Annotated in this window: 41 protein-coding genes and 1 pseudogene; 22 read left to right on the top strand and 20 right to left on the bottom strand. The window is 67.8% G+C overall.

Annotated elements, in window-relative coordinates:
- Positions 1-143: 143 nt before the first annotated feature.
- Entirely contained in the window at positions 144-695 is a 552-nt protein-coding gene (locus IPG50_27130) for a hypothetical protein (GenBank protein ID MBK6695849.1), read from the bottom strand.
- A gap of 415 nt (positions 696-1,110) precedes the next feature.
- Between IPG50_27130 and IPG50_27125 the strand changes: the two genes are divergently transcribed.
- The 5 genes from IPG50_27125 to IPG50_27105 all read left to right on the top strand — a co-directional run bounded on the left by IPG50_27125 (position 1,111) and on the right by IPG50_27105 (position 5,702).
- Positions 1,111-2,364 carry a serine/threonine protein kinase gene (locus IPG50_27125; GenBank protein MBK6695848.1) on the top strand — a complete coding sequence of 418 codons (1,254 nt, stop codon included), beginning with the start codon at positions 1,111-1,113 and terminating at the stop codon, positions 2,362-2,364.
- Between the two features lie 132 nt (positions 2,365-2,496).
- Positions 2,497-3,099 (top strand): SMI1/KNR4 family protein, encoded by a 603-nt coding sequence (locus IPG50_27120; protein ID MBK6695847.1) that lies wholly within the window; start codon positions 2,497-2,499, stop codon positions 3,097-3,099.
- 350 nt (positions 3,100-3,449) lie between these two features.
- A complete protein-coding gene (locus IPG50_27115) occupies positions 3,450-3,722 on the top strand; it encodes a hypothetical protein (protein ID MBK6695846.1) in 273 nt (90 codons plus the stop codon).
- Between the two features lie 161 nt (positions 3,723-3,883).
- A complete protein-coding gene (locus IPG50_27110) occupies positions 3,884-4,465 on the top strand; it encodes a sigma-70 family RNA polymerase sigma factor (protein MBK6695845.1) in 582 nt (193 codons plus the stop codon).
- A gap of 13 nt (positions 4,466-4,478) precedes the next feature.
- Entirely contained in the window at positions 4,479-5,702 is a 1,224-nt protein-coding gene (locus IPG50_27105; GenBank protein ID MBK6695844.1) for a hypothetical protein, read from the top strand.
- Between the two features lie 53 nt (positions 5,703-5,755).
- Here the strand turns inward: IPG50_27105 and IPG50_27100 are convergent, their stop codons facing one another.
- The 6 genes from IPG50_27100 to IPG50_27075 form a co-directional block, all read right to left on the bottom strand.
- Positions 5,756-7,246: a hypothetical protein gene (locus tag IPG50_27100; protein ID MBK6695843.1), complete on the bottom strand. Its 1,491-nt coding sequence runs from the start codon at positions 7,244-7,246 to the stop codon at positions 5,756-5,758.
- Positions 7,243-8,220: a hypothetical protein gene (locus IPG50_27095; protein MBK6695842.1), complete on the bottom strand. Its 978-nt coding sequence runs from the start codon at positions 8,218-8,220 to the stop codon at positions 7,243-7,245. Before IPG50_27095 ends, IPG50_27100 begins: the two co-directional genes overlap by 4 nt.
- A 90-nt stretch (positions 8,221-8,310) precedes the next feature.
- The gene (gene ligA, locus IPG50_27090; protein ID MBK6695841.1) at positions 8,311-9,561 is read right to left on the bottom strand and encodes an NAD-dependent DNA ligase LigA; all 1,251 of its coding nucleotides are present in this window, start codon (positions 9,559-9,561) and stop codon (positions 8,311-8,313) included.
- 57 nt (positions 9,562-9,618) lie between these two features.
- Positions 9,619-10,350: a hypothetical protein gene (locus tag IPG50_27085; GenBank protein ID MBK6695840.1), complete on the bottom strand. Its 732-nt coding sequence runs from the start codon at positions 10,348-10,350 to the stop codon at positions 9,619-9,621.
- 109 nt (positions 10,351-10,459) lie between these two features.
- Positions 10,460-10,834 carry a molecular chaperone DnaJ gene (locus IPG50_27080; protein ID MBK6695839.1) on the bottom strand — a complete coding sequence of 125 codons (375 nt, stop codon included), beginning with the start codon at positions 10,832-10,834 and terminating at the stop codon, positions 10,460-10,462.
- Between the two features lie 100 nt (positions 10,835-10,934).
- A complete protein-coding gene (locus IPG50_27075) occupies positions 10,935-12,149 on the bottom strand; it encodes a serine/threonine protein kinase (GenBank protein ID MBK6695838.1) in 1,215 nt (404 codons plus the stop codon).
- 662 nt (positions 12,150-12,811) lie between these two features.
- Here IPG50_27075 and IPG50_27070 point away from each other — a divergent pair.
- The 5 genes from IPG50_27070 (at position 12,812) to IPG50_27050 (ending at position 18,841) form a co-directional block, all read left to right on the top strand.
- Positions 12,812-13,411, top strand: a complete 600-nt coding sequence (locus IPG50_27070) for a sigma-70 family RNA polymerase sigma factor (GenBank protein MBK6695837.1) — start codon at positions 12,812-12,814, stop codon at positions 13,409-13,411.
- Positions 13,408-14,592, top strand: coding sequence for a FecR domain-containing protein (locus tag IPG50_27065; GenBank protein MBK6695836.1), 1,185 nt, complete (start codon positions 13,408-13,410; stop codon positions 14,590-14,592). The genes IPG50_27070 and IPG50_27065 overlap by 4 nt, the downstream gene beginning before the upstream one ends.
- On the top strand, positions 14,589-15,641 hold the full coding sequence (locus tag IPG50_27060; GenBank protein MBK6695835.1) for a hypothetical protein: 1,053 nt from the start codon (positions 14,589-14,591) through the stop codon (positions 15,639-15,641). Before IPG50_27065 ends, IPG50_27060 begins: the two co-directional genes overlap by 4 nt.
- Positions 15,642-16,287: 646 nt before the next feature.
- Positions 16,288-16,803, top strand: coding sequence for a hypothetical protein (locus IPG50_27055; protein ID MBK6695834.1), 516 nt, complete (start codon positions 16,288-16,290; stop codon positions 16,801-16,803).
- A gap of 223 nt (positions 16,804-17,026) precedes the next feature.
- The gene (locus IPG50_27050; GenBank protein MBK6695833.1) at positions 17,027-18,841 is read left to right on the top strand and encodes a cytochrome-c peroxidase; all 1,815 of its coding nucleotides are present in this window, start codon (positions 17,027-17,029) and stop codon (positions 18,839-18,841) included.
- 36 nt (positions 18,842-18,877) lie between these two features.
- On the opposite strand, the gene IPG50_27045 is transcribed toward IPG50_27050, so the two are convergent.
- From IPG50_27045 to IPG50_27035, 3 genes are read right to left on the bottom strand one after another with little or no spacing between them, the layout of a single operon-like run.
- A complete protein-coding gene (locus tag IPG50_27045; GenBank protein MBK6695832.1) occupies positions 18,878-19,471 on the bottom strand; it encodes a VTT domain-containing protein in 594 nt (197 codons plus the stop codon).
- Between the two features lie 51 nt (positions 19,472-19,522).
- Positions 19,523-20,806 (bottom strand): patatin-like phospholipase family protein, encoded by a 1,284-nt coding sequence (locus tag IPG50_27040; GenBank protein MBK6695831.1) that lies wholly within the window; start codon positions 20,804-20,806, stop codon positions 19,523-19,525.
- A complete protein-coding gene (locus IPG50_27035; protein ID MBK6695830.1) occupies positions 20,803-25,206 on the bottom strand; it encodes a protein kinase in 4,404 nt (1,467 codons plus the stop codon). Before IPG50_27035 ends, IPG50_27040 begins: the two co-directional genes overlap by 4 nt.
- 225 nt (positions 25,207-25,431) lie before the next feature.
- Between IPG50_27035 and IPG50_27030 the strand changes: the two genes are divergently transcribed.
- The 3 genes from IPG50_27030 to IPG50_27020 all read left to right on the top strand — a co-directional run bounded on the left by IPG50_27030 (position 25,432) and on the right by IPG50_27020 (position 28,758).
- Entirely contained in the window at positions 25,432-26,982 is a 1,551-nt protein-coding gene (locus IPG50_27030) for a J domain-containing protein (protein ID MBK6695829.1), read from the top strand.
- A gap of 82 nt (positions 26,983-27,064) precedes the next feature.
- Complete coding sequence (locus IPG50_27025; protein ID MBK6695828.1) at positions 27,065-27,970, top strand: aldo/keto reductase; 906 nt, start codon at positions 27,065-27,067, stop codon at positions 27,968-27,970.
- Positions 27,967-28,758: a phytanoyl-CoA dioxygenase family protein gene (locus IPG50_27020; GenBank protein MBK6695827.1), complete on the top strand. Its 792-nt coding sequence runs from the start codon at positions 27,967-27,969 to the stop codon at positions 28,756-28,758. The genes IPG50_27025 and IPG50_27020 overlap by 4 nt, the downstream gene beginning before the upstream one ends.
- Positions 28,759-28,781: 23 nt before the next feature.
- Here the strand turns inward: IPG50_27020 and IPG50_27015 are convergent, their stop codons facing one another.
- The 5 genes from IPG50_27015 to IPG50_26995 form a co-directional block, all read right to left on the bottom strand.
- Positions 28,782-29,492 carry a hypothetical protein gene (locus IPG50_27015; protein ID MBK6695826.1) on the bottom strand — a complete coding sequence of 237 codons (711 nt, stop codon included), beginning with the start codon at positions 29,490-29,492 and terminating at the stop codon, positions 28,782-28,784.
- A gap of 169 nt (positions 29,493-29,661) precedes the next feature.
- The gene (locus tag IPG50_27010) at positions 29,662-31,092 is read right to left on the bottom strand and encodes a serine/threonine protein kinase (protein ID MBK6695825.1); all 1,431 of its coding nucleotides are present in this window, start codon (positions 31,090-31,092) and stop codon (positions 29,662-29,664) included.
- A gap of 326 nt (positions 31,093-31,418) precedes the next feature.
- Entirely contained in the window at positions 31,419-32,300 is an 882-nt protein-coding gene (locus IPG50_27005; GenBank protein ID MBK6695824.1) for a branched-chain amino acid ABC transporter permease, read from the bottom strand.
- A 20-nt stretch (positions 32,301-32,320) separates the two neighbouring features.
- Entirely contained in the window at positions 32,321-33,469 is a 1,149-nt protein-coding gene (locus tag IPG50_27000; GenBank protein ID MBK6695823.1) for an ABC transporter substrate-binding protein, read from the bottom strand.
- Between the two features lie 32 nt (positions 33,470-33,501).
- Positions 33,502-34,422, bottom strand: coding sequence for a matrixin family metalloprotease (locus IPG50_26995; protein ID MBK6695822.1), 921 nt, complete (start codon positions 34,420-34,422; stop codon positions 33,502-33,504).
- A gap of 81 nt (positions 34,423-34,503) precedes the next feature.
- On the opposite strand from IPG50_26995, the gene IPG50_26990 reads away from it, so the two are divergent.
- Positions 34,504-40,767: an Ig-like domain-containing protein gene (locus tag IPG50_26990; protein MBK6695821.1), complete on the top strand. Its 6,264-nt coding sequence runs from the start codon at positions 34,504-34,506 to the stop codon at positions 40,765-40,767.
- A 58-nt stretch (positions 40,768-40,825) separates the two neighbouring features.
- On the opposite strand, the gene IPG50_26985 is transcribed toward IPG50_26990, so the two are convergent.
- Positions 40,826-43,432, bottom strand: a complete 2,607-nt coding sequence (locus tag IPG50_26985; GenBank protein ID MBK6695820.1) for an amidohydrolase family protein — start codon at positions 43,430-43,432, stop codon at positions 40,826-40,828.
- 230 nt (positions 43,433-43,662) lie between these two features.
- Between IPG50_26985 and IPG50_26980 the strand changes: the two genes are divergently transcribed.
- The 5 genes and pseudogenes from IPG50_26980 (at position 43,663) to IPG50_26960 (ending at position 49,191) form a co-directional block, all read left to right on the top strand.
- Positions 43,663-45,165: a radical SAM protein gene (locus IPG50_26980; GenBank protein MBK6695819.1), complete on the top strand. Its 1,503-nt coding sequence runs from the start codon at positions 43,663-43,665 to the stop codon at positions 45,163-45,165.
- Positions 45,166-45,299: 134 nt separating this feature from the next.
- Positions 45,300-46,382: a hypothetical protein gene (locus IPG50_26975; protein MBK6695818.1), complete on the top strand. Its 1,083-nt coding sequence runs from the start codon at positions 45,300-45,302 to the stop codon at positions 46,380-46,382.
- Positions 46,383-46,545: 163 nt separating this feature from the next.
- Positions 46,546-47,139: pseudogene (locus IPG50_26970) on the top strand (polyisoprenoid-binding protein).
- Positions 47,140-47,229: 90 nt separating this feature from the next.
- Entirely contained in the window at positions 47,230-47,907 is a 678-nt protein-coding gene (locus tag IPG50_26965) for a TlpA family protein disulfide reductase (GenBank protein MBK6695817.1), read from the top strand.
- 27 nt (positions 47,908-47,934) lie between these two features.
- Complete coding sequence (locus tag IPG50_26960) at positions 47,935-49,191, top strand: saccharopine dehydrogenase NADP-binding domain-containing protein (protein MBK6695816.1); 1,257 nt, start codon at positions 47,935-47,937, stop codon at positions 49,189-49,191.
- A 16-nt stretch (positions 49,192-49,207) separates the two neighbouring features.
- Here IPG50_26960 and IPG50_26955 read toward each other — a convergent pair whose 3' ends face one another.
- Positions 49,208-50,440: an NPCBM/NEW2 domain-containing protein gene (locus tag IPG50_26955; GenBank protein ID MBK6695815.1), complete on the bottom strand. Its 1,233-nt coding sequence runs from the start codon at positions 50,438-50,440 to the stop codon at positions 49,208-49,210.
- Between the two features lie 150 nt (positions 50,441-50,590).
- Here IPG50_26955 and IPG50_26950 point away from each other — a divergent pair, with 150 nt between their 5' ends.
- The gene (locus IPG50_26950; protein ID MBK6695814.1) at positions 50,591-52,087 is read left to right on the top strand and encodes a hypothetical protein; all 1,497 of its coding nucleotides are present in this window, start codon (positions 50,591-50,593) and stop codon (positions 52,085-52,087) included.
- 20 nt (positions 52,088-52,107) lie between these two features.
- Here the strand turns inward: IPG50_26950 and IPG50_26945 are convergent, their stop codons facing one another.
- Positions 52,108-52,746 (bottom strand): hypothetical protein, encoded by a 639-nt coding sequence (locus IPG50_26945; protein ID MBK6695813.1) that lies wholly within the window; start codon positions 52,744-52,746, stop codon positions 52,108-52,110.
- A gap of 219 nt (positions 52,747-52,965) precedes the next feature.
- Here IPG50_26945 and IPG50_26940 point away from each other — a divergent pair, with 219 nt between their 5' ends.
- Positions 52,966-53,388, top strand: a complete 423-nt coding sequence (locus tag IPG50_26940) for a hypothetical protein (GenBank protein MBK6695812.1) — start codon at positions 52,966-52,968, stop codon at positions 53,386-53,388.
- Between the two features lie 246 nt (positions 53,389-53,634).
- The gene (locus IPG50_26935) at positions 53,635-54,270 is read left to right on the top strand and encodes a TetR/AcrR family transcriptional regulator (protein MBK6695811.1); all 636 of its coding nucleotides are present in this window, start codon (positions 53,635-53,637) and stop codon (positions 54,268-54,270) included.
- 13 nt (positions 54,271-54,283) lie between these two features.
- On the opposite strand, the gene IPG50_26930 is transcribed toward IPG50_26935, so the two are convergent.
- On the bottom strand, positions 54,284-54,967 hold the full coding sequence (locus tag IPG50_26930) for a hypothetical protein (protein MBK6695810.1): 684 nt from the start codon (positions 54,965-54,967) through the stop codon (positions 54,284-54,286).
- A gap of 138 nt (positions 54,968-55,105) precedes the next feature.
- A complete protein-coding gene (locus IPG50_26925) occupies positions 55,106-56,971 on the bottom strand; it encodes a PAS domain S-box protein (GenBank protein ID MBK6695809.1) in 1,866 nt (621 codons plus the stop codon).
- Positions 56,972-57,671: the final 700 nt, after the last annotated feature.

Here is a 57,671-nt window from a genome sequence, read left to right as displayed (position 1 = left end):
GTGCTGGACGTGGGCGTGCCCGTCGGTGTCGCCGCTGGGTGGCGCAGCCGGCGGCTTTTCCGGGCAACCCTAGACGCGCGTGAGTTCGTCGGCACGAAACGCCGCCGCGCACGCGGCAAGCGACTGCGATGACCAAAGCGAGACTACAGGTTGCTCGCGTCGGCCCCCGCGTCCCCTTGCGGCGAGCCGCCGTCTTCCGCTTCCGGTGCGTCGAGCGGCGCGGCGTCACCCGTCGTCGTCGGACCGGCATCCCTCGCAGTTGCGGCGTCGGCGGCTCCTCGCCCGCTGTCGACGTCGCTCTGCCGCTCGAGTGGTTGCGGCGACTCGATCCAGGGCATACCGCCCATCGCCTCGGAGTTCCTTGCGTCACTTCCATTGGTCAGGGCGCATCCAGCAAGCGCCGGGAGCATCGCCAGCGCTATCGCCGGCGCGCGCTTCGCCCGGTGCAACATCGACGGCGCGAGCAGCCGAGCCTGCTGACGAAAGACCACGTGTCCGCGCGCGTCATAGACGTAGCGCACGCACAAGTCGCCGCCCCTATCGTGGAGAAGGGCTCGCGCTTCCGCTTCGTTGAGAGACGACAGATCGCGCACGACCTTGCGGCAGTCCCCGCAAAAGCGACCCCCAGCGGCGGGGGTCATCTCGCGCCAGCTCTTCCCGCAGGGGTTCGCAATAGCGATCTCTTGAACGTCCATGGGATCCACCGAAGCAACGGACAGGCCATCGCACCTCGCCTGCGGGAACCTTTGAAAAGCCTCGGATTGCCTGCGCGTGTGGTCTCGAAGGGGACGGCGACGCCCGGTCCTGGCACAACGATGGCACAGGCTCGAAGGCTCGCGCCCGGCGGTCGTGATGAGGAAGCCAACGCACCAAAGAAGAGCAGGCGAGGAACGGTGATAGGCTCGTGACCTCGGTTCGCCACCGGGCGGTGCGCGTGCCAACGAGGAGTCCGTGGCGCTGATTGGCTGTCCTCACTGCGGCGCACTGCACGAAGCGTCGACGACCGTTTGTCCACGCACAGGGCACACGCTCGCATCTGCCGTTGGCAGGCCCGCGTCGAGCCGCTCCCGGCCGCCGCCCACGCCGCAGCACGAGCGACGCGTTCCTTCCGTGCCGCCGCTGCCCACGCCGCCGAGACCGCGAGGATCCGTTCCCCCTCCTCCGGCTCCCGGCGCGCGCGCCCCGTCCGTTCCGCCGCTCGAACCCGACGAGGCGGCTCCGTCGGTCCGCGCGCTCATCGGCACGACGCTCGGCGGTCGCTACCGCGTCCGCTCGATCCTCGGCGAAGGCGGCATGGGCACGGTCTTCGAGGCCGAACACCTCGCCCTAGGCCGCGCCGTCGCCATCAAGGTGCTCCATCCGACGCAGGCCAAGCGGCGCGTCGCCGTGCAGCGCTTTCAGAACGAAGCGCGCGCCGCCGGCACCATTGGGCACCCGAACATCTGCGAGGTCTACGACATCGGCGAGCTGGGCGACGGCAGTCCGTTTCTCGTGATGGAGCGACTCGTGGGCGAAACGCTCGCCGATCGCATCGCACGGGAGCGCGTCGACGCGACCGACCTCGTGGACATCATGTTGCAAGTCCTCTCGGGCCTCCACGCCGCTCACCAGAAGGGGATCCTGCACCGCGACATCAAGCCCGAGAACATCTTCCTCAACACGCGCGTTGGCGTTGGGCCTTTGGCGAAGCTCCTCGACTTCGGCGTTGCCAAGGAGATGAACCCGGCTCCCGACGCAGTGACCGATCTCACGATGGCCGGCATGGTCATGGGGACACCGTTCTATTTGTCGCCCGAGCAAGCGCGCGGCGAGCGCGATCTCGATCAGCGTACCGACCTCTACGCGTGTGGGGTTGTGATGTACGAAGCGTTGGCCGGCACGCGCCCCTTCGCGAGCCAAAACTACAACGGCCTCCTCCGGTCGATTCTGTTCGCTGACCCGACGCCGCTCCGCGTCACCCGCCCCGACCTACCCGAGGGCCTCGAGAGCGTCGTCATGAGCGCCATGGCTCGTGAGCGCGGCGACCGATACGCCGATGCGATTGCGCTCCAAGAGGCGCTCGTGCCGTATCACGCAGCGAGCTACATCTCGTCGCGCTCGCTGCCCAATCCCACGTCGTCACGTCGCGATGTGGTCGCTCCGCCGCCGGCCTCGGGGCTCTGGGACGAGACGCTCCACGACCCGGCGATGGGCGAGCGGGTGCACGAGGGCGAGTCGTCGCGCGGCCGCGTCACCGAGGCGCCTACTCATTCGGGGAGCCTCGAGCTCGACTTCGACGAGGAGACGGTCCGTTCGACGACGACCTCCGAGCTCGCCCGCGCGATGCGCGAGGGCATCGACGGAACGAAGAAGCGATCGAGGTAGTGGGCTCGTGACCGGGACCCCAAAATCCGAGCCGTCGTCGGTGTTCATCGTCGACGCCGTTCGCTCGACGCTCCCGCGAACCGTCCGCGCATCGGTTGACGTCGACGCGGTTCAGTTGCTCTAGTTCTCACCATGCACAGGGGGCTGGCGAAGACTCGACTCGATGCACTCTCGCGGCTCTGGGCCTACAAGCGTCCCGGACTCGAGCGTCGGCTTCGAAAGGGCGCCACGCCCGCCGCGTTGAGGGCGGCGGAGAAGAAGTTTGGGTTGAAGCTGCCGCAGGGTCTTCGCGAACTCTATGCTTGGCACGACGGAGCAAAGGATCCGTACGAAGCCATCGAGGGTTACTACGGTTGGCTTTCACTGGCCCGCGCCGCTGCCCAGAAGAAGATGCTCGAGCGGGTTCGAATCCGGATGTTGGATGATGGATCGTGGGACGCTGCGTGGGTCCCTGTCCTCTGCTGTGAGGGCGATCTCCTTTGCGTCGACACGCGAAGCGGTGAAGTTTTCGAGTGGCTAAACGTGGAAGGCCGCGTGGTGAACTTGGCGCCCTCTGTTGACGCTTGGCTTCGCGCGCATATCGCGATCACAAAGAGTGCGAAGGCGCCTCTTGCTGACTGGGACGCGGTCGTCGATGCGTTTCGCGGTCCAAAGGCGCGACGAATTCGCAGGGAGCAGTCGCCCGGTTACCCGAAGAACGTTCGACCTCGAGGAGGCCGCGCTTCAGCGCGATGACGCGACCGGCGACGCATGCCACCGCGACCGCCGATCGCTCGGAACCTCTTCGGCGCTCGCCGCGTAGAAGACCCCACCCGGCGACCATGAGAACCATCGCGCCACGCGCCGGGCACTCGAAGGGAGCCCGTTGAGGGTGTGGCCTTCGCGAGAACGATGACGTCCCGAGGCGCTTCGCTGAGGTGGCACTTCGAAGCGGCGTCCTGAGCCCCTCGGGAGGCGTCGGGAAAGGCCTTCCGCGATCCGGCGGCGGATAAAAACGATCGTGTTTCTTTGCCCTGATCAGATCGGTCTTGGGCGGGCAAGTACGTGGAGACAACGGCCTGGTGTGGCCGAAATGGGAGGTCTCCATGAAAAAGTTCGTTGCCAGCGTCGCGGCGCTCTTCGCCCTCGCTTCCGTCGCCTGCGGGTCCACGGCTGAGACCGAGACCACCGACGACGAGGTCAAGGTCGAGGTCGAGTCCACGAGCGAGGCGCAGGTCGCGTGCTACACGGCCTACGAGTGCACGTCGGGCGGCCGCGTCTACAGCGGCTCCACCGGCTATTCGAACTGCAAGGCCTCGTGCACTGGCTCCTGCCTCAAGATCGGCCGGTGCTGCGGCACCCGCTGCGTCTGGAACTAGGCACCTGGAGCGGTGCGGCCGCGTGCCACACGCCGCGGTCGCCTGCTCAAGTTGCGCTCTCTCGATGAGAAGTGAAGCGCGGCGCTCGCCCCGCCGTACGTCGCTTGACCTCGCGCTTCACGCGCGCACGCCCGTTGCTACCCGTTTCCCAGGAGAGCCCTTTGCCGCCGATCGCAGCAGCCAGCGCCGTAGACGAGCGCGCGACCCACATGGGTCGCTGCCCGTCCGTCGCGTCCTCGCGGCCTGACGCACGCCTTCGGAGTGTGCTGCGCGAGCACGCGGACTACACTGCGCGCACGCTGCGACGCTTCGGTGTGACGGGGGCCGCCGCGGAGGACGCCGCTCAGCAGATCGCCATCGTCATGGCGCGCCGCCTCGCCGAAGTGCCGGAGGGGGGCGAGCGCCAATTTCTCTTTGGCGTGGCACGTCGCGTCGCGTGGTCGGCCCACCGTCAGGCGATGCGCCACGGCGAGAACCTCGGCGAGGAGCTCGTCGATGCCGTGGATGCGACACCGAACCCAGAGCAGGTCTTGGAGCTTGAGCGAGCGCGGGTTCTCGTCGTCCAGACCCTGCAGCACATGCCCGCGGAGCTGCGAACCGTCTTCGTCCTCCACGAGATCGAAGAGATGAGCATGGCCCACATCGCGGTCCGCTTGGATGTGCCGCCGGGCACTGTCGCATCGCGTCTTCGCCGCGCGCGGGCCCACTTTGGCTCGGTCGCCGCGCAATTTCGCAACGAGTAGTCGAGGAGAGAGCATGAGCAGAGTTCTGCTGACTTGGATTGGCGGCGTCGCCACGGTGGCTGCCTGTAGCGCCGGTGGTTCGCACGCCGAGTTCGTCGCGGGGCGCGCTGATGCCGAGACCGGTGACGGCGCCGAAGCGGTTGCCGAAGCCCAGCTCACGAACAAGGACGCTGGGGCGAAGCCGAAAGACGGTGGAGCGAAGCCCACCGACGCTTCCGCCAAGCCGCCCGCCCTCAACAACGCCGCGAACTGCGGCGCGGCGGGTCACGACTGTGGTGGCGCCGCCTGCGTTTCGGGGGTGTGCGAGCCGGAGAAGCTTGCGACCGTCAAACGACCCCACGCACTCGCCGTGGCCGGCGCGTCGCTGGTCTTCGTCGATTCGGCTCCGGGAAACCAAGCGCCGCTCTACAAGATGTCGAAGGCCCCAAGCGCCGCCGTCCCGACGGTCGTGCCTGGGCCTTCGGTCCGCAACTTCGACCTGCTTGAACTCAAGGTTGGTGGCGGCTTCGTCTACATCCTGCCAAGGAAGTCCGGCGCGGGCCCGCTCTTGCGGCGACCCTTGAGCGGCACCGACGCGGGCGTCGACGAGCGAGTCGGCGGGGAGCTCGACACCGTCGACTCCTTCGACGTGGATGCGACTCACGTGACCTTCAAGCTCTCGGAATATCCGCGAGCCACGTTTCTTCAGGCCCATGCCGGCGCCGCTCCCGTCGAGTTCCCAACGCTCGCGAGCGATCCGATGCGTCGGTCGTTCGTGGAGGTTTCGCTCACGGGGAGCTCGATCTTCGGCCTCTACGAAGGCGACGTCTACGAAGTCAAGAAGGGCGGCGGTGGGGCGACGCTCCGTGCGCCCATCTTGGCGAGCAACGGCTACGAAAGCGCGTTCGCAGCGACGCCGAACGCCTTCTACGGGGTGCGCTTTCAACGGTCCAACCCCGTGACCTGCGGAACGACGACGTTCGACGTGTGGCGTCAGGCGATGCTCGGCACCGGTGGAGGCCTCATTCACTCGGGAGCCGGCTGGGTGCCTTCGCTGCGCGCCGATGCCCAAGGGGCCCTCTATCCGCTGCAGCCGTGCGGCGGGGGGCCCACCAAGCTCATGGCTTATCGTGAGACCGACGGAGCAAGCTATGTGGTCGCCGAGTTCGACGGGGCGACCGACGTCTTCGCCGCCGACGACGCCTATGTGTACTTTACCCGTGTCGACGACAACGCGCTGTACCGCGTCGCTCGGTAGCCGCGAGTCTTCGCGGAGTGTGCGGCGCGCAAGTCGCAGTCGACCGCGAGCCTCTAGAGTGACAGCGTGGGCTGACTGAGCCCAGCGGGGCCCGGTACGGAACCGCCACCGGCGGAGCCGCCCGCGCCCAAGGTGAGCTTCCCTTGGCTCGCGACGTCGATGACGGGCGCCGCGCCCCTAAACAGGGTGCCGACCGAGATACCGCCGGCGCCGCCTGCGCCGTCGCCGCCCTTGCCACCGGTGCCTCCGGCGCCGCCGCTGCATCCAGACCCAAACGCGTTGCCGGCGCCAGGACCACCCACTTGGCCCGCCGGCGCCGCGCCGCCCGCGCCGCCGCCGCCGCCACTCTTCGTGCTGCGCGCTGTGTCGACGAGGCTAACGCCGGAACGCACCGACAAGAGCGCGATGCTCCCGCCGCCGCCGCCACCACCCTTGCCACCGCTCGAAGGGCAACCTCCGCAACCGCCACCACCACCGCCGCCCAGGGTCCATGCGCCACCACCGCCGCCGCCCTGAGCGAGCGAGCCGGCGGTGCCGTCGCCGCCGCTCGCCGGGGACCAGCCCGTCTCGAGCAGCGCGCCGAGCGCGGTCGGCGCCGGCGAGGTTGCGCCCGCGATACCGTCGGCACCCTTTCCGCCACCGGTACAGGCAGCGAGCGCCGCGTTGTTGGTTCCCGCCGCGCCGCCGTCGAGCGCGGGTGTGCCAGCGCCCGGGGCCACGCTCGGCGAGAACTGCCCGCCGGCGCCGCCTGTCGTGATGCCCGCGTCCGCGCCGTCGAGCAGGCAGTTGCACGTGACCGTCGGCCCCGGCACCAACACGGTGCCGTTTCCGCCGGCCGCGCCGCCCATCCCGCCGCCGGTGCCGAGCGCGCCCGCGGCGCCGCTCTGGCCGCTCGCGCCGGACCCGGCCGCCAAGGCGCTTCGCACGAAGGTCACCGAGACTGCGTCGGAGACCCACGCCGCGACGCTCGAGGTACCGGCGGCGGTCGCGTCTCTGGCCGCGAACTCGAGCGACTCGAGCGTGATGGCGTTGGTGAGGCCGACGAGGCGAAGCGCTGGCCCCGAGTCCGGCGGGCGGATCACCGGCACCCGTGCGGCGACGCTCCAGCCGGCGAGGCACTCGAACCCGCCGACGAGGCTGACGCCGACGCCGGACATGGTCACGCGCTCCTCAAAGGCGTCGCCGCATAGGAAGGCGCGGTACACCTTCTGGTCGACGGCCTTCTGAATCGCGACGGCGAGGGTCTTGAGCGGCGCCTGACGCGTGCCGGCGTTGGTGTCGCTGCCGCTCGAGGACACGAAGACCCCGCACCGTTCGTCGACGACCGTGGGGTCTGCCGTCGGAGAGCGCTCGCAGCCCGGCGGTTCGAGCACCGGCGCGTCGCGGGCATCACCCGCTCCGTCGGCGGTTGAAGGTGCCCCGTCTCCGATGGATGCCGAGTCGGGGCGTTCGCCCAAGGGATCCCCGAGGGGCCGTGCCTCGATGCCGAGGACGACGCTGCAGGAGCCGCACGCGAGCGCGCCGAGGGCCGCGACCCTCCTCACAGCGAGCCCTCGAAGAGCAGCATCGTCCGCGCGCCGGTGGACACGCGCAAGCGCGGGCCCGCGTGGGTCACGCGGGGCGCGTCGCTCTTGGCCGTGAAAAAGAGCACCGCGCCGGTCCCCGCCGCGACGACGCCCGCTCCGAAGAAGACCGTCGACCAGGCCGCTGAGGAGAGTGCGCTGTCGGTGAGCTTGATGCCCTCCGCGTTGCAAACTTGATCGTTGCACTGTGCATTGGCATCGTCGTAGGTCGATTTCGCCTTGAGGCCGAGGAACGCCGACGCGCCGAGGGAAACGACGCCGACGCCCATGGCGGCAACGCCGACGGTGCGCTGCGTGATGCGGAACGGCGCCCTTTGCGTCTCCTTCTCTTCTTCCGCGTCATCGGTGACGGCACCCGTCGGTGCCGACGGTGACGCGCCGCGGGGCGGCACGGTCGCTGCGGCCGGCGATGCGGCGATGGGGACCGGGAACGAGAACGCCGTGCCCGCCTCGGCCGCGAGCGTTCCCTGCCACGTCGCACCGCTCGGCGACTTCGCCCGCACGAGGTGCTTGCCGGGCTCGATGGCCACGCTCTCGTTGGTCGCGACGCTCTCTCCGTCGACGCTCACGGCTGCCTCCGCGGGTGCCGCGAAGGTGACCAGCGCGATGCGCTTTCCGAGCTCCGCCAACCGATCGCGAGCGCTTTGGGCGCGATCGCGTTGCCCCAGCTTCTCCGTGAGCTTGAGCGCGCTCACGTACGTCCGGTGCGCCAGCGACAAGTATCCGAGACGCTCGTAACAGTACGCGAGGTTGATGAGCGTCCCGGAGCCGCCATAGAGCTTCTGGCTCGCCTCGAGCTTGGCCCGCGCCGTCACGAAGTCTTGCGCGGCGATGGCCTTGCGGCCTTCGACGAAGAGCGCCTCGGCCTCTCTCTTGTCTGGCGTCTGGGCACGCGCCGTCGAGGCGAGGCTCGAGGCGACGAGCAACGCGAGCATTGAGAGAGGTGGCCGCACCCGGCGCATCGCGCCTAGCAGTCTATCGCAAAGAGCCGAGGGGCACGGCGCCTCATGGCGTTGACGGAGGCGTCAGGGCAGCGTCGCGCCCGCGAGCAGGAGCGCCAACTCCGCCTCCGTGACGACGCGGGTGCCAAATTTCTTGGCCTGGTCGAGCTTCGTCTTGCCGGTCTTCTCGCCGGCCACCAGGTACGTCGTGCCCTTCTTCACGGAGTCGTGAATCGTCCCGCCGGCGTTCTTGATGTCCGCATGAACATCCTCGCGCTTGCGCGAGAGAACGCCCGTGACGCAGAGCGCGGAGCCGGTCAGCGGGCCCTCCGGCGCGGGCTCGGCCTTGGGCATCGGTCGGCCGACGCCGGCGTCGGCCAACTTGTGGAGCAGCGCCCGCGAGCCGTCGTCACCCAAATATTCGAGGATGCTGTCGACCATCTTGGGGCCGAAGCCGTGGATCGACGAGAAGCGCTCCCGAAGCTCCTCTTGGCTGGCCGCGAGCAGCGCCGTGAGGCTACCGATTTCCGCGGCCAGTTGTTTCGCCGCGACCTGTCCTATTTGCGGAATGCCGAGGCCGCAGAGCAGTCGGTCGAGCGTGCGGACGCGTGAGCGTTCGATCGACTCGATGACGTTGGTGGCACTCTTCTCGCCCATGCGATCAAGAGCGGCGATGCTCGCAGTGGTGAGCGCGTAGAGGTCAGCGACGTCGCGGACGAGCTTCGCGTCGACGAGTTGCTCTACAAGCACGACGCCAAGTCGGTCGATGTCCATGGCGAAGCGACGTGCGAAGTAGTGAATCTGGTTCTTGAGCTGCGCTGGGCACGTGCGATTGGGGCAGCGGAGCGTCGACTCCACGCCGAGCTCGGGGCGAGCCTCGTCGCGTTGCCGCGAGATCACGGGCGTGCCGCAGTCGGGGCACGCGGCGGGCATTTCAAAGGGCCGCTCCTCGCCGGTGCGCGCCGCCGCGTCGACGGAGACCACCTGCGGAATGATCTCGCCCGCCTTTTCGATGGTGACGCGATCACCAATGCGCACGTCGAGCTCGGCGATCTGGTTCGCGTTGTGGAGCGAGGCTCGCGAGACGGTGGTTCCGGCGAGCTCCGTGGGCTCGAGCACGGCGACCGGCGTGAGGGCGCCGGTGCGTCCCACTTGCACGAGGATGTCGAGCACGCGCGTCTGGGCTTGCTCGGCGGCGAACTTGTACGCGACGGCCCACTTGGGAAATTTCGACGTGAAGCCGAGGATGTCCTGCTGCCGATAGCGATCGACCTTCACGACGGCGCCGTCGGTCTCGAAGGGATAGTCGCGGCGAGCGCCATCGATGGCGGCGATGGCGGAAAGAACGCCGTCCCAGGGCCCCGTGACCTCGCGGCGGTGGGTCGGAAGCCCCTATTCAACAAACCAGCGCAGGCTCTCGCTGTGCGACTCGTGGAGCGACGGACCCTCCACCAATTGATAGAAGATGACCCGCAAGGGGCGCCGCGCGACTTCGTTCGGATCGAGCATGCGCACCGAGCCGGCGGCGGCATTGCGGGGGTTCGAGAAGGGCTCGAGTCCCTCCGCTTCGCGGTCCTTGTTGATGGCGTCGAGATCGCGCCGGTAGAGCACCACCTCGCCGCGCAGCGTGAGCTTCCCCTGGTGGGTGATGCGATGGGGAAGGCCACGCAAGGTTCGCGCGTTCACCGTGATGTCTTCGCCCCACTCGCCATCGCCGCGCGTGCTCGCTTGCGTCAGCCGGCCGCCTTCGAAGATCACCTCGAGGCTCCCGCCGTCGAGCTTCGGCTCGACAACGAAGGTCACGTCGGCGCCGTCAGGCAGACCTTCCAAGACGCGCCGCGCAAACTCGCCCATGTCCTCCGCCGAGTAGGCGTTGTCGAGGGAGAACATGCGGTGCTCGTGGTGGACCTTGCTGGCAGCTTCGCGTGCCTTGCCGCCAACGCGCTGAGTCGGCGAGTCGCCGGTGACGAGCTCCGGATGTTTCGCCTCGAGGGCCCGGAGCTCCTTGAGGAGCGCGTCGAAGGCAGCGTCGCTCACGCTCGGATCGTCGAGGACGTAGTAGCGGTAGTTGTGCGCGTCGATCTCGCGCACGAGCGCGGCGTGCCTTTTTGCCGACGACGTCATGGGTCGCCGAGAATACGACCATCTCGCGAATCCTTGCAGGCCTCCCGCTTCCCGTGAACGTGCCCGTGCTCGTGCCCCGGTCTTAACGGGTTCGACCGTTCGCGGAGCCCTACGTCGCTCTCGGCACCACCTGTTTGCGAATCTTCTTGATGAAGGTCTGCGTGCAGTTGCCGTGGCTCGCCTCGTAGTCGATGATCTCTTGGATCAAGCGCGTCTTTACCTCGGCGGTGCAGAGCGTGCTCTCTTGCACTTGCTTGGCGAGCTTGTCGCCCTCCCCGGTGCTGGGCCACTTGGGCTTGCCCACAGCCGCCGCCTGACGCGCCGCCGCGTGATGCGAGGGCTTCGTCTTGGTGACGTCGCGAAACGTCGGTTCATCGGGAGCGCGCCGACCCGAACCGCGGCAGGAGGGGCACGACGTGTAGGAGCCAAAGGCGTTCATGATGCGGCCATCGCCGCCGCAGGTGGAGCAGCTCTCAATCTCCATGGGGAGCGCCTCGATGCTCGGGCGCGCGATGAATGTCGATCATGGGAGGCAGGCTACAACAATGGTACTCGGACACTCTGAAATCGACAGGTTCGAGATACTAAGAGCGTCCTCGCGGAGGAACCACGCGTGTCGTTTCGCTCGTGTCGTCGAGCGGCGAGAGCAATCGCGTAGGCGCCGTCTCGGACGTTGGTTTGGCAGAACGCGGCGGCGCACTCGGAGGCGTATTCGCGGGCCGGGCGCTCGTCGTCTCGCCCGACGGAGCGGAGCCAGGCATCTGCTCGATGAGCGTCTGCGAGATCGCGTGCGCCTCGTGACTCGCCAGCGGGATCGTCGGCTCCGACGGCGGCGTGCTGCGCGCCGCGGGCACGCGCACTGACGCGGGGAGCGGCGCCGCCGGCGGCTGCGGCCGATCGTCGCGTGGCGTCGAGGGCGCAGCCCTCTGGCCGCGCAAGGTGTCGAGCGCTTCCGCCAGCTCCTCCGTCGACTGGTATCGGTCCTCGCGCTCGCGCGCCATCGCCTTGGCGACGATGGCTTCGAGCTCGGGCGAGACGTTCGGCGCAGCCGTGCGAAGGGGGATCGTGGAGCCGGCGAGGATCTTGAGCAGCACGCCGTGCTCCGAGGAGCCGACGAACGGCCGTTGGCCCGAGAGCATCTCGTAGAGCATGACGCCGCACGCGTAGACGTCGACGCGTCCGTCGAGATCGCGTTCGCCGCGAGCCTGCTCGGGCGACATGTAATAGGCGGTGCCGATGGCGATGCCCGTGCCGGTGAGGTCGCGCTCGGGCCCGCTCATGGGCTTGGATGTGCCGAAGTCGAGAACCTTCACGTAGACCTCGCCGGGGCGTTCCGGCTGCTCGACGAGGAAGACGTTGTCAGGTTTGACGTCGCGGTGCACGACGCCGGCGCGATGCACGGCGCCGAGCGCGGAGAGAGCCTGGCAGGTGATCTCGACGGCGACATCGGTCGAGATGGGGCGGCCGTCAGTGATGCGGTTCGCGAGCGACTGACCGTAGAGGCGCTCCATCACGAGGTAGGGACGGCCGTCTTCGAGGAAGCCCGCATCGAAGACGGTGCACACGTTGCGATGGCCTGTCATGCCCGCGGTGCGCGCCTCGCGCATGAAGCGCTTCGTCTGGACCTCGTCGCCGGCGAGGTGCGGGTGAAGAATCTTGATGGCGACGATGCGACTCAAGCCCGTATGTTCGGCCTCAAGGACGACGCCCATTCCGCCCGAGCCGATGGTGCCGCGGACGTTGTACTTGCCGTCGATGACACGGAGCTTCTGCATCACCGGTGGCGCGTTGCGACCCATCGGCCCCGCTGGCGCCGAGGGGCGACGAGGAATCGGCGTCGAGCCCGCCTTGCCCGCTTGCGGCGGTGGTGTCGATCCTCGCGACGACGACGACGGCGGCGGGATCGAAGGGCGCCGTTGCCCTTGTGGAGGCGCGCTGCCGGACTCAGGCGCTGCGCTCTGCGCGTTTCGGGCGGACTCAGTCAGTTTCGAGGGGGTCGGCGTGGCCCGACGCAACGGGGGGGGCCGCGGAATCGACGGCAGCGAAGGCGCGCGCACCCGCGGCATCGAGGGCAAGACCCCGCCAGTTCGCTCGCACGTTCGTGCGTCCTCCGGATGCTGGCCGGAGCAATAGGGACACGGAACGAGCGTCAAAGAGAACCCCTTGGCGGCGGGAGGCGGCGTCATCCTGTCCGCCCCACCTACGCTGGGGCCCGGACAAGCTTCCCGATCCTACGCGGCCAATCGCCCGAGCCGCCAGTCACGGCCCTGGCCGGGTGTGGCGCCAATGTGCGCATCTTTTGAGATCAAAGGGTTGCGTGCGGTTGCCGGCCGGCCCCCTGGTGCTAGCTAATGGGACTTTTTCTATTGTGGACCGTGCGCGGCACGTCCGGACACTGGTGGGGGTCGTGCTGCTTCGTTCGTCAGAGAACACGTCCGCGGACGCTCTGGTCCCGTCCGTCGTGGTGCCGCTGCCCAGTCGGGCGGTGCCCGACGCAGAACTTGCGGCTGCACTCCGCCGTGGCGACGACCACGCGCGGGCGACCTTCTTCGATCGGTACTCAGCGTCGGTGGAGAAGGTCTTGTGGGGCGTATTGGGTCCCGAACCCGAGGTGGAAGATCTGCTCCACGAGGTCTTCCTCCGCGCCTTCGCCGGCGTCGACAAGATCGACGATCCCTCGCGCCTCAAGAGCTGGCTTACGGGCATCGCGGTCTTGACCGCGCGCGAGTGGATTCGAAAGAAGACGCGCCGCCGCTGGCTGTCCTTTGTGGCCGAGGTGCCCGAGCCGCCGCAGCGCGCTCAATTCTCGGAGGAGGTTCACGAGGCGACGCGCGAGACGTACGTGGTCCTCGGAAACATGAAGGAGGAGGAGCGCGTCCTCTTCAGCCTCCGGTTCATCGAAGGCATGGAGATGGCGGAGATCGCTGTGGCGTGTGATCTCTCACTGTCGACCGCGAAGCGTCGCCTCAAGGCCGCCGAAGAACACTTTCTGTCGCGCGCGCGTCGCGTCCCAGCCCTGCGGGAGTGGCTTAGCGAGGGGGGAAGATGGCCGGCCTCGTGAACCGCGACCGATCCGCCAAGGAGCCTGCGCAGCTCCGCGCCTTGGGCGCTCGCGCGAGTGCCTCATTGGAGAGCGCCCGCGAAGCCTTTGGCGCCGCCGAGCGGGTGCGCGCGCGCATTCTCCGCGGCGACTTGCCGCGCGACGCGCTGCGCGTTGAACGCTTCCGGCCACGCTTGGCGGTGGTCGCCGCCGCAGCGCTCGTCGCCTTCACCGTGCTGGTCTCGCTTCAGTTCGCGTCCGTTCGGCCGCTGACGTTCCACGCCAGCCTCGTCACGGGGCACGAGGGCGACTTCATCGCCGCCAGCGCCGCCCCCGTTCCCTTGACCTTCTCGGATGGCACGTCGCTTCGCGTGCTCGACAGCGCTCAGGTTCGCGTCGCCGAGCTGCGCTCCGATGGCGCTCGCGTCGTGCTCGAACACGGTCGCATCGAGGCGCACGTCATTCACCGGAGCGACACCCGTTGGACGATAAACGCCGGGCCCTTCGAAGTGCGCGTGACTGGGACGCGGTTCGCGCTCGACTGGGACGCCTCATCGCAGGCGATGGTCGTGACGCTCGTTGAGGGGGCCGTCGAAGTCAGCGGATGCCGCCTCGGTGAGGCTCGCCGCGTTGCCGCGGGAGAGACGCTCCGCGTTTCCTGCGCGCCCGTGGTCGTCGCCGAGGTGCCGCCGTCGGCGGCTCTGCCCAAAGAAACACCCCCGCCTGCGCCCACCGCACTATCGCCTGCGGAGCGCCGCACGGTGGCGCCGACGAAGCCCGACAAGGCCGAGCTGCCTAGGATCGAACGAGCGCGCGGCACCGCCGATGCGGACTCGCTTCTGAAGTTGGCCAACGATGCCCGCTACAGCGGCGACTTCGTGGCGGCCCGCGAACGCTTCACAGACTTGCGCGGTCGATTCCCAGCCTCCGCGCCCGCGGCGCTTGCCGCCTTCGAGCTCGGTCGCATGGCGTTCGACGTCGACGCTGACTATCGCACCGCCGGTGATTGGTTCGACCGATACCTAAACGAGGCTCCCCGCGGCGGTCTGACACGCGAGGCGCAGGGGCGCCTCCTCGAGGCGCGCTTCCGCTCGAAGGATGCGGACCGCGCCCTGCGCGCTGCGGCCAAGTACTTGCTCGCGTATCCCGAAGGCCCACACGCGCGCCTCGCAAGGCGCGTTCTCGATGGGGAGGCTCCGTGAGCTTGCGTCACCGGATTTCGGCGGGTCTTGTTGCGGTCGTCCTCGGCGCTTGGTCGCCCTTGGCCCAGGCCGAAGGCGGACCTCGCGTTCTCGTCGCGGGAGACGCGTCCGATCCGCTCGTGTGGCGTTTCGGGCGTGAGCTAGCGGCGCTGCGAATGGAGGCTATCTCGGTGGGGCCCGTCGCCAACTGCGACGTCGCCACCATCGATGAGCTTGCGCTCACGGAATATGCGACCGCCGCCATCTGCATGGACGGCGACGTGGTTTCGACCTGGTACACCGATGCCCTCTACGACTACGTCGAACGCGTACCGGTCGCACCGGCGACGCAGGCCCCTCACGAACTCGACCTGACCTCCACACGGATCGCCGAGCTGGTGCGCGCCATCATCGACCGCGATCGCGATCGTCGCGACAACCGTATCGCTGCTGAGACGGCGCTAGGCGCCGCGGAAGCGGTGGTGCCAATCCATACGGAAGAGCGTTACCAACCGATCCAGGTCGGGAGCCCGCCGTCTCGTTACGTCGCCATAAACGCCGGCCCCTCGTGGTTCGCGGGAACTCGGAGCGAGCTTGGTCTCGGGGCCAACGTGGAGCTGGGCGTCGGCAAGATCGTCGCGCCCTTTGTCCGCGCCGACTACGCGCCATCCTATGGCGGGACGATCACGGGTTCGCGAGGCGCCACAAGGGAGGACCAAGCGTCGCTCGGGATGGTCCTCGCGGGTGTTGCCATTCCGGCCACCGGCTTTGGGTCGCGGGTCTCTTTGCGGGGCACGCTGGGGACCGGTGCCATGTGGCTGCGCGGCCAATCGACACTCGACTTGCCAGGTGGCGGAGGGGCCCGTGCCGCAAACACCGCGGCGACGCCCGTCTTTGCCACCGGAGGCTCGCTGTCGGTTCGCGTCGCGGGCCCGGTTCGAGCGGCCGCCGACGGTCTCATCGCGGTCAGCTCCCGGTTGCTCGCCATCGAGAGCGAAGGTTTGCGCTACGCCAAGCAAGGGCACTTGCTCGCATCGATGGGCCTGCGGCTCGAGGTGGTCGTGCCATGAGGGGCAAACAGGTTGCGCTCATGCTCATGCACTGCGGTCTCGGCGCCTGCAGCCATTCCGTAGCCACCACCGACGTCCCCATGCCGGCGTCCTCCAACAAGACTGAAGCCCCTCTCCTAACGGAAGCGGAGCCGGCGCGGCCGTGGCCGTGCCCGAAGGCGCGTCCTGTGGAGAACACCGCCTGCGACCACTCTACGGACGGGTGCGAATACGGTGAAAGTCCGGACGTTCAATGCACGGAGCGCATGACGTGCCGCGCTGGTGTGTGGGGTACGGAGACTCGTCCGGTCTGCGTCCTTCACCGGTGTCCGGACAGGGCGCGCCTCGTTGAGCTTGAAGGTAGTCCTTGTGAGCTCCCGCTCGCCGATGGCGCAACGGCTCCGGCCGCCGACGCGGAGCTTCAGTGCCCCGTGGCGGGCGGAACCTGCGCGTGCACGACAGGGGCTTTTCGCGGAGTCCCGGACGGGCGGCGATGGCTCTGCCTCGCCGCCAACACGCAGCCCGGATGCCCCGCGGAAAGGCCGCACCAGGGGCAGTGGTGCGAGGGGCCCGCCGTGACGTGCGACTACGGGGCGTGTCTTTGGAAGGGCGGCGTGACGATGGAGTGCTTCGCCAACGTCTGGCGCGTCCGTGGCGGTGGTTGTCCTTGAACCCGAGCAGACTCACGGCGTGCCTCGCCCTTGGCGTCGCTGCCTGCGGCTGGACCTTCGAGTCGTGGGATGCGCCAGCACGCGAGACGCGCGAGGTAAACGACGCGAGTGTTCTCGTTCTCCAAGAGGATGTCGAGCGACCCGCCGATGACGAATGCCAAGCGGTCGCCCAGGGCGAGTCTTGCCCGTACATAGGCGCGCGGTGCGTATTCGGCACCAACGTCGACGACCAGTGCAACGACCGGGCTGTCTGCGATGTCGAAAGGCGCTGGAAAGTCCAGCGCGGCGATGCCGCGTGTGCGAGCGTCTGTCCCGAGAGCGCCTTCGCGTTGGGCCCCGGCGCCGAGTGCAACGCGCCGGGAGCCCTCTGCGCGCGCGATGGGCGCGTCTGCGGCTGCGGCGGCCTGGGTCGCGCGGTCGATGCCGGTCCGCGAAGCGACGCCGCATCCGACGCGTCTCAACCGGCAACCGACGCAGGGCCATCGAGACTTCTTTGGCAATGTTTGAATTAGGATCGGTCGTGGTGCCCTGGACGGCCCCCATCGCCGAGAACGAGCTGCATGCTCGGCGTCGTGTGCGACTACGGGACGTGCCTCTTCGAGAGACCGCTGGCCTTCGAGTGTCGCGATGGCTTCTGGCGCCCGTACGCGGGTAGCTGTCGCTAAGCCATTTCTGACCCGCCGCGAAGGTCGCGGACCACTTGCTTCTCGAACCGCACGTTTGGAGGAGCTACCCATGAAGGTTGTCACGGCCGCGCTCTTAGCACCTGGCTTGCTTGCACTCGTGGCGTCGTGCCTCGACGTTTCCCACCCAACGCACCTAGCAGCCTCGCAGAACTCGCAAGCGGCACCCGTGGGGCCGAGCGGCGTGGGGCTCCAGGGCGGCATGAAGCCGAACTTTGGCGAGACCGTGATCGCGGCCGTGCCGCCGCCGCCCATCTCCGGCGGCACGTTGTCGCTATCGAGCGACGGACGCCTCGCGGTGGCCGCGGATCCCGATCGCGATCAGGTCTACTTTGTGGACATCGAGGCACAAGCGTTGGTGCGGACCGTCAGGTTGCCTGAGCGTTCCGAGCCGGGGCGAGTCACCATTTCGAGCGAGAGCGTCTACGTGGTCCTGCGCGGGAGCGGCCAGATCGCCCAAGTGGCGCGCCAGACCGGCGAAATGTCGTTGCACACCGTCTGCAGCGCGCCTCGTGGCATCCACTTCGACGAGACCCTCGACGTTGTACGGGTGGCCTGCGCATCGGGCGAGCTCGTCACGCTTGCACCCGAGGGCGCAGTCCTCGAACGCCTTCCGATGCCACGCGACCTGCGAGACGTCTTTCGGCTGGGCGCGAGCCTAAGGGCGACTCGCTTTCGCAGTGCCGAGTCGTTCGAGGTAGCGCGCGGTCGCGCTGCGGGCGCGAAGCCAACGGTCCCCGGTGCAGCCGTCTTGTGGAGGACGGTCGTGGCGCCCGACCCGACGAACCCGGGTTGCGTCGATTGCGACCTCGAGGTTGGCGTCGCCCAGGAGGTCATCGCCCAACCCGCGGCGTCTCCGGTGCCCGCGTACTACACCGCAACGCCACCCTGCTCGCAGGGACCCGTTGGCACGACGGCCACGGTCCTCTCGATTCGCGGTCGTGGGAAAGTGCTGCTGCGCGGGGCGGTTCTGCCGGTCGACGTCGCTGTCTGGCAAGGGGAGATCGCGGTCGCCGCTGCGGGAAACGCGCACACGCTGGGCCTGCCCCAGGTGCTCCACCTCAAAGCCCGCGACGCGCTCGACGTTGCACCCTGCGACCCGCCCTTTCAGGCTCCTGCCATCGTTGGGCAAGCCACGGCCGTTGCCTTTGGCGCCGATGGGAGACTGTATGTGCAGACGCGTGAGCCCGCGGCACTCCACGTCGTGAATCGCTATCGCACCGTCGACAAGGTCATCACGCTCTCCACGACGAGCCGCTTCGACACGGGGCACGCCATCTTTCACGCCAATTCCGGCGGGATGATCGCGTGTGCGTCGTGCCACCCCGATGGCACCGATGATGGTCGCGTATGGAGCTTTCCTCACGGCGTGCGTCGAACGCCGTCCTTGCGCGGAACCCTTGAGGGCACGGCGCCGTACCATTGGGACGGCGATCTCGCCGACGTTCGGGCCCTCGTCGACAGCATCTTTGTCACGCGCATGGCGGGGCCCCCGCTGGTCGAGGCGCAGACCGACGCGCTTCGCGGCTGGCTCTTCACGCTCGAGGGTGAGAAGAGTTCAAGCCCCGTCACCCGTGCCGTCGACGTCGAACGTCAGCGCGGCGAGGAGACCTTCCGCGCGCGGTGCGCGTCCTGCCACGCGGGGCCGCGCTTCACCAACAACGCCAACGCCGACGTCGGCACCGGCGGCGTCTTTCAGGTGCCATCGCTCATCGGCCTCGCGGCGCGCCCTCCCTATCTCCACAACGGCTGCGCCACGACGCTCCTCGAGCGCTTCTCCGCCCGGTGTGGTGGTGGACGCCACGGCGACGAGGGCTTGTCCAGCGAGGCCGTTCGCGAGCTCGTCTCTTACCTCGAGCAGCTGTGACTACGGCGGCGAGCCACTCACGGCGACAACGGCACCCTACGAGCCCCAGCCGGCGCGAATGATCGCGTAAAAGACCATCAGCTTCGGGATGCGAATGAGGCACACGACGGCGAACGTCCGGTAGCGACAGCGGAAGACGCCGCACGTGTAGCAGAGGATCGAAAAGGGCACCGGCAAGATGCCCGCGAGTGTGAAGGCCCACGTGCCGTGCTTCTCGATGAGCGCCGGGAGCGGACCACGCTCCGTCATGCGCCGCACGAACCGCGTTCGTGAGAGCGCCCGCGCGATGAACATGCCCAGGTGACCGCCAGCGATGGAACTCAAGCTCACGACCAAGAGGACTGGCGGAGCCGGCCACCCGGCGGCGATCGTGGCGAGCATGTACGCCTGCGGACCGATGGGGAACTGGAGGCCGTCGGCGATGACGGTCCCGGCGGCGATTCCGGCGTAGCCAAACGTGTCGACGACCCAGTGACTCAGCGCCGTGAGCTCTCCGCGAAAGGTGCGGCCGAGCAGCGCCACGAGAGCCCCCAAGGCGAGGAGCCCAAGCAGCGGCCGCGCCACGAGCGTCGCGACCTCGAGGCGCCGAGCGCGCGGATCTTTTGGCAGCGGCGAAGACGTCTCCTCCATGGCGCGAGCCCGCGACTATAGCGCGGATGCGCGCGCGCGCCGTTCCGGCCGCTACGTGCCGAAGGGCAACATCGAGCTCTTCTCCCAATGGCCGCTGCCTTCCTCGACGGGGCGGCCTTCGTCGCCGCTCCCCGCGTCGGCGAAGAAGGCCAAGAGCTCATCGCGACGCGCCCGCGCGTCGGCGCGGCCGAGCTCGACGAGTTGCCGACAAAAGCTCCCGTCGAAGAGGAGGTAGCTCGCGAGGTCCGCCTCGGCGCCGGCGCCCATGTCGAGCAGGTGCAAGAGGCGCTTGGTGAGGAGCGGATCGCCGCGGTACTGGCCGCGGCGAACGTGCTCGCTCGCCAGGCGACCGATGTCTTCGCTAGGGCGAACGACGCAGGCCCGCACGTACCGATAGGGAATGCCGCCGCGCTTCGTCGCTTGGCCACTCATGCGCTCGGCGAAATCCGGACCGAAGACCTCCCCCCCATCGGCGAGCACGCTGTTCAGCCGCGTCAAGAGCTCGAGGTCGACGTCGACGTGGTCAAGGAGGAACGCGTTGAGCACCTTGCCCAGCAAGAACGCCGCGCCGGGCGCTGCCTTCGCGTGGCTCATGTCCTCGGTGGCGGCGCTGCCGCGCACCTCGCGCGAGCTGCCCGTGACGAAGACGTGCGTCGCGCCGAGGCGAATGGCCGGCGCGATGGGGGTGTTCTGCCGCAGCCCGCCGTCGAGGTAGAGCTCCTCGTCGATGCGGACGGCGGGGAAGAGGAGGGGGATGGCCGCGCTCGCGAGGGCGTGTTCGGGGCCGATGTGGTCGGGACGAAAATAGGTTCGCGGTGGCGGCGGCGGGATCTCGACGTCCGGCGCCGTGTGCATAAACACGACGGTACGACCGGTCGACACCTCCGTCGTCGACACGCTGAGGGCGTGGAGGTGCCGCTTTCGAAGGCTTCGGGCCACCGCTCGCCAGCTAATCTCTCGCTGCACGAGCTCGGCCATGGGGCGGACGTCGAAGAGGCCGTGCCCCACCGAGCCGCCGCCGAGCGCGATGCGCGGCAGGCCGACGACCTGCCTCAGGCCGAAGCCCAAGACTCGCGTGATTTCGATCTCGCTCCACAGGTCGACGAGGCGGCGCATGCCCAGCATGGGGTCTTGCAGGTGGGCCGTCAGAAAACACGCGTTGATGGCGCCCACGCTGGTGCCCGACAGGATGTCGACACGCGGCGGGCCACCGCGGAGGCGCGTCAACTCGTCGAAGACGTACCAGAGCACGCCGACCTCGTAGGCGCCGCGGGCGCCGCCGCCCGAGAGGATCATCGCGAGCCGCTTGCGGGGGGTCGTGCTGCTAGGACTCATGCTCGAACCACGGTGGTGATGGGGGCCGGCTGGATGAGGGCCTGCATGGCCGGCCGCTTTCCAAAGAGGACGCGAAGCCTTGGGTCACGAATCGTCTGCATGAGGGCTGCGGCGTAGCCGATGGCGCGGTTTCGGGCGCGCGGTGCCTCCGGGGAGCCGGACGCGAAGAGCGCCTGCATGCAGAGTACGCGAACCTCGAGACCGTACTCAGTTCCTTGCAGTGCTTCGACGGCGCCGAGCGCCGTTGTTGCCAGCAGCGTGGCCGCGTGCGCGTCGCCGGCCTTGGCGCGGGCGAGGGCCTCGATCGCGCGACCATAAAACTGGAAGCTTACGAGCGTGAGGTTCTCCGCCTGCTTGCGCGCTGAGTTCGCCAGCTCGGCGGCATGCGCGGCCTGGCCGTGGGCGAGCTCGAGGGCCGCACGGACGATGGCTTCGTGCACGCGGTCGTAGGCGTTGTCGGTGGCCGCGTTCAGCGCCGCCGCGTCCGTGATCAACGGTGTGAGGGCCTCGACCTCGCCGAGCTCGAGGTGGACCTCCGCGCTGACCAGCGAAGTGTCGGCACGCCCGTCTTGGTCGCCGTAGCGTTCGTGGGCATCGCGGGCTCGGCTCAAGTAGGCCTTGGCGCGCTCGTAATCGCCGAGGCGTCCGTAGGCCGCGCCGATGTTCGTCAGCGTGTTGGCCAGCTGGAATCGACCGCCGATGCCAAGGTCGATTTGGATCGACTCGAGGGCGAGGCCAATGGCGTCTTCGTAGCGGCCTTGGCAATACATCGCGAACGCGAGGACGTGTTTCGCGCGGGCTTCGGGCCGCCGCGCGCCAACGCGGCGAAAGACCGCGATGGCGTCGACGTACGCGTCGACGGCTTCGCGGACGCGACCCACGCGCCGCAGAAGGACGCCGCGGGCGCGCAAGATCTCCGCGCGCGCGCGCGGAGGCACCACCAGCGCGTCCTCGGCGCCGCAGGCCTTGAGCGCGCGGTCGCAGGCGGCGAGAGCGCCGGGCACGTCGCCGAGCTCGCGGCGCAGCTCGCTCTCGAGACCCTCCGCCTCGACCTCGAGTGCCGCGCTCTCGATTTGGCGCGCCAGCTCCGCCGCTTTCTGCGCGAAGGGTAGCCCGTGGCTCAGGCGGCCTTCGTCGAGGTCGAAGCGTGCTGTGCGAACGAACGCGAGGCCGACGGCGCGCGGCGTGCCGGCGGACCGTGCGCTCTTGCGAAGCGCGTCGAGTTGAGCGATGCGTTCGCGACGCCGACCGAGCACGCGAAGGATGCTCTCGAGCGCTTCGTGGGCCACGATGGCGCGCGCATCATCGTCACCGAGGAAGCCGAGGGCGCGGTTGTAGTATCGGGCCGCGAGTTTGAGCTGGCTTCCGTTGCGAGCTGCGGCGGCGGCTTCGAGGTAGAAGTCGGTCGCCAACGACGGCTCCCCGCCAATCGAGAGGTGCCGCGCCACGATGGCCGCCGAGAGGCCGCGGCCAAGGGTCGTCTGACCCAAGTACAGCCCGAGGCCGCGATGCATCGCCGTGCGATCGCGTGGTTCGAGCCCCTTGTAGGCCACGTCGCGTGTGAGCGGATGACGGAAGTCGACCAGGTCTCCCTTGCGATCGCAGAGACCCCGCGCCGCGAGGCGAACGATCGCGTCTTCGGCGTTCGACTTCGACAGCTCGACGAGGTGCGACGCGCCCAGCGGGCCCCCGGCGATGGCGAGCCAGTTGACGATGTCGTGCTCGGCCATAGGCAGCTCGCGAATGCGATCTCCTAGGAGTTGCTCCAGCGTCGAGGGAAGTTGCCACTGATCGCTCTCGGAGCGCCTGACGAGCGCGAATTTTGGGTCGCTGCCCTCATGGCGCTCTTCGCGAATCTCGAGGGCGCCACGCTCGAGCAGCGCGTCGACCATTTCGAGGAGAAAGAACGGATTGCCGCCGACCTTGGGGAGCAAGTCCGCGCAGACCTGCCGAACGCCTTCGCGAACACCGAGCCGATTCTCGACGAGGCGCACCTGCTCCTCCGACGAAAGGCCGCGGAGCTCGACGCGCACGACGCCTTCGAGGATGGCCGCTGTATGGTCGTCGGGCCGCGAGACGAGGATCACGAGAATGGGCAACGGGTCGTTGCCGCGGAGGAGCTCGGCCAGGATCTCGAGGCTGTGGCGGTCGGCCCACTGGAGGCCTTCCACGATGAAGACGAGCGGCTGCGAGAGCGCGATGGCCGCGAGCAAAGCGCGCAGGCCCGATGCGACGGTTCGGCGTCGATAGGCCGGGTCTTCGTCGTCGCCGGTACCCAGGGGCACGTTGGTCGCGAGCTCGGCGAGCCGCGCGACGAGCGGGCTCGACGCGTCGCCTTGCGCCGAACCACCGCCGGCTCGCGCGATGAGCGACACGACCTCTTCGTAGGGCTCTTCGCCGGTGATGCCGATGGCGTCGCGGATCGCTTCGCCGATGACGGCGTAAGGGAGCTCGGTCTTGACCGGCGTGCACTCCACCTTCACGAGCCGCGCGTTGGGCGGCAGCTCGGCCACGAAGGCTCCCAAGAGCGCGCTCTTGCCGATGCCCATCTCGCCCGCGACCGCGCGACAGGTCAACGTGCCGTGGCCCATCACCGCTCGGATGAACGACGCATGGAGATCGGCCTTCTCCACGTCTCGACCCACCAACTCGCTCGGGACGCTGGCCATGGTCGCGATGCGTTCGTCGCGCGAGAGGCTGCGCTGCAGCGTGTAGATGCGCATCGTCGGCGGTACGTTCTCGACGTCGGCTCTTGGTGGGAGCTCGAGCGTCGGCGCGTCGCCCCACCGAAACTCGCGGCGGACGAGGCGGTAGACGCCACCGGCGACCCACGTCTTCTGGAGCGGAGTGGCTTGCGAGATGACGTCGGCCAAGTGCGTGGCCGGGTCGTGGAGCCGGTAGCGAACGAGGTTGCCCTCGGCGTCGCGGAAGCCCGATGCAATGCCTCGCACGATGCCGATGGAAGCGCCAATGGTGGTCGGCAAGTCGTCGCTGAGGCCGGCGATGGTCTCGTGCGTGTCGAGCGCGAGCCACGCGGCGTCGGCGGCGGCGCGCGCCGTGTTGGCGGTCACGCCCGCTACCGCTCGCGCCTCGAAGTCGCTGGACCAAATCCAGCAGCGGACGCCGCGCTTGTAGGCGATCTCTTCGAGGAGGCCACGCAGTCGGTCGAGCGTGCGCAACGCGAGGGGACCGTCACTGGCGCCGAGCGCCTCGAAGCCGTGCAGGCGCAAGGTGACGATGGCGACGTGGCGGACCTCGCGCGGGCCAGGGGCGGGACGCGACTCGGCGGCAGCCTCGTGCTCCAACTCCAAGGCTGCCGGGGCCATGGGCGCCATGCTCGGCAAGCGAAGCCGCGCCGACGACGCGTGCTTGATCGCGGCGCCGGCGCCTTCGTCGTCGATGAGGACGGGAAGCTCGCGCCGGACCAGCTCAACGATGGCGGTCTCGAGGACGCTGGCGTCGATGAGGACCTGACGCACGAGCAGCGCGCGCGCGACGGCGCTCGTCAACTCGCGCCCCGACGCGTAGCGATCCTCGCGGCGCGGCGCGAGGCAGGTCATGACGATGCTCTCGAGCTCGGGGGGAACGTCGCGCGCGTAGGTGCTCGGCGACTCGACGATCCCCGAGCGGACGATGTCGAGCAGCGCTTCACCGCCGAGCCCCGCGTGGAGCGCGCGGCCGGCGAGGATCTCCCAGAAGATCACGCCGAGCGCGTAGACGTCGCTGCGGCGGTCCACGCGCTCTCCGCGGGCCTGCTCCGGCGACATGTAGCCGAACTTTCCCTTGAGGACGCCGGTCTCCTCCACGAAGAGCTTGGCGCTCGCGATGCCAAAGTCCGTGATTTTAACGGCGCCGTCGTAGGACAAAAGGATGTTCTGCGGCGAAACGTCGCGGTGCACGATCTCAAGCGGCGCGCCGGACTCGTCCTTCTTTTCGTGGGCGTAGTGCAGGCCCTTGGCGGCCTCGCCGATGATCCACGCGCCAAGCCACGGCGCGATCCGTGTGCCCTTTGCCTTCGCCGACGACATCAGCATGCCGAGGTCCGGGCCCTCCACGTATTCCATGACGAGGAGCTGGCCTTCGTCGCCGCCATCGGAGAGCTCGTAGACCTGAACGACGTTGGGATGATTGAGGCGCGTGGCCAGCTGCGCCTCCTCGATGAACATCGTGCGGAAACGTCGCGAGGTGCCGTGGGCTTGCAGGATGCGTTTGACGACGAGAAGCTTGAAGGTCCCTTCGGCGCCGCGCTTTCTCGCGAGGAAGACCTCCGCCATGCCGCCCTTGCCGAGACGACGCACGACCTCGAACTGAGCCAACTCCTTCGGGCCGTCGGGCGGAGCGGAGCCGGCGACGCGCACCGGGACGCCCGCAGGTCTGTCGCTTTCGCCTTTCGAATCCACGGGTCGCCCGAGTCTATCGCAACCGGGCGAGGAGCCCGTGATTCTCGCCGGTTGCACGGTTCGCCTCGCGGTGCGTCACCCTCAAGGGTCGACGGCGAATCCGCGAGCGCAGGCTCACCCACACCGGCGATCGGGCCCGTGCGAGCAGCTCAACCGTTCCGCTAGAAGGAGCGCCGAAGGCTGGGAAATTTCGGAGTATCCTGAAATACTCATCTTCGCCGCACCATGCCTCAAGGTCGCCCCGCGCCGCTCGCCCAAGGCACGCTCGACAAGCGGCCCGTGAGCCACCTTTTGGCCTACGTCTACGAGCGACGGCTGAGCGGCTCGTTGGTGTTCGGCGACCCCGACGCGAGCGTCGGAGCCATCGTCGTGCGCGAGGGCGCGCCCATCAAGGCCGACGTGCCGGGCGCTTTTGACGCGTACCTCTCGCTGGCCGATTTGCCCGGGCCCACCGCGTTCGCGTATTTCGATTCCTTCGACGCCCTGGAGGGGGTTGGCGAGGTCCCGCTGCATCCGCTCACGGCCATCGCGCGCGTGTTGCGCCGTCGGCCTCCCGTGGAGCTCATGCGTTCGATGTTTGAGCGGGTGGGTACACGCGAGCTCTCCGTGGCGGCCGATGCCGTCAAAGACGCGCTCGGCCTCGGCGTCCTGCAGGTCGAGGCGCTCGCCGCGATGTGCCAGGGACCGTTCACCCTCGACGCGTTGCGGGCCAACCGCGTGCTGGCGGGAGAAGCCGACACGGTCGCCTACGCGCTGCTCATCACCAAGGTCGCGCAAGTGCTGGCGCCGTCGACGCAGAAGCCTTCGATGCCTCCCCCGCGCGACAGCTCCGCGGATCTGGGGGCCCCGCCGTCGACGCCCAGCTCGAGCGCCGACGTCGCCTCGGCGCCCGTCGGACGGATGCGCCTCTCGAGGACCGCGATCCCCAAGCTCACGGAAGAGCGCGCTGTCATCTCGACGCGAGACGATCGCGCATCGATGACGCCGCCAGGCTTTCCTGCCGTGCTCTCGCCAGCGCTCGAAGAGCGACGCCGCGAGATCTCCGAACGCGCGGCGAAGATCGATCGCGAAAACTACTTCGAGATGCTCGGCTTGCCGCAGACGGCGGGGGGCGAGGAGGCGCAAAACGCCTACCTCGTGTTGGCCAAGCGGTGGCATCCGGACCGCCTACCACCGGAGCTCGCCGCCGTGCGCGAGGCGTGCGCGCGCGTCTTCGCGCGTCTGAGCGAGGCCGCCTCGACGCTCCGCGACGACGAGCAGCGGAAGCGCTACGAGCTGTTGCTCAAGGAGGGCGGCGCGACGCCCGAGGATCAGGAGAAGATCGCGAGTGTCCTCGAGGCCGCGACGGCGTTCCAAAAGGCCGAGGTCATGATGAAGCGCGGTGACATCGCGAAGGCCCACGAGTTCGCCGCACTCGCCGTCCGCCTCGATTCGCAACCGGACTACATCGCCATTCACACGTGGCTCGAGGCCATGAAGCCGGAGAACCAGGCGCCGGAGCAAGTTCGTTCGCTCATTGACGTGCTCACCAAGTGTGTGACGGAGAGCGTTCGTTGCGAGCGGGCCTTCTTCTATCGAGGCACGCTGCGCAAGCGCATCGGTGATCCTGGCGCCATGGACGACTTTCGTATCGCCTTCGAGCTGAACCCGCGCAACCTCGACGCGCAACGGGAAGTGCGCGTTCACAACATGCGCGCGCAGAAGGAGGCCCAGTCGCAACACGACATCGAAGTTCGAAAGAAGAGCGGCCTCTTCGACCGCTTGTTCAAGAAGTGAGTTGCGCGTGAACCTGCCGGCCATCGCCCCGCTGTTCGCGAAGCGCACCCCAGGAGACCCGCCGAGCGTGGCCCTCGGGACCATGAACTTCGGCAAGCGCGTCGACGCGAAGGCCGCGCAGCGAATCATCGACCGCGCCTTCGAACGAGGCGTGCGGCTCCTCGACACCGCGAACGTCTACGAAAACGGCACCTCGGAGCGCATCGTGGGTGAGGCCATGAAGGCGCGCCCTGGGGCCTTTCGCGTGGCCACGAAGGTCGGCCTCGGTCGCCATCAAGGGCGCAGCGAGGGTCTCTCGCCCGAGGCGGTCGCTTTGGCCTGCGACGAGAGTCGTCGTCGCCTCGGTGTCGAAACCATCGACGTCTACTACCTGCACGCGCCCGATCCCGCGACGCCCATCGAACAAACGCTTTCGGCCGTCCTTGGTCTCGTTGCGAAGGGCCACATCGGAGCCTTCGGTCTCTCGAATTACGCGTCGTGGCAGGTGCTCGAGGTCTTGCACTTGACGGAGCGCGCCGCCTCGCCTCGGCCCGTGGTGGCGCAACAGCTCTACAACCTCGTCGTTCGTCAGCTCGACGTCGAATACGCGGGCTTCGCGGCGCGCTATGCGCTCCACACGACGACCTACAACGCGCTCGCGGGAGGTCTCCTCGCGCGCGAGCTCGACATCGCCACGGTGCCGAAGGGCTCGCGCTTCGAACACAACGCCATGTACCGGAGGCGCTACTGGTCGCCACCGCTCTTCGCGGCCCGCGCCCGCTACGCCGCGTTGGCCCACGAGTCGGGACTCAGCCTCATCGACCTCGCCTACCGCTTTCTAAGGTCACGAGAGCTCGTCGACTCGGTCCTCGTGGGGCCCGCCTCCGTCGAGCAGCTCGACGTCGCGCTCGATGCGCTTTCGGCGCCGCCGCTCTCCGCTGACCTCCTCGCTCGCATCGACGCCGCCGCCCTCGAGCTCGCGGGTACCGACGCGCGTTACGCGCGATGAGTCCCGAGGCCGACGTCCTTCCGGTGACCGACGAGGCCATCGCTGCGGCTATCGGCAGCTACGAGCGTGAGGGCTACGCCGAGCTGGGCCCCGTGGCGCCCCCCGCCGTGCTTGCAGGCCTCCGCGCCCGCGCCGACGCGCTGATGGATGGTGACATCGTCTACGAAGGGATGTTCTTCCAGCGCGACGCAGAGAGCGGCGACTATCACGAGTTGCCCTACGGCCGCGGGTTCGAGGGCCCGACGCGCAACTATCGCAAAATCGAGAAGCTCGAGCTCGACCCGGTCTTCACTCAGTGGATGAAGAACTCGGTCTTCCAGCGCATCGCGCAGCGCGTCTTGGGCAACGACGTCTTTCTCCTCCGCGCGATGATGATGACGAAGCCGGCTCGCGGCGGAACGCCGCTCCCGTGGCATCAAGACGGCGGACGCTTCTGGGGCGTCGACCCGACGCCGCGTCTTCAGCTTTGGACGGCCCTCGACGACGCGCCCTTCGCATCGGGGTGTGTCGAGGTCGTGCCAGGGACGCACCACGCGGGCTTGGCGACGCTGCAGGGCGGCGTCGTGCCCGCGAAGTTTCTCGCCGAAGCCAACGCCGAGGCGCGGGCCAGGCCTCTTCCGGCGAAGGCCGGCGACGTGCTCCTCATCCACAACATGATGTGGCATCGATCGGGCGTAAACGCGACCGACGCTCCTCGTCGGGCCTTCTCGGTCTGCTTCGTTGACGCCAACACCCGCTGCACGCGGACGCGGAAGGCACCCCGTCAGTTCATGCGCGTCTTTGGCTGACGCCCTGCACGAGCCGTCTCGGGTCAGGGATACATGCCCCAGTCGGACACGCCCGCGCAGGTGTCGTAGTCCGGGAACATGCAGCAATCGTAGTCGTTGCCGCCTTGGTCGTTCGGGTACACCGACTTGCCCTCGCACGGGTCGAGGGGTGGTTCGTAGCCGCCGCCGCCGCCACCGGTGCCCCAGCTCCCGCACTGATTGTCGTAGCCGCTGCAGTCTCCGCCGCTGTTGCATTGGTTGAGCAAGTACTCGCAGCTCTTCGACTGGTTCTCGGTGCCGTCGCTGTTGAAGATGTCGGGCATCTCGAACGAGGCGTGGCCGCAGCCGCCGAAGACTTGATACGCGATGATGGCGTTCGCGCAGCTGCTGTTGCTCGACTTGTAGCCGATGCCGTAACAGGCCGCGCGCTCGATGGTGTCGCGCACGCGCGCGCAGCAACGCTTGAGGTCTTCGCAGGCCACGTTGGCCTCAGGGAGAACGGCCGCGCCCCCGTCGGGCTTGTGCGGACGCCCGGCATCGCCTGCGTCGCTCACGGGGAGGACCGCCGGCGGAGGCGTCTGCGCGACGGGCGACGCTTGCGTCTCTTGCGTCGACGCGGGCGCCGCGGCCTTGCTGCAGCCCTTGGCCTTCGGGGTCTCCGAGCAATCGGTCGGGCCCTTTCCGTCGGTTGACGAGCAGGCAACGAGCGCAGAAACCAACCCAACAGCGGCGACGATAAGGACCGAACGTTTCATGACATCGCATAGCTGCACACGGTGTGCCTTCGTGTCGTTCCGTCTCTTACCCCCAAATTCACGGATTTAACCGGGCGTATCCCTCCCGCGTCACCTGGGGCATCCGGTGTCCATGTCCGGGCAATCGCCACCGGAGGTCGCTTGCCTGGTGCGTGAGCGCTGGCGCGCTTCAGCGGGAGGCGTCGCTTCGCGTGGCGTCTGGTGTGCCTGCGTCGCTCGCGCCGGCGCCAAGCGTCTCCTCAGGTTCCGCGCCAGCGAGCTCGAGCAAGGAGCCGGCCTGCGCACGCCACGCCTCCGCGCTCCATGTCGACGCGTCGAACATCGGGTCAGCGTAGAGCGCACCCGCCGTCATGGCGGCCACGAGCGCCAACAGTTGCGCGACGCTCCGGACCTTTCCGCCTCTCGCTGGAACGGTGCCGCTCGTCGACTCGGCCGCCAGGTCGGTCGTGCTCGCGAAGGCGATGCGGCTCGTGGTGGTCGAGCCCGGCGGGTAACTCGACAGTCGTCCTAGCGAGCTGACGTCCACGCGCCTCGTGGCGACGCGCGTGTCGGTCGAGCCGTCGCGCCCGCGGAGCAAGCGCAGGGGGTCCGGCTTCGGTCCGCGCGCTCCCGGCGCCCCCGGCGGGAGCGGCGGCGGCGTCGTCTTCCGAGGACCTCGTTCGTTCGAGGCGCGCGTGTCGCCTGACCTCGCCCCAGGCCTTGGCGTCGCGAGGTCGAGTCGCTCCTCTACGGGGCTTTTCGCCTGCTCGAGCAAGAGAGCCAACCGCAGCGCTTGCTGCATCGTCGTGGCGTCGGGCCATCGGTCCCGCGGCGCGAAGGAGACGGCGCGGTCGAGGACCTTGGCCAGCTCCTCGCTCACCGCCGGCGCAAGCTGCCGCACGGGAGCGAGCGGTTCTGTGGCCGCCATGCGTAGCTCGTCGACGACCGTCTTGCCCTCGCGCGGCCGCCGGCCGCTGATGAGGGCGATCATCAGCGCGCCCAGGGCCCACAGATCGGTCCGACCGTCGACGTCGTCACCGCGGGCTTGCTCCGGTGAAATGTATGCCGGCGTGCCGAGCGCGTCCTCCGCCGTCATGCGGACGGTGTCGTCGCTCACGTGCGCGATGCCGAAGTCGAGGACTTTGACCTCACCGGCGGTCGTCAAGAACACGTTGCCCGGCTTGATGTCGCCGTGCACGATGCCCTGCTCGTGCGCCGCGGCGAGGACATCGAGGACCGCCTCGCCGATCTCCAACGCGCGAGCGAGCGGCATCGGACGCCCCTTCTTGACGAGCCGATCGAGCGGCGATCCCTCGAGGAGCTCCATCACCAAGAAGGGCGTGCCCTCGACGTCGATGTCGTCATCGATCATGGCCACCACGCCGGGATGCCCAACGAGGTTCGCGACGTAGCCTTCCTTCAAGAAGCGGCTGCGCAAGTCCAAGTCGTCGGCGAGGTCGCCACGCAAGATCTTGAGCGCGCCGCGCTTGCCGTTGCGGTGCGTCGCGGAGTAGACGGCCGCGCTGCCGCCGACCCCCAAGAGGGCATCGAGGCGCCACTTGCCGCGCACGGTGCTTCCAACAAGCGAACGGGCGTCTTCGATGACTTGCCTCGAGGGCACGCGGGCTCTTCTCCTTACGGCAGCGGTTGAGGGCAGCGGTTGCGCACTTCCGGCGGGGGTCGCGCCGGGCGACGTCAGGCCTTGGGCCTCGCCTCGTCGCAATGACGGTGCCGGCCCTCGTTCGGCGCGAATTTCCACGCGAATTCACGCGCGAGACAATGTTCCGCCGGCCGCGGCGTGGAAGTCGCCATTCTGCCCGCCCGGGCGCCAAAATTCCGTCCTCGCAACAGGCGTCCCAGCGCGCGCTTCTTCCGTTGGTGAACGGCCGATCCATTAGGGGCGACCTGCCCAAGAGGGCGCTCGCCGCCGACCTGGGCGCCCGTTGCCTACACCTTCTCGATGCGCGACTGGCCGAGGAGCCCGGAGGGTCGAAGCAAGAGCACGACGATGAGCACCGCGAAGACGAGGACGTCCACGCCGCCCGAGTAGTCGGTGAGCTTCATGAGCTCGCCCAGCACGCCAAGGAGGAGGCCGCCGAGCATCGCGCCGGTGATGCTGCCGATTCCGCCAAGGACAGCCGCGACAAACGCGCGGGTGCCGATGACGAGGCCCATGGTCGGGTAGGCGGGCGATTGATCGAGGCAGAAGAGAACCGCTCCCAGCGCGGCCAAGCTGGAGCCGAGCGCGAACGTCATGGCGATGACCCGCGACGTGCGAACACCCATGAGTCGCGCGGCCTCTTCGTTGGTCGAAAGGGCGCGCATGGCCTTGCCGAACCACGTCTTCTTTACAATGAGCTCGAGCCCCGCCATCACGACGACGCTCGTTACCACGATGATGAGGCGCATCCGGCTCTGCTCGAAGAGGGGCGGATACGAGCGGTATTGCGCCGTGAAGACGAGTTGCGCGAGGTTCTGTAGGAGCACCGACATGCCGAGCGCCGTCACGAGCGGCGTCACGCGCACGAGCGAGCCCTTGCCGCGACCCCGCAAAGGGCGATAAGCGGTGCGCTCGACGGCGATGCCGAGCGCCGAGCAGGCGACCATCGCGATGAGCGTGCCCATGGTCGCCGCCAGGACAGGGTTCGCTTCGGCGCCGAAGGCCATGATGGCGAAGAGCCCCGCGTAGGCGCCCATCATGAAGATTTCGCTGTGCGCGAAGTTGATGAGCTTGAGCACGCCGTAGACGAGCGTGTAGCCGAGGGCGACGAGCGCGATCATCGCGCCTTGCGCGACCCCCGTCAGCAGCGTGCTGAAGATTCGGTCCACTGCGCCGGTGCCCGATTCCGTTACTGAGCGACGAGCTGCGTCGAGTACTTGAACTGCTTGCCCCGGATCTGAACGATGACGATGGGCTTGTTGGCGTTGTGATCCTTATCGATGGTCAAGGTGCCGGTTGCGCCTTGGAAGCCCTTCGTCGCCTTGATGGCGTCCTTAATGGCCTCGCGGGTCGGCTCCGGCGCGCGGCCCATGGCGTCGAAGAGGAGCTTCGCTGCGTCGTAGCCCTGCGCCGCCATGCTCGTCGGCTCCACGTTGTATTTGGCGCGGTAGGTCTTGAGGAACGCTTGCGCGTTCTCCCAGGGCACGTCGGGCGCGTAGTGATTGGTGAAGAAAGCGCCCTCGAGCTCCGCGCCGGCGCCCTTCAAGAGCTCGTTGGCGTCCCATCCGTCGCCGCCGACGAACGTGTTGCCGGCGATGCCCGCCGCCTTCGCTTGGCGCGCCACCTGCACCATGTCGTTGTAGTAGATCGGCGCGAAGATGATCTCCGGCGACGCGGCCTTGATGGTCTCGAGGTGCGTCGTGTAGTTCGTCTCGCCCTTCTGGTAGCCCTTGTCGGCGACGATCTTGCCGCCAAGCTTCTCGAAGCTGAGCTTGAAGCTTTGCGCGAGGCCCGACGAATAGTTGTCCTGCGCCACATAGAGCAGCGCGACGTTGGTCTTCTTGAGCGTCTCTTTGACGAAGCGCGCTGCCACGTCGCCTTGCTGATCGTCGGTGAAGCAGACCCGGAAGGCGTACTCGCGGTTCTTCGTGATCGACACGTTGGTCGACGACGGCGTGATGAGCGGCACCTTCTTCTCGTTGGCCACGATGGCCGCCGGTTCGGTGCGGCTCGACGCCACCTCGCCGAGGATGGCGAGCGCCTGGTCGCGGTCGATGAGCTGGCGAACCTTGTTGGACGCTTCCGACGGCATCGAGCGATCGTCTTCGTAGATGACGCGGATCTTCTTGCCCTTCACGCCGCCGGCGGCGTTCTGCTCGTTGACCGCCTGCTCGATGCCGTTCTTGGTGTCCACGCCGAAGGCCGAGTCGGAGCCCGAGAGGGAGAGGAACGCCCCCACGACGAACTCGTCGTTCTTTGCCTTGGAGCAAGAGGTCGTGGCGAGGGCCAAAGACGCCGCCACGAGGCCGAGGTGGCGACGGGAAAGGAGCACGCTCATAGGCGCCTCCTACCACGGTTTTGTGTCAGGCCCTACGGGCCTTGGCGGCGTCGCGAGCGCCTCGCCGCGATCGCTGCAAACGCTACAAATGTCGCGAAAAAACCAGCGTTCGCGAGGCCTGTCCTCTCGCCTGAGCCGGCCGCCGCGCAGGCGCAACCGGTGTCCTGGGCAGGCTCTTCGGTGTTGACCGTGATGACCGGCTGGCACGGGCCCGCCGTCAGGCGCGTCGCCGCTGCCTCGCCCGGCTTGTCGGTCGTGTGCTCGGCCTCGCTCGGGTAGATGGTGCAGATGCCCTTTTGGTCGTCGGGCTCGAGGGTGCGAAGGCCCGTTTGGCCCCGGTCGTAGCGCGACTCCATCGTGGCGTTGTTCACCTTCGTGTGCGCCAGGCCGAGGTAGTGCCCGACCTCGTGCGTGATGATCGATTGGAGGTCGTAGCCTTGCGCCGGGAGCGGTTCCTGCGCCGTGACCCCGCGATCCGCCGTGTTGACCTCGATGTCGGCGTCGAGGATCTCGCCGGTGTCGGCGTTGAAGGTGACGGTGGTCAGCGCCAGCGGATTGCCCGCGTCGTCGTAGGGCCACGCGTCGTCGCGAAAGACGACGACGTTCTCGTTGGCCCCCTTCCTGTTGAAGCCGATGCTCGCGGTCTTGGTGGGCTCGAGCTCCACGGCTTGGATGCCCGGCGTGCACGTCGCGTTCTTCCCGAGCCAGGCTGCAAAAGACGACGCCACGATGGCCCGCGCCTTGTCGAGGTTGGCCTTCTTGCTCGCGGCGGTGGCGACGGTGAACCCGACGCAACGGTTTCTCCAATAGAGCGACGGCCCCTGCGAGGCGCAGTCGTCGATGGCCGACGGCTGCGTGCGCGTTCGGCAGAAGGCCGACGCTTCGCGCGAGGCGAGGCTCGCCCCCAAGACCACAACCAGAGAAAGGGCGGAACAAAGGGCGAGGCGCGGCATCCGAGCCCCGAAGGATACGCGGGAATTTCGAGTCGTATACGTTCCGGGGAACTAAGGCCCCTTAGGAGGTTCCAATTGGGCATGCACTTTCCGCACACAGTCCCGCCTTTCCGCTCTCGCCGAGCCAAGGTCGCGCCACGCGGGGGGCACCTGGCGCGGGTCTTCGTGTGCGCTGCGCTTGCTGCTGTCGGGTGCGGGGGCGAGAAGAAGCCGGGCGCGGGCGAAGGGGTCGATGCGGGAAGCGTCGTGGCCAAGAGCCGCGCCCCGAAGCTCGGCTTTCGCCTCAGCGACGCCGATCGGGAGAAGCCCGCAGCGCCGCCCCGCGTGACTGGCGACGTCATGCCGCCTGGCGAGGTCGCCGAGCTCTTGGGCCGATTGCCACCGCAGGCAGCGACCGACGGTGGCTTGGCGACGACGTTTCACAGGCGCGGCGATTCACCGCCGCCGCCGCGGCCCGGTCGCACCGTAAGCGAGCCGTTCCCTGCGGCGCCGTCTCCCGTCGGCGCCGTCACGCACGACACGACCGGCTTGCGCGTCGTTCGGCGCTCCCCGGAAGGCGACGTTGGGATCGCGCCGAACGTCTCGGTCACCTTCAGCGAGCCGATGGTGGCGCTGGCCACACAAGCAGCCCTCGCGGCGGGCGAAGCGCCGTTCAAGCTCACGCCCCCGCAGAAGGGCGAGTTTCGTTGGCTCGGTACGCAGACGGTGGTCTTTCAGCCGGAGCGCGAGCTGCCCCGAGCGACGGAGTTCGTCGTCGAAGTGCCCGAAGGCACCAAGAGCCTTGCAGGCAATCGGCTCGCGAAGGGGGAGCGCACCACGTTCGCCACGCCGGCGCCAAGGCTCGTTCGCAGCGAACCCAGCGGCGTGACGGTCTCGCGCACGCCGCTCTACTTTGCCGAGTTCGATCAATCGGTCGACGCGGCGGCCATCGTCTCCAAGGTCGTCGTCAAGGCCGAGGGCCTCGAGCAGAAGAGTCGCCTCGCCACCGACGCGGAGGTGGAGCAAAGCGAGCTCCTCGATCGCCTCGGGGCGCGTCCCGCCGGCCAAGACGCGGGCAAAGACGCGGCTCTCAAGAAGAGGCGCCGCGTCTTCTGGAAGACCGACAAGACGCTGCCGCCGAACACCGTCGTGACCGTCGAGTTCCCTTCCGGCACGCCGAGCGCCGAAGGGCCTCGGACCACCAAGGAGGCGCAGCGCTTCGAGTTCACGACCCACGGTGCCATGGAGGTCACGGCGCTGAGCTGCAACGGCGAGTGCCGCCCCGACAGCGCCGCCGACCTGCGCTTCACGACGCCGCTCGACGAAGACAGCTTTGAGGAACGGTTCGTCGACGTGTCGCCCAAGCCAGAGGGGCTCAAGATCACGCCTTCCGGCAGCAACCTGTACTTGCGCGGCGAGTGGAAGGTCGGACGCTACAAGGTGACCGTGAAGAGCGGTCTCAAGGACCGCTTTGGTCAGGCTCTCGCCGCCGATGTGCTCCGCGAATTCTCCGTGGTGCCGTTCGTCCCGCGCCTCTTCGCGGAGCGCCAAATGCAGGGGATCGTCGACCCCGCCGGCGGGGCGCGCCTCTCCGTCTACTCGCGCGCCGAAGACACCGTGCGCTTGCGACTCTTCCGCGTGAGGCCCGAAGACTACGGGCGATTCGTCGCGTATCGCCGCGACTGGGACTACGAACGAAAAGAGCGAACCCCGCCCGGCGAGCTCGTCGTTGATCGCGACCTGACGCTCGACGCGAGGCCCGACAGCACGACCGAGACGCGCGTCGATCTGACACCGGCGCTGAAGGACGGCTTCGGGCATGTGGTGGCCATCGTGGAATCGAAGCGTCCCTACAAGGACCCTTGGCAGCGGCAGTGGGTGCGTCAGTGGCTCCAGGTGACAGCGTTGGGGCTCAGCGCTCATGAGGCGCGCGACGGGTCGGTCGTCGCCCTCGTCTCCGATCTCGCGCGCAGCACGGCGATCTCGGGGGCGACGGTCTCGTTTCTCACGCATGGAAGGGGCACGTCCACAGGAGACGACGGCCTTGCTCGCCTGGGCACCTTTCCCCAGCCCGCCGACGACAGCATCGACACCTTGGTGGCTCGTCGCGGCGCCGACTCGACCTTTCTCTACGGGTTTCGTGGCAACGCCGGAAAGCCTCCGGCGACTACGGCGGCCTACGCCTTCGATGATCGCGGTCTCTATCGTCCCGGCGAGACGGTTCACATCAAGGGCCTGCTCAGAAACGTCGGCAACGTGCGCGGCGCCGACATCACCCTGGCCTCGCAAAGGCAAGGGCGATTCGTGGCGCGCGACGCCCGAGGTGTCGAGATGGCGAAGGGACCTGTGACCATCGATGAGGCCGGCGGGTTCGTCGTCACCTTTGCGGTCCCGAAAAACGCAAACCTCGGGCACGCCAACGTCGAGCTCGAGGCCACCGACCTGATGGAGTCGCACAGCTTCCGCATCGAGGAGTTTCGCCGCCCCGAATACGAGGTCACGACGCGCACCTCGGATGGGCCGCACGTAGTCGGCGGCTTCGCGACGGCTCGGGCGTCGGCCAAGTACTTCGCCGGTGGCGGGCTGCAATCGGCGACCGTCGACTGGAACGTGGCTCGCGAGGAGGCGACCTTCGAGCCGCCAAACCGGAAGGAGTACCAATTCGGTCAGAGCCGGCCGACGTTCCGCTCCGCCTTTGGGGATTGGGGCAGAACGACGCGCCCCCACGGGAGCTCCGCCCCCCGCGCCGTCCACAAGGGGCACACCGGCGCCGACGGTGCTCATGGTCTGCGCATCGACTTCGACGGCATCGACGAACCCTTCGCTTACAACGTCGCGGCCGCCGCCACCATTACCGACGTCAACCGGCAGTCTTGGGCTACCAGCACGAGACTCTTGGTCCACCCGGCGTCGGTGTACGTGGGGCTCAAGGCCGATAAGCCCTTCGTGCGAGCCGGCGATGCCATCGAGCCGAAGCTCGTCGTCGTGGGCCTAGACGGAGCGTTGATCGCGGGACGAAAGGTGGAGCTTCGGAGCTACCGCACCGCTCCGTCCCGCGGCTCCCGCAAGCACGAAGCGAAGGAGCTCGATGCCGCGAGTTGCAGCGTCGTCTCGGCGGCAGAGGAAGTGAAGGCGTGTGCGCTACCCACGAAAGAGGCCGGCGAGTACACAGTGGTTGCCGACGTCACAGACGAAAAGGGGCGCCGCAGCCGCACCGTCATCAGCGTGCTCTCCGTCGGCAAGTCGGCGCTCGTGGCGCGCGACCAAGAGATCAGCGAGCTCGTGCTCACGGCCGACAAGGAGAGCTACAAAATCGGTGAGACGGCAGAGCTCCTCGTCGTTTCGCCGTTCGCACCCGCCGAGGGCATTCTCGAGGTGGCCGGCGGCATCAAGCGCCGCGTTCAAAAGATCGCCCTCGCTGAGCGCGTTCAGTCGATCCGCGTGCCCATCGAAGCGGGCGACGCGCCATCGGTCATGGCGACGCTGTCGCTCGTGGGCCAAGAGCCGAGGCGCAACGCGCGCGGCGACCTCGACCCAAACCTCAAGGCGAGGCCGGCCTTCGCGAGCCGCGGCGTCTCGCTCTCCGTTCCCGCCGTGGAGCACGCGCTCTCCGTGGCGGTGTCCCCGGAGAAGGTGGCGGTCGCGCCCGGCGAAGAGACGCGCGTCAACGTCGACGTCACGGGTTCCGACAAGAAGCCGTTTGCCGCCGAGGTGGCTGTCGTGGTCGTCGACGAATCGGTCCTGGCGTTGGCGAGTCATCGCATCGCGGATCCGCTCGCTACCTTCATGCGATCGGGGATGACGTCGACCTCGCTCCGCGAGTCTCGCGCGTACGTGATGCTCGCGCCCGACGAAGAATCCCGCGGGAGGCTGGGCCAAGCTCCGGGCGGCGGCAACTTGTGGGGCGACGCCATCGGCGACGCGTTTGGCGCCGGCGGCCTCGGCCTGTCGGGCGTCGGTGAGGGCGGCGGCGGTCGCGGCGAAGGCATCGGCCTCGGCGCCATCGGAACCATCGGCCACGGCGCCGGAACCGGGAGCGGCCAAGGTTTTGGCCAGGGGCACGGGCGCCTTGGAGGCGCGGCTCCGGCGGCCAGCGCCAGAGCCAGCGCGCTCCGCGAGGTCGCCGACTTCGGGATGGTCGGCCTCGTCACGGCGGCGAAGGACCCGATCGGTGACGGCCGCATAGCGGCGCCCATCGCCCTCCGATCGAACTTCGACCCGCTGGCGGTCTTTGCCGCCCGCGTCCCGACGGACGCGAGTGGTCACGCCGTCGTGAGCTTCAAGATGCCCGACAACACGACGCGGTACCGCGTCACGGCCGTCGCGTGGGACAAGAAGGATCACTTTGGCCTTGGCGAAGCGACGCTCACGGCGCGGTTGCCCGTGCTCTTGCGCCCGTCGGCGCCGCGCTTCCTCAACTACGGCGACCGACTCGAGCTGCCCGTGGTGGTTCAGAATCAGACTTCGGAAAAGATGCGAGTCCGCCTGGCGGCGCGCGCCGACAACGCAGCCTTCGGCGCGGCGCCGAAGGCGAGCGACGCGACCACGGGCCGCGCCTTCGACGTTCCGCCGAACGATCGCGTCGAGGTCCGTCTGGCTTTCGCGGCTCGCGACCCCGGTGAAGCGCGCGTCGCGTTCGCGCTGGCCGCCGGCGACTTCAGCGACGCGGCGACGGTGCAGATGCCCGTCTGGTCGCCCAACACGACAGAGGCCTTCGCCACCTACGGCGTCGTCGACGAAGGCGCCGTCCTCCAGTCGCTCAAGGTGCCCGATGACGTGGAGAAGGGCTTCGGTGGCCTCGAAATCGGGACGTCGTCGACGGCGCTCTTCGCGCTCACCGACGCGGTGCTGTACCTGCAGCGGTACCCTTTCGATTGCAACGAGCAGATCGCCTCGCGGCTCCTATCGATCGCCGCGCTCAAGGACATGTTGGCGGCCTTTGCCGCGTCGAGCTTGCCGAGCGCCGACAAGCTGCGCGCGGGAGTGGAGCGGGACCTCGCGCTCTTGGCCCGCCGGCAAGACAAGCTAAGCGGCGGCTTCGGCTTCTGGACCGATCGACCGTGGCCATACCTGACGGTGCACGTCGGCTTGGCGCTCTCGGTGGCCAAGGCCAAGGGCTTCGTCGTCGACGCTTCGATGCGCGAGGGCGTTTCCCGCTACCTGCGCAACATCGACGCCCAGATACCCGAGTACTACTCCAAGGAGGCGCGCCGGAGCCTTCGCGCATTTGCGCTCTTCGTGCTTCGCAGGCTCGGCGAGCCGGATGCCAAGGCGGCGCAGCGACTCCTCGCCGAAGAAGGCGTCGAGCATCTCAGCCTTGAAGCGCTCGCTTGGCTATTGCCGACGCTCGCCGGCGACGCCTCTTCGAAGGCGCAATCCGACGCCATCTTGCTCTCCTTCAGGAACCGGGTGGTCGAGACGGCTGGCGCCGCGCACTTCACCTCGACCTACGGCGAGAGCGACTACCTCTTGCTTAACTCGGCACACCGAACCGACGCCTTGGTGCTCATGTCGCTGCTGGAGATCGAGCCCAAGAACGAGCTGGTGCCCAAGGTCGTCGCAGGGCTCCTTGGCAATCGGAAGAAGGGGCATTGGGGCAATACGCAAGAAGACGCCTTCGTGCTTCTGGCCCTCGACGCGTACTTCCAACGTTTCGAGAAGGTGGCCCCGAACTTCGTCGCGCGCGTATGGCTCGGCTCGGTGACCGCCAGCGAGCACGCGTTTCGGGGGCGCAACACCGATCGCGTCGAAGCCTTCGTTCCCATGCCCGAGCTCGCGTCGAGCGGAGGCGGCGATCTGGTGGTTGGAAAAGAAGGGCCCGGACGCCTCTACTATCGACTCGGCCTAAGGTACGCGCCCGCGAGCCTCACGGTGCCGTCCATCGACCGTGGCTTCGTCGTGTCGCGTCGCTACGAAGCGGTGGACAAACCCACCGACGTCACCCGCGACACCCAAGGCGTGTGGCACGTGAAGGCCGGCGCGTCGGTGCGAATCCGGGTTTCCATGGTGGCGCCCTCAGAGCGTCATCATGTGGCGCTCGTGGATCCAATGCCGGCGGGTTTCGAAGCGCTCAACGCCGCACTGGCGGGTACGCCTCGTGTCGACGACGAAAAGCGCGAGGCGAACGGGCGTTCGCCGTTCTCGTGGTGGCGCGCCACGTGGTACGAGCACCACAACCTCAGAGACGAACGCGCCGAGGCTTTCGCGTCGCTCCTCCCCGCGGGCAGCTACGAATATGTGTATACCGCACGAGCGACGACGCCGGGGAGCTTCGTCGTGCCGCCGCCGAAGGCCGAGGAGATGTACTCGCCGGAGACCTTCGGCCGCGGCGCGGGCGAGCGCGTCGTGGTGGAGGATGTGAGGTAGGGGTGAGTGACCGCCGTCGGGTCGGCGTGCTCGCCGTTCCGCGACGCCTAGCGCGCCTTCACGGCATGTCTGCGGCGTTCCGTGGCCAAAGCTTCGCGTTGGCGAAGGAGAAGCCGTGAATGCCGGTGATGGACGTGAAGGTGCGGCCGTTGGCGAAGCCCGTGGGCGGGTAGGGGCCGCTCGTCGGCGCGCCGTAGCGCGTGAAGATCGTGTCGTCGATGCGGAGCGAGCCGTTGATGACGAACTCGTAGAACTTGCTCGTCGCGCCGTCGGGCACGTCGTTGGTGATGGTGATAGCGCCGCCGGCGCTGGCGCCGTCGACCTGAACCAACATGCACTTGAGGTCTTCCGCCTTGGCGCCGCCGGTGGCGATTTCGGCTGGCGTCACGACGATGGGGCCGAAGGGCAACGTGGTGGACGTCGACTCGACGGTGATCTGCGGGTTCGAGATCTGCGGAATGCCAAAGCGCTCCTCGTAGAGGCCGGAGATCTTCACCTTGTTGCCGATGGCCACGGCCGGCGACGTGGAGCCGGTGAAGACGAACATGCCGGCCTTCGAGGTGCTGGGCGTCTGCACGAAGAACCCGCGCGTGGAGCCCGCCAAGGGCAGCGGCTTGAGCGCTGTCACGTAGGCGTTGCCGAAGGAAACAACGGCGCCGGCCTGCGGGTGATCGGGGTTTGCAGGATCGCGAATCGCCTCGATGGTCGTGGGGCAGGCCTGACCGCCTTGGTTCGGCGTCTTGCACAAGTCGCACGCGTCGCCGCTTCCGTCGTTGTCGGAATCGGCTTGTCCCGCGTTGGCCGCTTCCAGGCCGTTGTCGGCCGCGTTGACGCTGCCGTCGCCGTCGATGTCGTTGGCGGTCACTAGCTCGCACGCGTTTTTGCCATCGACGGGGCAGCGATCGCACACGTCGCCGATGCCGTCGCCGTCGACGTCGGCTTGCTTTGAGCCGTCGAGGCCGCGGACGGGGTTGAAGATGGAGGGGCAGTTGTCCTTGTCGTTCGCGATGCCGTCTCCGTCCTTGTCCTCGCTCGTGACGCCGTCGGGATATTCAACGCGGTACGGCTCGCAGCTCGGCTCCGACGTGGGGACGTCGTCGCGGCAGAAGAAGAGCGGGTACACAGCCTCGCCGGCGGCGCGAATGCCGCCAAGCGTGACGCCGCCGATGTCCTTTCCGACGCAGGCCTTCTTGGAGACGCCGCAGACGTCGGTGGCGAAGTCTTCGCAGTCGGAGGCGCCGATGACCGCGTCCTCCATGAGGACCTTGTCGCCGTAGAGGGCCTTGCCGCCGCGCATGACGAGGACGACGTCTTCGACGCCGCCGTCGATGACGGCGCGGTGATCGCGTCGCGTGGCGCCGTTGTAGATGGCGATGTCAGCGACGTACCCGGCCTTCAGCGAGCCGATGACGTGCGCGGCGCCGACGGCCGAGGCCGCGTTGGCGGTGACCATGCGCCAGAGGTCGACGTCGGCGAAGTGCTTGCCGTAGTACTTCTTGTTGAGCGAATCGGCGCAGCGGAGCTCGCGCAGGAGGTTCATCGAGCCCGAGGGGACCCAGTCGGTGCCGAGCGCCACGGGCACGCCCATGGCGTCGGACATCGTGACCGGCGCCGTGTTGCCGTAGAGATCGACGTTCGAGCGCGGCGACCAGACGACCATGGCGAGGTCGTTTCGGTAGATGGCCACGTCGTCGGCCTTCATGGCGATGCCGTGAATGACCGCCGTCTGTTTCTTGATGAGATCTTGTTTGCCGACGTCGGCGTCGCTCGACGACGTGCACACGAACTCGTTGTGGGCCTCTTCGTCGATGCCCTCCGAGATGTGCGGCAGGTAGGCGTCGAGCGAGTCGATGGAGGCCGACGTCGTCCGGCTCTGGCCGTAGCTGCAGCCGCTCGCGTTGAGCGTTCCGTTGGAGTCACCCAAGGGGAACGTGTCGGAGTTGGCCGTCTTGACGGGGAGGCCTTCGAAGAGCGCCGGATCGTCGTCGTCGAGGTTGCGGACGAGGCCCTTCTGGCCGCCTGCGGCGGCGGCCGCCGTGACGCCGGCCATGATGTAACGCAGCTCGGCGAAGCGCACGACGTTGGCGCTGGCGCCGCTCTTGGTGGTGAGCTTCTTGTGGCCGCGGCCGCCGGTGCGCCAGTCGTGGCGGTGCTCGTAGCGATCGGTTCCGTGCGCGATGGGAGCGTTGTTGGCGTAGGTGATGTGGTCGTGCGGGTTGATGAGGCCCGGCGAGATCACGCCGTCGGCGCACGTGACGACGGAGGCCGTGTCATAGCCGGCGGCGTCGCTGCAGTCGCATGCGGCGCAGGTGATGATGCCCTGGTCGTCGACGACGACCTCGCCTCGTCGCAGGACCTCGTCGGGCACGAGGACGGTGCCCCGAAAAATCCGAGAGCCGCTCCCGGTCTTGGTGACCTCGCAGGTGCCGGTCGCCGCCGGCAAGGGCGGCCTGGCGCACTCGGTGATCTTCGCGTCGGGGTTCGGGGGGAGATCGCCCTTGCCGAGCGGTGTCGGCGCACCATCGCCGCCGCCGTCGACGGGGGTCTTGCCGCCGTCGTTCCCGGTGGGGGCTGGCGGCGTGCCGCCGCGGTTATCGCCGCCGCACGCGGCGATGGGAAGCAGGACAGCGATGGGCAGACACGCGAGAGCTCTAAGAATATGCATCCAATGCCTATTTTCGACGCCCCCCGGCGTTCCAGCGAGGCTCCAGAGTGACCGAAGCAGGAGGGCCGCGCCAGGGCTTTGATCCCAAATGCAGGTGACGATCCCGCGACGAATCCCCCGCCTTCGGCCCACCCATTGGCGGCGCTCTTTCGCTAGAGGCGCCGACCCGAGGGCCGAACGCGAGGAGGACCTTGCGTGATGCGTGAAATATCCTATGAAACTGGCCGTCCATGCAGCCATCCCGCTCGGCCCTCGTCCGGCAACGTCTCGCCGATGAGCGCGGCCGCATGGACAAAGAGGCGCCGTTCACGGTCGCGCTGCTCTACCCGTCGCCCTACGGCGCGGGGATGAGCTCGCTCGGCTACCAGCGCATCTACCGCGCGATTCAGGAGGAGCCGGGCCTCGCGTGCGAGCGCGTCTTTCTCGACGACGAGGCCGAGACCGATCTCACGCGTCAGACGCGCCCCATGAGCTACGAGGGGCAGCGCCCCCTCGAAGACTTCCCCATCATCGCGACCAGCATCGCCTACGAGATCGAAATCGGTGGCCTCGTGGCCATGCTCGACGCCGCCAAGGTGCCGGCTCTCTCGGCGGAGCGTCACGACGAGCACCCCTTCGTCTTGGCCGGTGGTCCGCTCACGTTTTCGAACCCGTTGCCGCTCGCGCCCATCGTCGACGCGATCATCGTCGGCGAAGCCGAGGAGCTCATCGTTCCGGTCTTGCGCGTCCTTGAAGCGGCCCGCATGGCGCGGCGTTCGCGCGCGTCGGTCTTGGACGAACTCGCGGCGATTCCACACGTCTTCGTCCCCGCCATACACGGCGCGTCGCTGCCGCTCGTCGCCAAAGCCAACGTCGACCTGATCCCCGCCTGGGCGCCCATCATCACGCCCCACGCTGCCCTCAGCGACATGTTCCTCATCGAGACGGAGCGCGGCTGCTCGCGCTCGTGCACCTATTGCGTCATGCGCCGCAGCACCAACGGCGGCATGCGCCTCGCGCCCATGGAGCGAATCCTGGAGCTCATCCCGGAGCACGTCTGTCGCGTGGGGCTCGTGGGGGCCGCCGTCAGTGACCACCCGCGCATCGTCCAGATTGTTTCCACCCTCGCCGACCGCGGCATCGAGGTGGGCCTCTCGTCGCTTCGTCCCGATCGCCTCACCGACGAGTTCGTCGGTGCCTTGAAGCGAGCCGGCTACAAGACCCTCACGACGGCCATGGATGGTCCGAGTGATCGCTTGCGCACGATGCTCGAACGCAAGGCGAAGGAGAAACACCTCATTCGCTCCGCCGAACTGGCGCGCCTGCACAAGATGGATCGGCTCAAGCTCTACTTGATGATCGGGCTGCCGTCGGAGACCGACGCCGACATCGACGAGTGCGTGGCCTTCGTGACGGAGCTGTCGAAGGTGATCCCCGTCTCGTTGGGCATCGCGCCGTTCTGCGCGAAGCGAAACACGCCGCTCGACGGCATGCCCTTCGCGGGCATCGACGTGGTGACGGACCGGCTCGATCGCATGAAGCGAGGCTTCAAGGGACGCGTCGACGTTCGTTCGACCAGCGCCAAGTGGGCCTGGATCGAATACGTGCTCGCGCAAGGCGGACCGGAAGAGGGCGTGTCGGTCGTCGAAGCGGTGCGCGCCGGCGGACGCTACGCGGACTACCGTCGAGCCTTCGAAGCGCGGGCTGCGGCGTCACCGAAGCCGCGCCGCAGCTTGGCCATCGCGCCCGTCTGACGAGCCCGTCTGACGAGCCCGTCTGACGCGCCCGTCGACGCGCCCGTCGACCGGCGTCGAGACTATTTCGACAGCCGGCTGCGAACGCCGCTCAAGCGAGGAAGGGGTCGAATGCGGTCGCCGTAGGGGCGAGCATGAAGTTACTCGGCGTGCTCCTGTGCGGTCTGCTCGCGGCGTGTTCGGCTCCGGCGGTGGACGAAGGGGATGAGTCGACCGACGAGGCGGCCCTCAAGAAGCGCATCGACGCAGGCGTAACGACGGCGGGCCTCCACTTTGAAGCCGGCAACTACGGGCCCGGAGCGTTCCTCAACTGGATCAGCCTCACGGGCCGTGACAAGAAGGTCCTGCCAGGCGACTCACTCGAGCTGCCGCCGGGACCGTATTGGCCGCGCCTCGCGGGCGACTTCGCGATGTTTCACGAGGGGCCGAACTCTGCCTACGACCTCGGCGAGCGCGTCGTCATGAGCGGCGCCACGACGTCGGTGCCGGCGCTCGCCTGTCTCTCCCTCCAGTCGGCCACGCCCATCACGCTCGCGGCGTCTTCGCCTTCGCTCTCGGTCATGCGGGGACAGGATGGCAACTACGCCTTCGCTCGCCTCCCGCTCTCCAAATACGCCGCCGAGCTCGGCTCCGCGTCGGGCGTGCGCATGCTCATCCAGCGCGGCTACTCCGACTTGACGCTGCGGTACGCGACCACGTGGAAGAACATCGCGCTGAAGGACGGCAAGTGCGTGACGGCAAAACTGCCGACCGTCGCCATCACAGCGGAGGTCGACGACATCGACCCCGCGTTCCCCGATCCGCAGTGGGTGACCGGCGATAGCAACGTGCGCGTCGTCGTCGGCGGCGTCCCGATGCCCATCCGCGCCTTCGGCACGCAGACGGCGCTCGCGGGACTCGAGGTGAAGGTCGTGGCGTGGGGCGTCTCAGAGACCGCCGCGAAGGCGTCCTACTTTCCCAAGCAGGGGACGCTCAAGGTTCACGTGAATCGCCTCGAGGTCGAGCACCTCGTCGAGACCTCTCTCGACGGCTCGAAGCGCTCGGTGCCGGGCCACTACGACGTCTACCATGTGACGACGCTCGGCAAAGATCGCATCGTCGGCGGTGCGGCCACGCAAACCGGCGTCGACTTGGTCGATGGCGACTACGAGGTCGTGCTCCGCGGCCAGGGCGCCGTCGGGCCGATCTCGCAGACGCGCAAGGTGTCCTTCCCCTGAGCTTTGCAGCGCGCCTGCACTCTCTCTCGCTTTGAGAGGTGGCTCCATCATTGTGAGCCTTGTCGCGTGAGCCAAACGCGCGAACTTCGCCGAATAGGGGGCAATCGTCCCAGCATCACCTGTGGCACGGCCATTGCGGGGCCGCGCGCAGGAGATCCCAACGATGCTTTCCAAACGAACCTTTCTCGGCGCTGCACTCGGTCTCACGCTAACGGCCTTCGCCGGCCTCTCGGCCGCCTCCGACTGGGACGTCGACACGTCGCACAGCCGCGTGGCGTTCATGGTGCGCCACATGATGGTGTCCAACGTCCGCGGCACCTTCGGCAAGTTCACCGGCGGCGTGGTCATCGACGACCAGGACATCACCAAGTCGACGGTCAACCTCGACATCGATGTCGCGTCGATCAACACCGAGACCCCGAAGCGCGACGAGCACCTGCGCTCGGCGGATTTCTTCGACGTCGCGAAGTTCCCGAAGATGACCTTCAAGTCGACGAAGGTCGCCAAGGACGGCGACGGCCTCAACGTCACCGGCAACCTGACCATCAAGAGTGTCACCAAGCCGGTGGTGCTCAAGGTCACGCCGCTCTCGGCCGAGACGAAAGATCCGTGGGGCGGCGTCCGCCGGGGCGCGTCAGCGACCACGAAGATCAGCCGCAAGGACTTCGGCCTCACGTGGAACAAGGCGCTTGATGGTGGCGGCGTGGTGGTCGGCGACGAGGTGTCACTCGACCTCGAGGTTGAGCTGGTGAAGAAGGTGCCGGAAGCGAAGAAGTCCCCTCCACAAGGGTACGCCGCGCCGGCAACGGGTCGCCCGCGCGAGCCCCCAAGACGCTATAAACGACCCATGGCTCCCGCCAAAAGTTCCTATGCGCCGGCCTTCTACCTGGCCTTCGTGCTCTTGGCGGGCGTGCTGGTCTACAGCTTCGTCGCGTCGGCTCAAGAGGGCGAGCTGCGCCGTCGCTGCGCGCCCACGTGCCTCCTTCGCCCCGACTACGCGGGCCACAGCCGCACACTGCCGAGCTTCACGCTGCCGGACATGAAGGGCGCGGCGGTCTCGTCCGATGCCTTCAAAGGGAAGGTCATCGTCCTCAATTTCTGGACCAAGACGTGTGGTCCCTGCCTCGAGGAGATGCCCGAGATCGTCGACCTCACGCGCATCCTCAAGGATCGCGGCGACGTCGTGGTGCTCACGATCTCGACCGACGACGGTCCCGACGATGTGCGCTCCACCTTGCAGGCCGTGATTCGCGAGGAGCCGCCGTTCCCCGTCCTCTTCGATCCCGATTCAAAGATCGTCGGCGGCAAGTTCGGCACGCGGCTCTTTCCCGAGACGTGGATCGTCGACAAGAAAGGCGTGATTCGCGCCCGCTTCGACGGAGCTCGCGCGTGGAGCAACCCGGCCGTCGTTGAGCTCGTTGATCAGATTCGCGCCGGCGGCTACTGCCCCATCGACGTCAACGAAGGTCGCACGTCGGGTCTGGGCGCCCGCATCTGTGGAGATCTGGGCGCCGGCGGCACTTGAGCAGCGGCACGCCCCACGCCACGCGTCATGAGTTCGCCTCCGCCGCTTTCGGAGCGTCTGTACGACGTAGTCCTTTGGGGCGCCACCGGCTTCACCGGAGCCCTCGTCGCCGAGGAGCTCGTGCGCCGCTATGGAATCGCGGGCGAGCTTCGCTGGGCCATCGCCGGGCGCAGCCGCGAGAAGCTCGAAGCGCTCCGCGAGAACCTCCGGCGCATCGACGACGCGGCCAAGGACTTGCCGATGGTCGTCGTCAAGGATGCGCGCGACCCTGCGGCCGTCGCCGAACTTGTGCAAAGCGCACGTGTTGTGGCCACGACCGTTGGACCCTATGCGCTCTACGGTCACGAGCTGGCCGCCGCGTGCGCCGCCAGCGGCACGTCGTATTGCGACCTGACCGGCGAGCCCCACTTCGTTCGCGCCAGCATCGATCGCAACCACGAGAGCGCCATCGCGACCGGGGCGCGCATCGTCCACGCGTGCGGCTTCGACGCGATCCCCTCGGATCTCGGCGCCTTCATGCTCCAGGAGCACGCCAAGAGTCTCGGCGCCCCGTGCCCCGCCATCAAGATGTTGGTGGGCAGCGCGAAGGGGGGCTTCAGCGGCGGCACCGTCGCCACGATGCTTCAGTTCGCTGAGCTGGGCCGCGACCGCGAGTTTCGACGGCTCATCGCCAGGCCCTACGGGCTCGATCCCGAGCCCGACCGGACCGGGCCCGACGGTCGCGACGCCTTTGAGGTCCGCTACGACAAGGACGCCAAGCGCTGGACCGGACCCTTCATCATGGCCGTCATGAACACGCGCGTCGTCAGACGAACGAACGCCCTCTTCGGGTACGCGTGGGGTAAAGACTTTCGCTATTCGGAGGCCATGAGCTTTCATGGCGGCGCCAAAGGCTTCGCCTCGGCGGTGGCCATGACCGGGGCCATGGGCGCCTTTTTCGGCGCGCTTTCCGTCGAACCGCTGCGCGAGCTGCTCAAGGCTCGCGTGTTACCGGCGCCCGGCGAGGGGCCATCGCCGGAGGACCGAGCGCGAGGCCATTTCACCTTCCGCCATTTTGGGAGCATCGCCGGCGAGCCTTTCGTCGGCGTCGTCGGCGACACGTTCGACCCGGGTTACGGCTCCACGGCTCGCATGTTCTCCGAGGCCGCTGTGTGCCTCGCCAAGGATCCCCTCGCGAGCCCTGGCGGAGTGCTCACGCCGGCGTTCGCCATGCGGGAGCACTTCCTCGCGCGGGCGCGCGCCATCGGCATGACGTTCGTCGTCGAGCGCGCCGCGCCGGCATGAAGGCCAGCGTGGTCGCTCAGTACTTCGCGTAGAAGGCGGTCTCGTATTCAGCGAACGTGGCCGCGCGGTTCGCCCGCTCGACATGTTTCGTCACGAGCCGCAAGCACGACGGCGTCACGAGCGCCTCCTTGAGGCCCGAGTTCACGCTGCCGCCGTAGACGCGGTAAGCGCGGCTGCAGCCGAGCTCGGTGCAGGGGCCAACCCAGCTCGGGTAGTAGGAGTGGTCGGTGATGCGATCGCTGGCGTCGAAGCGAAGGTTCAGGTCGACGCCGTCGGCGCCGTGCAAGTAGCTCAAGCGAAGGCGCACCTCGTCTTGCTGACTCGTGTGCGTTCGTGCAGCAAACCACAGGCGCGCCGGATCGCTCTCGCTCACGAGCGGAAAGTAGTTCGTGTTCGACATCGCACCGGCGCGCGGATCGCTCCACTGGTACCGGTACGGGAGCTTGTCGAAGGAGGCCCAAGCGCCGCAGCCGGTGGTGTCGTTGCAGTCGCGCTTTCGCGCGGCCATCGTGAAGCGCCCGAGCTCGGCGGTCATCGCGCCGCCGGGAAACTTCGCCTTCGCTTGCGAAAGCGAGATGGGCGCGCCCGTGCAGCTCGTCGCGTCGAAGGGATCGACAGGGCCGGGCGCGGGGGCCGCGTCGCTCGGGGGTGCGCCTGCGTCGACGACGGGGGATGGCGTCGGCGGGGCTTCGGAGCAGAAGACGCGCGCGTTCGCCCAGTCGGCGTGGTCGTAGTAGGCGTCGGTGCCGCCGCGCACGATGAGCGTCAGCTCGCGCTTGCCCGTCACGTTGACCGTGAGCGGCTGCGGCGCCGACGTGCCGGTGAGCGCGCCCGTCGCGAGCAGGCTCGTGCCGTCGGCGAGCACTTCAAAAGACACGCTGCCGTGGGGAGCGACCTCGTCGTCGATGCCCACCGTCGCCATGAAGCGTGAACACTTCCCGCCCAGGTTGACGCGAATCTCCGACGGCGAGTGGACGCCGAGGCCCTTCTGGTATCGGTGACCGCGGATCTTGATGGGCTTGCCGTCGTTGGCGGCGAGCTCGCCGTTGCTCTGGTCTCGACCGATGGGTCCATGGCCGCTGGCTTCCGCCGCGAAGGCCGAGAGGTCGCTCAAGAAGTAGCGACGATCGCCGCTCAATTCGGCGCTGTCGTCCTCGAGGTCGTCGGCGGTGTTTTCAGCCGCGCAGCCGTACGAGGCGAGCGAGAGACCGGCAAATGTGAGGGCGAAGAGGCGAGAGCGTGAGCGCATGCTGGGGACTCCGGGGAAGGTTCGAACGGGATGTACGGCGCCGTGCGCGCGCTCTTCCTCGCGCCCTCGCGCCGCTCGACATACGCCGCGGTGGGGCTTGAAACGCGCGCTCTCGTTTGGTTCGGTGTGTGGGTCGCGTTATGGTGCCGCGTGCTCAAGAGAACCCGCCTCTTCGCCTGCCTTGCGCTCCCGTTCATCGCTCTCGCCTCAGAGGCTTGCGTCGAGTCCGACGACAAGCAGCCGGGCCTGAACCTGCCGGAGGCGGGGCTCTCGGAGACCGGCACGAATCCCGCGCCTGATGGCGGCACGCTTCCCGAGTCAGGGGCCGAGACAGGGGCCGAGTCCGGGGTCGACGGCACCGTCCCCGTCGACGCGCCGGTAAGCACGAGCGATGTCGTCGTCACGGTGCTCGTCGCCGGCAAGCCGTTCGCGAGCGCGACGGTCGTCTTCATCGGCGCGACCACGGAGGCCGTGGAAACGGGCGCCGACGGCAAGGCTCAGTTCGCGGCGGGCAGCGGCACCGTCACGGTGCGCGTCGACATCCCCAACACCAACTTCGGTGACGACACGTTCTACTACCACTTCGTCGACGTGACGCCGGGCGACCAGCTCCGCGTCGACCTCGCCGACGAGGGCAACGAGGCCCCCGCCGTGTTGGGCTCCATCAACGTGAACATGGGCGCGTACCCTTCTGCCACCGACTACGAGGTGACCGTGGGTTGCGACACGAACACGACCTCGGCCCCACCGACCGACGGCGGCGTGAGCGTGAACCCGGATCTCTTGTTCGTGACCGAGGGCTGCGTCGACGGCGCGGGCCTCGTCAACCTCGTGGCCAAAGCGCAAGACTCCAGTGGTCAGGTGCTCGCGTGGCAGACGAAAGCGATCGCCGGCCCCGCCGCTGACGCCGGCGCCGATGGCGGCAAGTCCACCGTGACGTTCGCGTCGGGCGACTGGCAGGCGGCGACGACGGTCAACTTCACGGCCACGGGAGGCACCTCCAGCGACACCCTCGACATTTCGGTGCACCAGTACAAGGGCGGCCTGCTCTTCCATCAAAACGCCGACAGCATGGATCTCGAAACGAAGCCGCCCGTTCGCATCGAACCCGTGCCCGGTGCGGTCGTCGACCTCGTGCGCACGCAAACGGCGCTCAAGGCGTCAGCGCTCGACGGCGGCTTGGCAGGGAAAATCCCGGCCATCATGCGGCTCCGTCAGGGACCGCCGCCGGGCTTCACGAGCGAGGACGTGAACCTCATGCCGCCGGTGGTGATGCCGTCAAAGGTGGCGGGCACGGGGTTTCAGCCGGAGCTCTCGTGGGTCGGCCAAAACCCCGACGCGGTCGGCGGCGTGGCCATTGTCGAAGGCGGGTATCATCCCGACCCGGACTCCTTCGCCACGATTCGCTGGACCTTCATCTTTCCGAAGGGTGTTGCGAGCGTGAAGGCGCCGGTCCTGCCAGGTGCGTCGCCCGAATCGACGCAGACCTGGACGTCCGAGGGCTTCGCGCTGATCGAGTCGCCTCAAATCCCGAGCTACGCGGCGTTCAAGAGCAACGCGGCGGCCTTCGCGCCGTTCGTGCTGCGCGGCGACACCTCGCAGCTTCCCAAGACGCCGCTCACTGCGCGATTGAGCGGCACGAAGTAGGGGCGCCGCTTTGAGGGCGGCTACGGAATCTCGGTCACGCACGCGCCCACGAGCCCTGTCGTGTCGCAGCGCGCGACGATGAGATCGGGATCCAAGACCGTGCCGGCGCCGTGGCTGGGCCGGTAGGTGTTCTCCTGCGCGCAGCGGATGTTGCAATTAGCGGCCTCTGCCGCTTCGCAGGTCTGAACGGCGCTGGCGTACGCGTTGTTGACGCCAAGCACAGGCTGCGGCCCGCAGAAGCATCCCTTCATGACTTTGGTGCAGTCGGCGTCGACGTTGCAGTGCGTCACGTCAACGGGAGGCAACGTGCACGCGGGAATGGGCCCCGGGCCCGCATCCACGGGTTCCGGAAGGTCGCAGTGGGCGGGCCGAGGCGGCGTTCCCCTGCGCGCGCGCCACGTGCCGCTTACGCAGAAGAGCGCATCGCAAGCGACGTCGCAGTCGTCCTTGCACGGACGACACGTTCCGCCGCCCACGCATGAGTCGCCGGCCGCGCACGAAGTCGGCGAAGGCGACGGGGTGACCTTGCCCGCCGAGCCTGTGGACGAGGGAGCCGATGCGCCGGCGTCGGCGACAGGTTCGGCGCCAACGCTTGGCGCCACCGCGCCGCCACAACCCTGCGCCGCGAGGGCAAGAAGGAAAAGAGAGGTTCTCGACATGCCCGCGTCCGAGCACCCGCCGTGCCATACGCGCCATCGCGGCTCACCTGCCCGAGGCCGCGCGTTTCGTGCAGGCGCGCTGTGTCGTCATGTGCCGCGCTTGGTTGTTCGAGCCCTGATTTGTCGGTTTTCGCCGCCAATCGCCCGCCGGCCTCCGCGGCGACGTTGTTTTAGGGCCCCGCCTCCCGCTACGGTACGGCAATTCCCGGGAGGCCTCTTATGCACCGCATCGTCATCGCCACGTTGCTCTCTCTCTCGTCGCTAAGCGCTTGCTCGTCGGACGAGAAGACGACCACGCCGCAACCAGCGGCGACGAGCGACGCGGGCGCCTCGACAAGCGACGCCGCGACCGGCAGCTCGGCCAGCTGGTCGAGCATCCACACGCAGTTCACGACGCGGTGCACGCCTTGCCACGTGAGCTCGAAGTCAGGCGGCCACAACATGGGGCAAGCCGACGTAGCCGCCGCCTACGCCGACTCGCAGCTCGCCTCAGCGGCGTGCGCCGGCAAGTCGAAGGGCGCGTGCGCGGCCGTGCGTGTCCGCAACGGCTCGATGCCCGCCACGGGGCCTCTGCCGGAGCCCGAACGAACCAACCTCGCCAACCTCATCGACCAGTGGGTCGCTGCTGGCGAGAAGCCCTGACGCGCCGATGCGGCCGCCAACAGTTCTTGCCGGATAGGACTCGTGCAGTCCGGGCGTTGGGGCGTGGGATCCCGCGTCCCCGCGATGAGGCATCGCGCGCCCATGCGAGGATGTAGGCACGTCTCGCCGTCGAGTGTGGCCTAGAAGGCCACACTTTCTCGAGGTCTGCGCGTCACGCGGGGCTGTGACGCGGGCCGCGTCGTCGGTCACTCCTTCCTGGCACGAGACTTGGACTCCGTCGGCGTCATGAACACGACGACGCTGAGCCACGAGAAGAGCAAACGAGACGATCGGGGCGAGCGGCGGGAGCGGATCCTCGCGGCGGCCGCCAACGTGTTCGGGTACTCGGGCTTTGCGAAGGCGATGGTCGATGAGATCGCCAAGCGCGCCGGCGTCGGCAAAGGCGCCGTGTATCAAGTCGCCGAATCGAAGGAGGAGCTGTACATGCTCACCGTCGAGCGCGAGGTTCGCGTTTGGCACGAAGCGACGGCCGCGCTCATCGACGAGACTGTGCCCGCCGAGGAGCTTCTCGTTCGCGTGGCCGGCGCGGCGATGCAGACCGTTTACACCAACCCGCTGCTTCGCGATCTCTTCTGCGGCGAGACCGCGAACCTCCTGGCGAAGTGCGAAGATCGTCTTCGCGACCTTCGAGGGTGCGGTGCCGAGCACTTGACCACGGTGCTTCGCATCGGCATGCGCCAGGGCGCGTGGCGCGACGACTTGGATCCGCAAGTCGCCGCGGGCATCCTGCAAGACATCTGGATCGGTCTGTGGATGCTCGAGCCGACGCACCTGACCGATCACGCGCGCATGATGCGCCTCACGTCGGCGCTCGAGCTTGTGCTCGGTGGGCTGCGCTCGCGCGTCGCAAAGGTCGCCTGAACCCAGCGAGCCTTCAGCCGCCCGTGCAGCCGGGGCCGTAGTCGGAGCACTTGCCGCCGGGAGCGAAGCCGAAGCACCCGAGGACCTGCCCGTTGCAGCGGCAACACGCCGCGTGAGAGCCGCACGTCGCCCCGCCGCATTGCGCCCCGCCGCAGAAGCCGAACGAGTTGCACGTCCCTTCGCTGCAGGTTCCGCAGGAGCCGCCGCATCCGTCACTTCCGCAGGTCTTGCCGGTGCAGTTGGCGGCGCACGTCGACGTCTGGCATTGGCCAGAGGCGTTGCATGTTCCACTCGAGCAGGTGCCGCAGCTTCCGCCGCAACCGTCAGCGCCGCACTCTCGTCCCGAACACGCGGGAGCGCAGCTGCACTTGCCCGACGCGCTGCACGTCTTTCCACTCGCGCAGACGCCGCAGGCGCCGCCACATCCGTCGGGGCCGCAGGCGCGCCCGGCGCAATCAGCGACACACGACGGATTCGCGTCGCGCTTGCCCGCGTCGCTCGAACGACCGCCGTCGCGACCTAGCGGCGCCGCGCCGTCGGCCTCTGCCGCACCCGCCTCGTCGGCCGCGCCCTCGTTGTTGCCGGGCGTTGCGCTGCCGGCGTCGTCGTTGCCGAACGATGCGCCGCCGGCACTGCACGCTGCGATAAGCCACGCGCTCGAAGCGAGGGCGAAGGGAAGGTGACGGAAAAGGGTCATGGCTCGCCGGGGGCGCGCTGTTCGTTCACGTCGCCGCGTGCCCGACCCCCCCCCACGCCACGCACCGGCCCACCGGGGTGTTGCGGAATTGGCTTATCGCTCGGAAATCGCTTTCCGACGTGGATTCCCCGCTCCCCATCACGGAGGGCGTGAGGAGCCGGCGGGCGGGGCCTCGGCCATGAGTTCAGCGACACGCGCAGCGAGCGAAGTCACCGTGAAAGGTTTTGCCAGGAAGTGCGTTCGCGGCCGCGCCAACTCCTCCGCGTCGAGCAGCTCACTCGTGTAGCCGGACACGTAGAGGACCGAAAGCGACGCATCCCGCGCGCGAAGCTCGTCGGCGAGAGCGCGGCCGCTCTTGCCGGGCATGATGACGTCGGTCACAAGAAGGCCGATCCGACCTTCCCACGCATCGTAGAGCGAGAGTGCCGCCGCAGCGCTTTCGGCTTCGAGCACCCGAAGTCCAGTGCGAGAGAGCGCGCGGGCCGCGACGCGGCGCACCGCCGCATCGTCCTCCACGAGCAGCACGGAGCCTGCGGGGCGCGTCCGAGGAGCCAGTCGGCTGTGGGGACGACGGGCGATCGGGTGTTGGTGCACCGGAAGTCGAATCTCAAAGCGGCTCCCCTCGTGCGGCTTGGACGTGACGCCGATCTTGCCGCCAAGGCGGTCGACCAGACCGTACACCGTCGCGAGGCCCAAGCCTGTCCCCCGCCCGACCGCCTTGGTCGTGAAGAATGGATCGAAGATTCGCGCCAGCGTTTCAGGGGACATGCCCTCGCCTGTATCGGTGACCGACAAGACCACCACCGGGGGCGCCGCCGCGGTCCCTTGCTCCTCGACGACGGAGAGGGTCATGGAGCCGCCATCGGGCATGGCATCGCGGGCGTTGACCGCGAGGTTGACAAGGATCTGATCGAGGTCCGACGCGTTGGCAAGAACAACGGCGGCTGTGTCGGGTAGCTCGGCCGAGAAGAATGTTTTCGCCGATGAGTCGCCGCAGCATCGCGAGCGACGATTGTACGATGGCGGAGGTCGAAGGCACGCGCGGTTCGTCGGCTGGTCGCGGCTGAAGGTGAGCAGCTGGCCCGTGAGGGCCGCCGCACGCCCCGCCGCATCCGCGATCGCGTCCAGGTCATCGAGGCGGTCCTCGTCACGCTCGTCGGTGCGGAGAGCCTCGGCGCTTGCGAGTACGACGGACATGAGATTGTTGAAGTCGTGCGCGACGCCCCCGGCGAGCCGCCCCAAGGCGTCCAACCGCTGCGTTGCCTGGGCGGCACGCTGCGCCGAGATATCGCTCAAGAACGCGAGGAAGCCGTCACCTAGACGTGTCAACGCGAGCTCGACAGGGAACTCGCCGCCGTCCTTTCGAAGTGCCGTGAACTCCAGTCGCCGGGCCGTTGGAAGGTGATGACCTGGAACTGCAGCGCGCGCGATACCCACGCGGTGAGCGTCGCGTTGCGCAACGGGGATCACCAGCGCGGCGAGTTCCTGGCCGAGGGCTTCGTGGGCCGCGTACCCGAAGATTCGCTCCGCGGACCGGTTCCACAGCGTCACCTTCCCCGCTCTGTCAATGGCGACAGCAGCGTGGAGCGCCGCGTCAAGCACCTCGCGGTGCTTTCGCTCGCTGGCCACGAGCGCGTCGTGCGCTCGCCGTGCCTCGGTGATGTCGAGGGCGATGCCAAGCAGGGCGGTGACGGAACCGCTCGCATCCAGGAGCGGGACCTTGCGCGTCCGGAGCCAGCGCTCCTCTCCGCCGGACGTCGTAATGCGTTCTTCGACCTCGACCAGCGTTCGGCCCGCTACGACGGCACGATCTTTTTCGAAGAAGAACTCGAGCTCCTCGGGGGGGAAAGACTCGGCGCCCGTCTTGCCAACGATGGCGTCGCGCGAGACGCCCGTGATGCGCTCGGCCTCGTGATTCCACAAGAGGAGCTTCAGACTCGGCACCTCTTTGATGAACAACATCACGGGAACGTGGTCCGCGATGGCGCCGAGCAACCCCGTCACGCTTTGAAAAGTAACTTTTTCCGGGAAGACGTTTTGAATTCATTGATATACGGATCCGGCTTTTATGGCTTACCGGCAGATCTTTTCGCTCGGGTCCAAAGCAAAAACCCGGTGATGCTGAGTAAAACCCCGGTCAACTTAACAGGAAATAAATTATTTTAATTGGCCATGCGTTAACCATGGCTTACCCATGTGTACCTGGGAATTGATGATGTCAGCGGTCACCGGCACTTATTTCATTCACAAACCGGGTATTGGCAACGGCATTCCGTACTGTCCAGGAAAACCGCATCGGCAAATTTCCTGAATGAATAAAAGAGTTCGTGCTGCGGCTTCCGTAAACGGCCGTCTTCCCTTTATTGCTTTGTGCGAAATAGATCACGCTTGCTGTAAAAGCTGGATATTCTTTTCGCAGGGCCTCGTATGCGGAATCAAAAGAAAAGACAAAGGCGGTGATGGCTTTAAAACAGGCGTATAGCTGTACGAGGAATAAAAATCCTTTTTAAAAACATAGCGCGTATCCAGAAACCGGTAACGGCGATCACCGTGTTAAAGAAAGATCAATGCATACACCCCGATCAACTGGTGAAGGTTATTCCTTTTGTACACTTCCCTTCTGAAGAATAAAAACACGTGATATTCTTCCTGAAAAGGATCAGCCCGGTAAGGATGCTCAACAAAAACAGCAATGCAAAGGAAC

This window comes from Myxococcales bacterium, from assembly GCA_016703425.1.
Classification (GTDB): Bacteria; Myxococcota_A; Polyangia; order Polyangiales; family Polyangiaceae; genus JADJCA01.
The sequence above is the reverse complement of the archived record's forward strand: the minus strand, read 5'-3'. Positions and strand labels throughout refer to the sequence as shown.

Coding starts and splice junctions, on each gene's coding strand:
- IPG50_27130 (MBK6695849.1), bottom strand. CDS start 695: ATGGACGTTCAAGAGATCGCTATTGCGAACCCCTGCGGGAAGAGCTGG.
- IPG50_27120 (MBK6695847.1), top strand. CDS start 2,497: ATGCACAGGGGGCTGGCGAAGACTCGACTCGATGCACTCTCGCGGCTC.
- IPG50_27115 (MBK6695846.1), top strand. CDS start 3,450: ATGAAAAAGTTCGTTGCCAGCGTCGCGGCGCTCTTCGCCCTCGCTTCC.
- IPG50_27105 (MBK6695844.1), top strand. CDS start 4,479: ATGAGCAGAGTTCTGCTGACTTGGATTGGCGGCGTCGCCACGGTGGCT.
- IPG50_27095 (MBK6695842.1), bottom strand. CDS start 8,220: ATGCTCGCGTTGCTCGTCGCCTCGAGCCTCGCCTCGACGGCGCGTGCC.
- IPG50_27085 (MBK6695840.1), bottom strand. CDS start 10,350: ATGACGTCGTCGGCAAAAAGGCACGCCGCGCTCGTGCGCGAGATCGAC.
- IPG50_27080 (MBK6695839.1), bottom strand. CDS start 10,834: ATGGAGATTGAGAGCTGCTCCACCTGCGGCGGCGATGGCCGCATCATG.
- IPG50_27075 (MBK6695838.1), bottom strand. CDS start 12,149: ATGGGTCGCAACGCGCCACCGGTGATGCAGAAGCTCCGTGTCATCGAC.
- IPG50_27050 (MBK6695833.1), top strand. CDS start 17,027: ATGAAGGTTGTCACGGCCGCGCTCTTAGCACCTGGCTTGCTTGCACTC.
- IPG50_27045 (MBK6695832.1), bottom strand. CDS start 19,471: ATGGAGGAGACGTCTTCGCCGCTGCCAAAAGATCCGCGCGCTCGGCGC.
- IPG50_27040 (MBK6695831.1), bottom strand. CDS start 20,806: ATGAGTCCTAGCAGCACGACCCCCCGCAAGCGGCTCGCGATGATCCTC.
- IPG50_27030 (MBK6695829.1), top strand. CDS start 25,432: ATGCCTCAAGGTCGCCCCGCGCCGCTCGCCCAAGGCACGCTCGACAAG.
- IPG50_27025 (MBK6695828.1), top strand. CDS start 27,065: ATGAACTTCGGCAAGCGCGTCGACGCGAAGGCCGCGCAGCGAATCATC.
- IPG50_27020 (MBK6695827.1), top strand. CDS start 27,967: ATGAGTCCCGAGGCCGACGTCCTTCCGGTGACCGACGAGGCCATCGCT.
- IPG50_27015 (MBK6695826.1), bottom strand. CDS start 29,492: ATGAAACGTTCGGTCCTTATCGTCGCCGCTGTTGGGTTGGTTTCTGCG.
- IPG50_27000 (MBK6695823.1), bottom strand. CDS start 33,469: ATGAGCGTGCTCCTTTCCCGTCGCCACCTCGGCCTCGTGGCGGCGTCT.
- IPG50_26995 (MBK6695822.1), bottom strand. CDS start 34,422: ATGCCGCGCCTCGCCCTTTGTTCCGCCCTTTCTCTGGTTGTGGTCTTG.
- IPG50_26990 (MBK6695821.1), top strand. CDS start 34,504: ATGCACTTTCCGCACACAGTCCCGCCTTTCCGCTCTCGCCGAGCCAAG.
- IPG50_26985 (MBK6695820.1), bottom strand. CDS start 43,432: ATGCATATTCTTAGAGCTCTCGCGTGTCTGCCCATCGCTGTCCTGCTT.
- IPG50_26980 (MBK6695819.1), top strand. CDS start 43,663: ATGCAGCCATCCCGCTCGGCCCTCGTCCGGCAACGTCTCGCCGATGAG.
- IPG50_26975 (MBK6695818.1), top strand. CDS start 45,300: ATGAAGTTACTCGGCGTGCTCCTGTGCGGTCTGCTCGCGGCGTGTTCG.
- IPG50_26965 (MBK6695817.1), top strand. CDS start 47,230: ATGGCTCCCGCCAAAAGTTCCTATGCGCCGGCCTTCTACCTGGCCTTC.
- IPG50_26960 (MBK6695816.1), top strand. CDS start 47,935: ATGAGTTCGCCTCCGCCGCTTTCGGAGCGTCTGTACGACGTAGTCCTT.
- IPG50_26955 (MBK6695815.1), bottom strand. CDS start 50,440: ATGCGCTCACGCTCTCGCCTCTTCGCCCTCACATTTGCCGGTCTCTCG.
- IPG50_26945 (MBK6695813.1), bottom strand. CDS start 52,746: ATGTCGAGAACCTCTCTTTTCCTTCTTGCCCTCGCGGCGCAGGGTTGT.
- IPG50_26940 (MBK6695812.1), top strand. CDS start 52,966: ATGCACCGCATCGTCATCGCCACGTTGCTCTCTCTCTCGTCGCTAAGC.
- IPG50_26935 (MBK6695811.1), top strand. CDS start 53,635: ATGAACACGACGACGCTGAGCCACGAGAAGAGCAAACGAGACGATCGG.
- IPG50_26930 (MBK6695810.1), bottom strand. CDS start 54,967: ATGACCCTTTTCCGTCACCTTCCCTTCGCCCTCGCTTCGAGCGCGTGG.